The 55,605-nt window shown below is 69.4% G+C and carries 57 protein-coding genes and 1 riboswitch; of the genes, 22 read left to right on the top strand and 35 right to left on the bottom strand.

The window, feature by feature from the left end; all coding sequences use genetic code 11:
- Positions 1-194: 194 nt before the first annotated feature.
- On the bottom strand, positions 195-815 hold the full coding sequence (locus ABT130_RS26140; RefSeq protein ID WP_350959521.1) for a TetR/AcrR family transcriptional regulator: 621 nt from the start codon (positions 813-815) through the stop codon (positions 195-197).
- Between the two features lie 105 nt (positions 816-920).
- Between ABT130_RS26140 and ABT130_RS26135 the strand changes: the two genes are divergently transcribed.
- Both ABT130_RS26135 and ABT130_RS26130 read left to right on the top strand, forming a co-directional pair.
- Entirely contained in the window at positions 921-2,120 is a 1,200-nt protein-coding gene (locus ABT130_RS26135; RefSeq protein WP_350959518.1) for a cytochrome P450, read from the top strand.
- Positions 2,114-2,338: a ferredoxin gene (locus ABT130_RS26130; protein WP_451935333.1), complete on the top strand. Its 225-nt coding sequence runs from the start codon at positions 2,114-2,116 to the stop codon at positions 2,336-2,338. Before ABT130_RS26135 ends, ABT130_RS26130 begins: the two co-directional genes overlap by 7 nt.
- A 70-nt stretch (positions 2,339-2,408) precedes the next feature.
- Here the strand turns inward: ABT130_RS26130 and ABT130_RS26125 are convergent, their stop codons facing one another.
- The 3 genes from ABT130_RS26125 to ABT130_RS26115 form a co-directional block, all read right to left on the bottom strand.
- A complete protein-coding gene (locus ABT130_RS26125; RefSeq protein WP_350959515.1) occupies positions 2,409-2,996 on the bottom strand; it encodes a DsbA family protein in 588 nt (195 codons plus the stop codon).
- Between the two features lie 135 nt (positions 2,997-3,131).
- A complete protein-coding gene (locus ABT130_RS26120; RefSeq protein ID WP_350925715.1) occupies positions 3,132-3,980 on the bottom strand; it encodes an SDR family NAD(P)-dependent oxidoreductase in 849 nt (282 codons plus the stop codon).
- Positions 3,977-5,212 (bottom strand): acyl-CoA dehydrogenase family protein, encoded by a 1,236-nt coding sequence (locus ABT130_RS26115; protein WP_350959512.1) that lies wholly within the window; start codon positions 5,210-5,212, stop codon positions 3,977-3,979. The genes ABT130_RS26120 and ABT130_RS26115 overlap by 4 nt, the downstream gene beginning before the upstream one ends.
- Before the next feature lie 154 nt (positions 5,213-5,366).
- On the opposite strand from ABT130_RS26115, the gene ABT130_RS26110 reads away from it, so the two are divergent.
- Positions 5,367-6,077 (top strand): TetR/AcrR family transcriptional regulator, encoded by a 711-nt coding sequence (locus ABT130_RS26110; protein ID WP_350959509.1) that lies wholly within the window; start codon positions 5,367-5,369, stop codon positions 6,075-6,077.
- Positions 6,078-6,080: 3 nt separating this feature from the next.
- Here ABT130_RS26110 and ABT130_RS26105 read toward each other — a convergent pair whose 3' ends face one another.
- From ABT130_RS26105 to ABT130_RS26085, 5 genes are all read right to left on the bottom strand, one after another.
- Positions 6,081-6,689 carry a GTP-binding protein gene (locus ABT130_RS26105; protein ID WP_350959506.1) on the bottom strand — a complete coding sequence of 203 codons (609 nt, stop codon included), beginning with the start codon at positions 6,687-6,689 and terminating at the stop codon, positions 6,081-6,083.
- Entirely contained in the window at positions 6,670-6,996 is a 327-nt protein-coding gene (locus tag ABT130_RS26100) for a DUF742 domain-containing protein (RefSeq protein WP_350925707.1), read from the bottom strand. Before ABT130_RS26100 ends, ABT130_RS26105 begins: the two co-directional genes overlap by 20 nt.
- A gap of 20 nt (positions 6,997-7,016) precedes the next feature.
- Positions 7,017-7,442, bottom strand: a complete 426-nt coding sequence (locus tag ABT130_RS26095) for a roadblock/LC7 domain-containing protein (RefSeq protein ID WP_030905472.1) — start codon at positions 7,440-7,442, stop codon at positions 7,017-7,019.
- Positions 7,423-9,774 (bottom strand): sensor histidine kinase, encoded by a 2,352-nt coding sequence (locus tag ABT130_RS26090; RefSeq protein WP_350959502.1) that lies wholly within the window; start codon positions 9,772-9,774, stop codon positions 7,423-7,425. Before ABT130_RS26090 ends, ABT130_RS26095 begins: the two co-directional genes overlap by 20 nt.
- Positions 9,775-10,203: 429 nt before the next feature.
- Entirely contained in the window at positions 10,204-11,016 is an 813-nt protein-coding gene (locus ABT130_RS26085; RefSeq protein WP_350959499.1) for a class I SAM-dependent methyltransferase, read from the bottom strand.
- A 268-nt stretch (positions 11,017-11,284) separates the two neighbouring features.
- Between ABT130_RS26085 and ABT130_RS26080 the strand changes: the two genes are divergently transcribed.
- Positions 11,285-13,018 (top strand): pyruvate dehydrogenase, encoded by a 1,734-nt coding sequence (locus ABT130_RS26080; RefSeq protein WP_350925699.1) that lies wholly within the window; start codon positions 11,285-11,287, stop codon positions 13,016-13,018.
- Between the two features lie 114 nt (positions 13,019-13,132).
- Here ABT130_RS26080 and ABT130_RS26075 read toward each other — a convergent pair whose 3' ends face one another.
- Positions 13,133-13,636, bottom strand: a complete 504-nt coding sequence (locus tag ABT130_RS26075) for a MarR family winged helix-turn-helix transcriptional regulator (protein ID WP_350925697.1) — start codon at positions 13,634-13,636, stop codon at positions 13,133-13,135.
- A 72-nt stretch (positions 13,637-13,708) separates the two neighbouring features.
- On the opposite strand from ABT130_RS26075, the gene ABT130_RS26070 reads away from it, so the two are divergent.
- The 3 genes from ABT130_RS26070 to ABT130_RS26060 are packed head-to-tail and all read left to right on the top strand — an operon-like array spanning position 13,709 to position 15,591.
- Positions 13,709-14,938: a flavin-dependent oxidoreductase gene (locus tag ABT130_RS26070; protein ID WP_350959496.1), complete on the top strand. Its 1,230-nt coding sequence runs from the start codon at positions 13,709-13,711 to the stop codon at positions 14,936-14,938.
- Positions 14,935-15,384, top strand: a complete 450-nt coding sequence (locus tag ABT130_RS26065; protein WP_350959493.1) for a DUF3237 domain-containing protein — start codon at positions 14,935-14,937, stop codon at positions 15,382-15,384. The genes ABT130_RS26070 and ABT130_RS26065 overlap by 4 nt, the downstream gene beginning before the upstream one ends.
- Positions 15,385-15,393: 9 nt before the next feature.
- Complete coding sequence (locus tag ABT130_RS26060; RefSeq protein WP_350959490.1) at positions 15,394-15,591, top strand: hypothetical protein; 198 nt, start codon at positions 15,394-15,396, stop codon at positions 15,589-15,591.
- A 267-nt stretch (positions 15,592-15,858) separates the two neighbouring features.
- On the opposite strand, the gene ABT130_RS26055 is transcribed toward ABT130_RS26060, so the two are convergent.
- Entirely contained in the window at positions 15,859-16,284 is a 426-nt protein-coding gene (locus tag ABT130_RS26055; RefSeq protein WP_350959487.1) for a hypothetical protein, read from the bottom strand.
- 79 nt (positions 16,285-16,363) lie between these two features.
- Here ABT130_RS26055 and ABT130_RS26050 point away from each other — a divergent pair, with 79 nt between their 5' ends.
- On the top strand, positions 16,364-16,693 hold the full coding sequence (locus ABT130_RS26050; protein ID WP_350925687.1) for a hypothetical protein: 330 nt from the start codon (positions 16,364-16,366) through the stop codon (positions 16,691-16,693).
- Positions 16,694-16,718: 25 nt separating this feature from the next.
- Here the strand turns inward: ABT130_RS26050 and kynU are convergent, their stop codons facing one another.
- From kynU to ABT130_RS26005, 9 genes are all read right to left on the bottom strand, one after another.
- Positions 16,719-17,951 carry a kynureninase gene (gene kynU, locus ABT130_RS26045; protein WP_350959484.1) on the bottom strand — a complete coding sequence of 411 codons (1,233 nt, stop codon included), beginning with the start codon at positions 17,949-17,951 and terminating at the stop codon, positions 16,719-16,721.
- A gap of 127 nt (positions 17,952-18,078) precedes the next feature.
- Positions 18,079-19,050, bottom strand: coding sequence for an amidohydrolase family protein (locus tag ABT130_RS26040; RefSeq protein ID WP_350925683.1), 972 nt, complete (start codon positions 19,048-19,050; stop codon positions 18,079-18,081).
- Between the two features lie 3 nt (positions 19,051-19,053).
- A complete protein-coding gene (locus tag ABT130_RS26035) occupies positions 19,054-19,569 on the bottom strand; it encodes a 3-hydroxyanthranilate 3,4-dioxygenase (RefSeq protein WP_350925681.1) in 516 nt (171 codons plus the stop codon).
- On the bottom strand, positions 19,566-19,988 hold the full coding sequence (locus ABT130_RS26030) for a RidA family protein (protein ID WP_350925679.1): 423 nt from the start codon (positions 19,986-19,988) through the stop codon (positions 19,566-19,568). The genes ABT130_RS26035 and ABT130_RS26030 overlap by 4 nt, the downstream gene beginning before the upstream one ends.
- 46 nt (positions 19,989-20,034) lie before the next feature.
- Positions 20,035-20,808 (bottom strand): 2-keto-4-pentenoate hydratase, encoded by a 774-nt coding sequence (locus ABT130_RS26025; protein ID WP_350959481.1) that lies wholly within the window; start codon positions 20,806-20,808, stop codon positions 20,035-20,037.
- Positions 20,805-21,818 (bottom strand): 4-hydroxy-2-oxovalerate aldolase, encoded by a 1,014-nt coding sequence (gene dmpG, locus ABT130_RS26020; RefSeq protein ID WP_350959478.1) that lies wholly within the window; start codon positions 21,816-21,818, stop codon positions 20,805-20,807. Before dmpG ends, ABT130_RS26025 begins: the two co-directional genes overlap by 4 nt.
- A complete protein-coding gene (locus ABT130_RS26015; RefSeq protein ID WP_350959475.1) occupies positions 21,815-22,753 on the bottom strand; it encodes an acetaldehyde dehydrogenase (acetylating) in 939 nt (312 codons plus the stop codon). Before ABT130_RS26015 ends, dmpG begins: the two co-directional genes overlap by 4 nt.
- A complete protein-coding gene (locus ABT130_RS26010; protein WP_350959472.1) occupies positions 22,750-23,547 on the bottom strand; it encodes a 2-keto-4-pentenoate hydratase in 798 nt (265 codons plus the stop codon). The genes ABT130_RS26015 and ABT130_RS26010 overlap by 4 nt, the downstream gene beginning before the upstream one ends.
- Positions 23,540-24,994, bottom strand: coding sequence for a 2-hydroxymuconic semialdehyde dehydrogenase (locus ABT130_RS26005; protein WP_350925669.1), 1,455 nt, complete (start codon positions 24,992-24,994; stop codon positions 23,540-23,542). The genes ABT130_RS26010 and ABT130_RS26005 overlap by 8 nt, the downstream gene beginning before the upstream one ends.
- A gap of 73 nt (positions 24,995-25,067) precedes the next feature.
- Between ABT130_RS26005 and ABT130_RS26000 the strand changes: the two genes are divergently transcribed.
- The 4 genes from ABT130_RS26000 to ABT130_RS25985 all read left to right on the top strand — a co-directional run bounded on the left by ABT130_RS26000 (position 25,068) and on the right by ABT130_RS25985 (position 27,835).
- The gene (locus ABT130_RS26000) at positions 25,068-25,826 is read left to right on the top strand and encodes an IclR family transcriptional regulator (RefSeq protein ID WP_350959469.1); all 759 of its coding nucleotides are present in this window, start codon (positions 25,068-25,070) and stop codon (positions 25,824-25,826) included.
- A gap of 265 nt (positions 25,827-26,091) precedes the next feature.
- On the top strand, positions 26,092-26,574 hold the full coding sequence (locus ABT130_RS25995; RefSeq protein ID WP_350959466.1) for a VanZ family protein: 483 nt from the start codon (positions 26,092-26,094) through the stop codon (positions 26,572-26,574).
- A gap of 151 nt (positions 26,575-26,725) precedes the next feature.
- On the top strand, positions 26,726-27,478 hold the full coding sequence (locus tag ABT130_RS25990; protein ID WP_350925663.1) for a GntR family transcriptional regulator: 753 nt from the start codon (positions 26,726-26,728) through the stop codon (positions 27,476-27,478).
- A gap of 126 nt (positions 27,479-27,604) precedes the next feature.
- A complete protein-coding gene (locus tag ABT130_RS25985) occupies positions 27,605-27,835 on the top strand; it encodes a hypothetical protein (RefSeq protein WP_350959463.1) in 231 nt (76 codons plus the stop codon).
- Positions 27,836-28,092: 257 nt separating this feature from the next.
- Here the strand turns inward: ABT130_RS25985 and ABT130_RS25980 are convergent, their stop codons facing one another.
- The gene (locus ABT130_RS25980) at positions 28,093-29,406 is read right to left on the bottom strand and encodes a coiled-coil domain-containing protein (RefSeq protein ID WP_350959460.1); all 1,314 of its coding nucleotides are present in this window, start codon (positions 29,404-29,406) and stop codon (positions 28,093-28,095) included.
- Between the two features lie 140 nt (positions 29,407-29,546).
- On the opposite strand from ABT130_RS25980, the gene ABT130_RS25975 reads away from it, so the two are divergent.
- The 3 genes from ABT130_RS25975 (at position 29,547) to ABT130_RS25965 (ending at position 31,997) form a co-directional block, all read left to right on the top strand.
- Positions 29,547-30,089, top strand: a complete 543-nt coding sequence (locus tag ABT130_RS25975) for a gamma carbonic anhydrase family protein (RefSeq protein ID WP_350925658.1) — start codon at positions 29,547-29,549, stop codon at positions 30,087-30,089.
- Between the two features lie 167 nt (positions 30,090-30,256).
- The gene (locus ABT130_RS25970) at positions 30,257-31,600 is read left to right on the top strand and encodes a hypothetical protein (RefSeq protein ID WP_350925656.1); all 1,344 of its coding nucleotides are present in this window, start codon (positions 30,257-30,259) and stop codon (positions 31,598-31,600) included.
- Between the two features lie 115 nt (positions 31,601-31,715).
- On the top strand, positions 31,716-31,997 hold the full coding sequence (locus ABT130_RS25965; protein WP_350925654.1) for a hypothetical protein: 282 nt from the start codon (positions 31,716-31,718) through the stop codon (positions 31,995-31,997).
- An 88-nt stretch (positions 31,998-32,085) separates the two neighbouring features.
- Here ABT130_RS25965 and ABT130_RS25960 read toward each other — a convergent pair whose 3' ends face one another.
- The 6 genes from ABT130_RS25960 to ABT130_RS25935 all read right to left on the bottom strand — a co-directional run bounded on the left by ABT130_RS25960 (position 32,086) and on the right by ABT130_RS25935 (position 38,213).
- Positions 32,086-32,367 (bottom strand): metal-sensitive transcriptional regulator, encoded by a 282-nt coding sequence (locus ABT130_RS25960; protein WP_344966736.1) that lies wholly within the window; start codon positions 32,365-32,367, stop codon positions 32,086-32,088.
- Positions 32,368-32,385: 18 nt separating this feature from the next.
- Positions 32,386-33,426: a glycosyltransferase gene (locus ABT130_RS25955; RefSeq protein WP_350959457.1), complete on the bottom strand. Its 1,041-nt coding sequence runs from the start codon at positions 33,424-33,426 to the stop codon at positions 32,386-32,388.
- 32 nt (positions 33,427-33,458) lie between these two features.
- Positions 33,459-34,253: a hypothetical protein gene (locus ABT130_RS25950; protein WP_350925733.1), complete on the bottom strand. Its 795-nt coding sequence runs from the start codon at positions 34,251-34,253 to the stop codon at positions 33,459-33,461.
- A 169-nt stretch (positions 34,254-34,422) separates the two neighbouring features.
- Positions 34,423-36,543, bottom strand: coding sequence for a heterodisulfide reductase-related iron-sulfur binding cluster (locus tag ABT130_RS25945; protein ID WP_451935078.1), 2,121 nt, complete (start codon positions 36,541-36,543; stop codon positions 34,423-34,425).
- A 219-nt stretch (positions 36,544-36,762) separates the two neighbouring features.
- Positions 36,763-37,407 carry a TetR/AcrR family transcriptional regulator gene (locus tag ABT130_RS25940; protein WP_350959451.1) on the bottom strand — a complete coding sequence of 215 codons (645 nt, stop codon included), beginning with the start codon at positions 37,405-37,407 and terminating at the stop codon, positions 36,763-36,765.
- Positions 37,404-38,213, bottom strand: a complete 810-nt coding sequence (locus ABT130_RS25935) for a sugar phosphate isomerase/epimerase family protein (RefSeq protein ID WP_350959448.1) — start codon at positions 38,211-38,213, stop codon at positions 37,404-37,406. Before ABT130_RS25935 ends, ABT130_RS25940 begins: the two co-directional genes overlap by 4 nt.
- A gap of 261 nt (positions 38,214-38,474) precedes the next feature.
- Between ABT130_RS25935 and ABT130_RS25930 the strand changes: the two genes are divergently transcribed.
- The 5 genes from ABT130_RS25930 to disA all read left to right on the top strand — a co-directional run bounded on the left by ABT130_RS25930 (position 38,475) and on the right by disA (position 42,654).
- Entirely contained in the window at positions 38,475-39,173 is a 699-nt protein-coding gene (locus ABT130_RS25930; protein WP_350925644.1) for a class I SAM-dependent methyltransferase, read from the top strand.
- Positions 39,174-39,286: 113 nt separating this feature from the next.
- Entirely contained in the window at positions 39,287-39,682 is a 396-nt protein-coding gene (locus ABT130_RS25925) for a MerR family transcriptional regulator (RefSeq protein ID WP_350959445.1), read from the top strand.
- Entirely contained in the window at positions 39,663-39,977 is a 315-nt protein-coding gene (gene trxA, locus ABT130_RS25920; protein WP_350925640.1) for a thioredoxin, read from the top strand. Before ABT130_RS25925 ends, trxA begins: the two co-directional genes overlap by 20 nt.
- 79 nt (positions 39,978-40,056) lie before the next feature.
- A complete protein-coding gene (gene radA / locus ABT130_RS25915) occupies positions 40,057-41,460 on the top strand; it encodes a DNA repair protein RadA (RefSeq protein WP_350925638.1) in 1,404 nt (467 codons plus the stop codon).
- Positions 41,461-41,568: 108 nt separating this feature from the next.
- The gene (disA, locus tag ABT130_RS25910) at positions 41,569-42,654 is read left to right on the top strand and encodes a DNA integrity scanning diadenylate cyclase DisA (RefSeq protein WP_350925636.1); all 1,086 of its coding nucleotides are present in this window, start codon (positions 41,569-41,571) and stop codon (positions 42,652-42,654) included.
- Between the two features lie 197 nt (positions 42,655-42,851).
- Here disA and ABT130_RS25905 read toward each other — a convergent pair whose 3' ends face one another.
- Positions 42,852-43,538 (bottom strand): hypothetical protein, encoded by a 687-nt coding sequence (locus tag ABT130_RS25905; RefSeq protein ID WP_350959442.1) that lies wholly within the window; start codon positions 43,536-43,538, stop codon positions 42,852-42,854.
- 144 nt (positions 43,539-43,682) lie between these two features.
- Here ABT130_RS25905 and ABT130_RS25900 point away from each other — a divergent pair, with 144 nt between their 5' ends.
- Positions 43,683-44,558, top strand: a complete 876-nt coding sequence (locus ABT130_RS25900; RefSeq protein ID WP_350959439.1) for an HhH-GPD family protein — start codon at positions 43,683-43,685, stop codon at positions 44,556-44,558.
- A gap of 167 nt (positions 44,559-44,725) precedes the next feature.
- Here the strand turns inward: ABT130_RS25900 and ABT130_RS25895 are convergent, their stop codons facing one another.
- The 6 genes from ABT130_RS25895 to ABT130_RS25870 all read right to left on the bottom strand — a co-directional run bounded on the left by ABT130_RS25895 (position 44,726) and on the right by ABT130_RS25870 (position 52,569).
- Positions 44,726-45,676, bottom strand: coding sequence for a TIM barrel protein (locus ABT130_RS25895; RefSeq protein WP_343962239.1), 951 nt, complete (start codon positions 45,674-45,676; stop codon positions 44,726-44,728).
- Positions 45,677-46,212: 536 nt separating this feature from the next.
- Positions 46,213-48,720, bottom strand: coding sequence for an ATP-dependent Clp protease ATP-binding subunit (locus tag ABT130_RS25890; RefSeq protein WP_030905625.1), 2,508 nt, complete (start codon positions 48,718-48,720; stop codon positions 46,213-46,215).
- A gap of 279 nt (positions 48,721-48,999) precedes the next feature.
- The gene (locus ABT130_RS25885; protein WP_012895497.1) at positions 49,000-49,332 is read right to left on the bottom strand and encodes a histone-like nucleoid-structuring protein Lsr2; all 333 of its coding nucleotides are present in this window, start codon (positions 49,330-49,332) and stop codon (positions 49,000-49,002) included.
- A 446-nt stretch (positions 49,333-49,778) separates the two neighbouring features.
- Positions 49,779-49,964 carry a hypothetical protein gene (locus tag ABT130_RS25880; RefSeq protein ID WP_350959436.1) on the bottom strand — a complete coding sequence of 62 codons (186 nt, stop codon included), beginning with the start codon at positions 49,962-49,964 and terminating at the stop codon, positions 49,779-49,781.
- 655 nt (positions 49,965-50,619) lie between these two features.
- Positions 50,620-51,687, bottom strand: coding sequence for an RDD family protein (locus tag ABT130_RS25875; RefSeq protein ID WP_350959433.1), 1,068 nt, complete (start codon positions 51,685-51,687; stop codon positions 50,620-50,622).
- 228 nt (positions 51,688-51,915) lie between these two features.
- Entirely contained in the window at positions 51,916-52,569 is a 654-nt protein-coding gene (locus ABT130_RS25870; protein WP_350959430.1) for an amino-acid N-acetyltransferase, read from the bottom strand.
- A gap of 335 nt (positions 52,570-52,904) precedes the next feature.
- Positions 52,905-53,052: riboswitch (cyclic di-AMP (ydaO/yuaA leader) on the top strand.
- A gap of 92 nt (positions 53,053-53,144) precedes the next feature.
- Between ABT130_RS25870 and ABT130_RS25865 the strand changes: the two genes are divergently transcribed.
- The gene (locus ABT130_RS25865) at positions 53,145-54,107 is read left to right on the top strand and encodes a C40 family peptidase (protein WP_350959427.1); all 963 of its coding nucleotides are present in this window, start codon (positions 53,145-53,147) and stop codon (positions 54,105-54,107) included.
- Between the two features lie 335 nt (positions 54,108-54,442).
- Here the strand turns inward: ABT130_RS25865 and ABT130_RS25860 are convergent, their stop codons facing one another.
- The gene (locus ABT130_RS25860) at positions 54,443-54,643 is read right to left on the bottom strand and encodes a helix-turn-helix domain-containing protein (protein ID WP_030905642.1); all 201 of its coding nucleotides are present in this window, start codon (positions 54,641-54,643) and stop codon (positions 54,443-54,445) included.
- Positions 54,644-55,605 lie beyond the last annotated feature (962 nt).

Genomic DNA, 55,605 nt, shown 5'->3' with positions numbered 1-55,605 from the left:
AGTCCTGGAAACCCGCTGCTGTACGGCATGGGGACGTTCTCGGCCGGGAGATCGCGACCGGTGCCGGCCTCCTGACCCGACCGATGGGCACGACCCCGAAGGGAGTTCGGTCTCGTCGTCTTCATGTTCCTGCTCGGCTGTGAACTGCGGACCGACAGGATCGAGCGCCCGCGTATTCATCCCGGCGGGCAGGTTCAGGGCGGCGTGAAGGTGGCGCGCAGGCCGGCGAGGGTGAACTCGGTGGCCTGGCGGCCGGCTTCCAGCATCTCCTCGGGGGAGGCGCCGTGCCGCATGCTGACGAAGGCGGCGAGCTTGGCCCCGCCGATCACCGCGCCCACGGCCGCCGACGCCTCGGCCAGGTTCAGCTCGTCGGAACAGGCCCGGTGCAGGGCCTCGGCGAGCTCCTGCTGGCTGTCGAAGAGGAGCAGCAGGCCACGTGCCCTGAGCGAGGGGACGGTCATGATGAGGTGGTTGATGGGCGCTATCTCACGGGTGAGCTGGTCGTCGACGGCGAGCGCGGCGAACCCCGAGGTGATGGCGCGACTCAGCAGGTCGACCGCCCGGTCTCCGGGACCGCGCTCGGCGATCACCCGCAGGGCGCGGTCGATGCCGTCTCGCGAGTTGTGGAAGACCACGTCCTCCTTGCTCGCGAAGTAGCTGAAGAAGGTGCGGGTCGAGACGTCGGCCGCCGTGGCGATCTCCGAGACGGTCGTCTGCTCGTAGCCCTTCTCGACGAAGAGCTCGATCGCCGCGGCGATGAGAGCGTGCCGGGTGCGCAGCTTCTTACGCTCACGCAGTCCCAGAACCTCACTCATACGGACATCTTACTGCACAGCACCATACTCTGCACCTATTGTAACTTTGCATTTGATGTAGTTTTCTGGATGGAGACCAGCTGCATCTCTGCATAGGAGCAACGGATGACAGAGTCCCACGCGGAGGCGATCACCTTTCCCTTCGGACGCCCCGACCCCTTCACCCCACCCGAGCGTCTTGCCTCGCTGCGCGAGGAACGGCCCGTCACACCGATGACCTATCCCGACGGCCGGGTCGGCTGGCTCGTGACCTCCTACCCCGCGGTGCGGTCGATCCTGGCCGATCCCCGGTTCAGCTCCCGGCGCGAGCTGCTGAACGTCCCGGTGCCCTTCCCGCTGATGCAGGAGATGCGCCGCCCGGCCGACCCCGGCATGTTCATCCGGATGGACCCGCCCGACCACACCCGCTACCGGAAGCTGCTCACCGCGCAGTTCACCGTGCGGCGGATGAAGCAGCTGGAGCCCAGGATCCACGAGATCACCGAGGAGCGGCTGGACGCGATGGAGAAGGCCGGGCCTCCCCAGGACCTGGTCAGGGAGTTCGCGCTGCCCATCCCCTCGCTGGTGATCTGCGAGCTGCTCGGTGTCCCGTACTCCGATCGCGCGGAGTTCCAGCAGGCCACCGCGGTGCTGCTGAACCTGGAGTCCGCCGTCGAGGACATCCGCGCGGCGGTCGCCCGCGTCGCCGCGTTCTTCGCCCGGCTCATCGAGCTCAAACGGGCCGAGCCGGCCGACGACCTGCTCAGCGGGCTCGTCACCGGCGGTGAGCTGACCGACGAGGAACTGGGCAACATCGGGTTCCTGCTGCTCGCCGCCGGGCACGAGACCACCGCCAACATGCTCGGGCTCGGCACGTTCGCCCTGCTGCAGCACCCCGACCAGCTCGCCGCGCTGCGCGCCGATCCCTCGCTGATCGACAACACGGTCGAGGAGTTGCTGCGCTATCTCAGCATCATCCACATCGGCCCGATCCGCGCCGCCCTGGAGGACGTCGAGGTGGACGGGGAACTCATCAGGGCGGGTGAGGTGGTGACCCTCTCGATCCAGGCCGCCAACCGCGATCCCGCGCGCTTCACCGACCCCGACCGTCTGGACATCACCCACCCCGCGAGTGGGCATCTGACATTCGGGCACGGGTTGCACCAGTGTCTCGGCCAGCAGCTCGCCCGCGTGGAGATGCGCACCGCGTTTCCCATGCTGTTCGATCGGTTCCCCGATCTACGACTCGCCGTACCGGCGCAGGAGGTCCGCATGCGCGACACCATGTCCATCTACGGCGTACGGGAGCTGCCGGTCAGATGGTAGAGAACGCACTGAAGGTGACCACGGACACGTCGCGGTGCATCGGAGCGGGCATGTGCGTGCTCACCGCGCCGGAGGTGTTCGACCAGAGCGAGGACGACGGCACCGTCGTGCTCCTCGACGAGTCACCGCCGCCCGAGCTGCACGCCGACGTCCGCCGGGCCGAGCGGCTCTGCCCCTCGGGCGCCATCTCGGTGCAGGAGGATCCCGGCACCGCCTGACGTACCGGAGACGCCGGGATTCCGGCACTTCCCGATGTACGGCGGGGGCCGAGGCTCCGGCCCCCGCCGGTCACCGGCGCGAGCGGGCGACGGCCAGCACGGCGGTGAGGATGGCCTGCGCGTTGGCGGGTACCGGGGCGTTCTGGACGAGGACCGTCGGCGTGGCGCTCACTCCGCGCTCGATGGCCGTCTCCGTCACGTGGGCGGCCCAGTCGAGATAGACGCCCTCGCGCACGCATCCGCCGAACCCCGGATCGGTGATCCCCGCGAGACGGCCGACCTCGACCAGCTCGTCGTCGGTGAGCCCCGGGCCTCCCTCCGGGGGCTGGTCGGTGAAGAGCGCATGGACGTACTCGACGAACCTCCCCCGGTCCGAGGCGCAACCAGAGGAGGCGGACGCGCGGGAGGAGTAGTGGTCGGTGGAGAGCTCGTCCAGGAAGCCCATGGGATGGTAGACGAGGCTGACCGCCCCGTCCGCCACCAGCCTTACCAGCGCCGGTCCCGCCGCCTCCTCGAACGCCCTGCAGAACGGGCAGAGGAAGTCGATGTAGACGTCCACGATGACCGGACCCGAGCCCACGGCGATACCGTCTCCCGCCGTGGAGGCGTCGGCGGGCACCCTGGCCGGCCGTGTGGGCCGATGCGGTCGAGCTGTCATGTGTTCCTCCCCGCGACGCGGAAGAGGGTCGCGGCCCCCGCGGGTCCAACCCCTTTCGTGCTCTACCCCGTGGCGGACCACCGGAGCCTATGAACCACCAAAATTCGGACAAACCACACCCCGTACCGCACCCGCTCAGACTCGCGGCCCCGGAGCGCGGCGGAAGGAGAAGGGCTGGCTCTCACGGCCGGGGATCACGAACCAGCACTCGCCGGTGCCCTCGCTGTCGAGCAGCTGGACGAACGTCTCGACGACCGCCGAGACCTCCAGGATCGGGAAGCCGAGTTGCTGGAGCATCTCCCTGCCCTCGCCGAGGATCGCGGTGTCGGCGAAGGAGGGGCAGAGCCCCTGCACCCTGATCCCCCGCGGCTGGAGATCCTGGCCGAGCGAGCGGACCAGCCCGACGACGGCGTGCTTGTTGGCGGCGTAGATGGGATCCGAGGGGATGCCGACGATGCCCGCCATGCTGGCGGTCGCCACGATCGTGCCGCCGCCCGCCGCCAGCAGCGCCGGGATCGCGGCGTGCGCCCCGAAGACGACACCGTCGAGGTTGACCCCCATCGCCAGGCGGTAGCGCCGGACGTCGAAGTCCTCGCCCAGCCCGCAGCCCGAGGTGATGCCCGCGTTGAGGAAGGCGAGGTCGAGCCTGCCGTACCGCTCGACCGCGGTCGCCACCGCCGCCTCGTTGTCCTCCAGCCGGGACACGTCGCAGTGGACATAGGTCGCGTCCAGCTCGTCGGCGAGCTTCTCGCCCGCGGCGTCGTCGACGTCGGCGAGGACGAGGCGGGCCCCGCCCTCGGCCAGCCGCCGGGCCACGCCCGCGCCGATGCCGTTGCCGCCGCCGGTGACCAGGGCGACCCTGCCCTCCAGCCGGTCACTGCGGACCACGTTGAACGCCTCGGCCGGGCTCTCGGTCCCCAGCCCGCTGAGCAGCCCGCCGCCGGCGGCGAACCAGCCGCCGGTACCCGTCTTCTCCGTGGTCAAAGTGGCAGCCCTCCGGTCGCGGCGTTGGTCGAACCCGTGCTCTGGTACGCCGCGATCGTACGCTCGGCGATGCGCATCTGGTGGATCTCGTCGGCACCGTCCGCGAAGCGGGCCCAGCGGGCGTGCTGGAGCATGTTGGCCAGCGGGGTGTCGGTCGAGTAGCCGAGCGCGCCGTGCACCTGGATCGCCCGGTCGACGATCCGGTTGAGGCTGTTGGCCACGAAGTGCTTCGCCATCGAGACCTCGGTGCGGAAGTCCTCACCCTTGTCGATCTTCGAGGCGGCGTGCAGGACCATCAGCTTGCACTGGTAGAGCTCCATCGCCGAGTCGGCGATCAGCCACTGGATGCCCTGCTTCTCGGCCAGCAGCGATCCGTGGCTGTAGCGGTTGAGCGCGCGGTCGACCATCATGTCCAGCGCCGTCTCGGCCTGGGAGATCCAGCGCATGCAGTGCGCCAGCCGCGCCGGGCCCAGGCGGTACTGGCCGAGCCGGTGGCCGTTGCCGCGCCCGCCGAGGATCTGGCCGTCGTGCACCCGCAGGTCGGTGATGACGATCTCGCTGTGGCCGGTGGAGCCGTGCATCGTCTCGACCTCGCGGACGTCGTTCCACCCCTGCTGCGGGAGGTCGATGAGGAAGGCCGTGTTGCCGCCGCGCGAGCCCTCGGGCACGTCGAGCTCGGTCTTGGCGATGAGGATAGCGAAGCTCGAACGGCGGGCGTTGGAGATGAACCACTTGTGGCCGTTGATGACCCACTCGTCGCCGTCCCTGACGGCGTGGGTGCGGATGAGCGTGGGATCGGAACCGGCCACCTCCGGCTCGGTCATCGCGAAGCATGACATCTTGTGGCCCTTGAGCAGTGGTTTGAGGTACTTCTCCTTCTGCTCGTCGGTCGCCCAGTGCAGCAGCGTGTGCATGTTGCCCTCGTCGGGCGCCGCGCAGTTGAGGACCCAGGGTCCGAGCCGGGTCTTGGCGGCCTCGGACTGCACCATGGCGAGTTCGACGTGGCCGAGGCCCATACCGCCCCACTCCTTGGGCATGTGCGGCAGCCACAGCCCCTCGGCCCGCGCCTTCTCGCGCAGCTCGAAGATGACCCGGATGTACTCGTCGCGGGTGGTCGCCTTCTCCTCGTCGTCGAAGCCGCTGACGGCCGGGATGATGGTCTCCTGGACGAAGGCCCGTACCCGGCGACGGATCTCCTCGTGCTCGGGGGCGAGGGTGAAATCAATGGCCATGGGGTCCTCCCCTTACCTTCAGACCGGCAGGTCGGAAGGGAACGCCTTCTATCCTTGCCGTGTGTCGCTGCTTTGAGGCGACTGCTTGATGATTTCAGACAGATGCATTATTACCTTAACGATCGACAGATCCACCGGCAAGGCAGGAGCGCGCATGCCCCCTAACCCGGAAGCGACCGGCAGGCGCCTGGTGGCGGCGGCCGAGCGGCTGTTCGCCGAGCGGGGAATCGACGGCGTGTCACTCCGCGAGATCAACAGTGCCGCCGGGCAACGCAACTCGACGGCGCTCCAGTACCACTTCGGGGATCGGGCGGGACTGCTGAACGCGGTGCTCGCCAAGCACCATCCCGAGATCGAGGCCCGCCGCCACCAGCTGCTCGACGAGTACGAGTCCAGGGGGAGCCTTCCGGAGGCCGAGGCCCGCCGCGCCCTCGCCGCCGCGCTGGTGCGGCCGATGGCCGCCAAGCTGGCCGACCCCGACGGCGGCCGGTCATATCTACGGATCATGGAGCAGCTCGTCCAGCGCGGCGACCTCCCCGCCCTGCGGAGCATGCAGGCCGATCCTCAGCAGAGCATCAACCGGTGGCGCGAACTGGTGGCCCCGCTGCTCTCCGAGGTCGCGCTGCGCCGGCTGCACCAGCGTTTCATGGCCATCCGGGTGACCTACGTGGAGCTCGCCCGCCGCGCCGCGGGCCCCGAGGGCAAGGACGACCGGCTCTTCACCAGCCACCTGATCGACGTCGTGTCGGCCGTGCTGGCCACCGAGGTCTCCGCAGAGACCGCTCGCCTGCTGGGAGAACGCGACAGGCTGCGGGGCACGGAGCACCGTGCACCGGACTCCGGCGGCCTCGAAGGCGAACGGTGACCGTCAGGCGCCCGCGTGAGCCGCCTGGAAGGCGCCTCCCGCCGAGTAGGTGACCAGCGTGGTCAGTACCTCCTTGACCGACTCGCGCCTGCGCACGTCACAGAGGATGATCGGGGCCACCCCGTCCAGCCCCAGCGCCCTCCGTATCTTGATCGGGTCGTGCCGCCGCGCGCCGTCGAAGCAGTTGACCGCCACCACGAACGGGAGCCCGCGCTGCTCGAAGTAGTCCACGGCGGGGAAGCAGTCCTGCAGACGACGGGTGTCGGCGAGCACGACCGCGCCGAGCGCGCCGACGGAGAGCTCGTCCCACATGAACCAGAACCTGTCCTGGCCCGGAGTGCCGAACAGGTAGAGCCAGAGCCCGTCACGGATGGTGATCCGGCCGAAGTCCAGCGCCACGGTCGTGGTGATCTTCGACTCGACGCCCGCGACGTCGTCCACGCCGACACCGCGCTCGCTCAGCAGTTCCTCGGTGTGCAGGGGCCTGATCTCGCTGATCGTACCGACCATGGTCGTCTTGCCGACCCCGAAACCGCCGGCGACAAGGATCTTGATGGCCATCGCCGGGCTGTCGACCGGGCTCATGCCCGGCTCAGAGGCCGCGTATTCCATGCAGCACTTCCCTGTAGATGCGTTCGTCGATCGTCTTCCCCATCGGCCGGGGCTTGTCGATGGTGACCAGGCCCTCGCGGCGCAGTTCGCTGAGGAGTACGCGGGTGATGTTGAGCGGCAGCTTGAGGTGCGCCGCCACGTCCGCCACGGGGGTGGGCCGGCGGCACGCCGACAGCACGTCGAGATGCTCGGGCATCAACCCGACCGGCTCGAGGGGTATGTCGACGGTCGTGACGATGGCCACCAGGTCGAAGCTCTCCCCGATCGGGCGCGCCCGACCGCCGGTCACCCCGAAGAGCCTGACCAAGGGCCCGGGATCCTCTCCCGTCACGATCTCGCACCGTTCCAGGCGGGCGCCGGGGCAGCTCCCCTCGGCTGTGAGGACAGGTGCTCGCCGACGCGCTTGACCAACAGCGCCATCTCGTAGGTCACCATGCCGAGTTCGGCATCGCCCGCGGCCAGCACGGCCAACCGGGCTCCCTGCCCCGCCGCGGTGACGAACAGGAAGCCCCCCTCCATCTCGATGATGGTCTGCCGCACACCGCCGAGGCCGAAGTGCCGCCCGGTGCCCAGCGCGAGGCTGTGACTCCCGGCGGAGATGGCGGACAGGTGCTCGGCGTCCTCCCGGGTCAGCTCCCGGGAGCCGCCCATCGCCAGGCCGTCGGCGGACAGCACGATCGCGTGCCGGATACCGGGGACCCGCTGGGTCAGGTCGTCGAGCAGCCAGCTCAGTTCAGATCTGGGGTCGGGCATCGGAGTGGCCATCCTTTCGCTTCCACACGTCCTGGTCCTGCTCGGTCTGGCTGCGACCCTGCTGCCAGCCTCGTTGCATGGACGACATGAGGTTTGAGAGCTCCTCGGGAGTACGCGCGGGAACGTCGCGCCGCTCAGGTGAGCGCGTCTGGCGGAGCTGGGGGGCCAGGCTGGCCTGCCGCACCCGCACCGGCAACCCGTCCAGGTCCTCGTCGACGTCCGGTACGGACACCGCCCGCCGCACGGGCATCGAGGGGGCCGGGGTCTCCTGCCGCTGCTGTGGCGCGGGGAACCATCCCGGCGAGGGCTCGGGAGTGCGCGCCACCGGCAGGTCCTGCGAACTGTAGAACGCCCCGGGCAGCACCTCAGGGGCCGCGGCCAGCGCCCGCACCGGCCCGCCCGGATGGGCGCCCACCCGGCGTACCCGGGGGACGTCCTCGGCGGTCAGTGCCTCGCAGGTGGCGAGGAGACTCTGCGGCAGCAGCACGATCGCGGTGGTGCCGTCGTACGGCGAGGGCCGCAGCACGACCTTGATCCCGTGCCGGGCCGCGAGCCTGGCGACGACGAACAGGCCGAGCCTGTCGCTGTCGGCCAGGTCGAACTCCGGCGGGTCGGCTAGCTTGGCGTTGAGCTCGTCGAGGGTGGCCTGGTTCAGCCCCAGACCCCGGTCCTCGACCTCCAGCGCGAAGCCGTTGGCAGCCACCATGCTCCGTACGTGGACCACCGTGTTCGGCGGCGAGAAGACCGTGGCGTTCTCCACCAGCTCGGCGATCAGGTGGATCACGTCGGTGACCGCGGCGCCCACCAGCAGCGGCGCCTGCGGCATGGGCAGGACCGTGACGCGGGTGTAGTCCTCGACCTCGAGCACGGCGCTGCGCACCACGTCGAAGATCGGCACCGGGTCGCGCCATCTGCGGGCGGGGGCCGCCTCGGACAGGATGATCAGGTTCTCCGCGTGCCGCCGCATGCGGGTGGTCAGGTGGTCGAGCTTGAAGAGATCCTCCAGGGTCTCCGGCTCCTCGACGCGGCGCTCCATCGTGTCCAGGAGCGTGAGCTGGCGGTGGAGCAGCGCCTGGTTGCGCCAGGCGAGGTTCAGGAAGACCTGGCTGACGCCCTTGCGGAGGGTGGCCTGGCCGACCGCGGCCTCCACCGCGGTGCGCTGCACCGCGGAGAACGCGTGCACGACCCGGTCGACCTCGGCGGTGTTGGCGCGATCCAATTCGGGAGCCTCGGCCGCCGGGTCCACGTCCTCGCCCCTGCGCAGCCGCTCGACCAGTCGCGGCAGCCGCTCTTCCGCCAGTTCCACGGCCGAGGCCTGGAGTCGCTTCAGCTCATCGACCAGGGAGCGGCCGAACCGGTAGGAGAACACGATCGAGACGATGATCGCGAGCAGGCCCAGGCCCAGGACCAGCCCGATGCGCAGGAACGCCGAACTCCTGAGTTCGTCGCCCTTGATCGTGGCGCGGGCCAGTTCCTCCTGGGTGTGCTGGTTGACCGTGCTCAGCACCGTCCCGGAGTCCCGCTTCCACTCGGCGGCGTCCAGCGGCGGCTTCCCCTTGAGGTCCCATGCGAAGATCTTGTTCTCGGCGGCCAGCAGCCGCTGGTGGACGGCGTCCCCGGCGACCTGCCGGTGGCGCGCCTGCAGTTCGGGACTCATGTCCAGCTCCGCGTTGGCCAGGAAGTGCCTCCGGCTGGTCACCGCCGCGACGAAGGCCGCCTGCTCGGCGTGCGTCATCGTGCCGCGCTTCAGCACCGGGGCGAGTACGGCCTGCTCCCTGCCCAGGTACTCGGCGGTGGCACTGTAGGCGGTCATGCCGCGGATGATGCGGAAGGACGACACGTCGGCGAGCACCGTCGAGTCGCCGAACTGCTTGTTGGCGGCGCTGATGAAGGCGTTGTAGGCGTCGGTCACCTGGATCGCGCTCATCGAGCCGTTGTCGGCGGAGGCGCGCACCAGAACGAGCCCGTCCATGGCCGACTTCAGGATCCGCATGTCGGTCGGAGCGTTCTCCGGCTCGTAGCCCTCGGCGGACGAGATCGCCTGACGTACCCGATCCACCATGCGGTTGGTGGCTCGCCGCTGTTCGGAGAGCGACTTGTTCTGTGCGGTGGCCCCGGCCGCGTCGGCGGAGAGCTGGCGCTCGCGCTGGATCTCGACGATCATCTCCTGGATCGGCGCCCCGGTCACCTGCCAGCGGGTCTGCGTCTGGGAGATGCCGGCGATCTGTGAGACCGCCGTGTAGGCGATGACCATCCAGAGGGCGATCAGCGAGAGCACAGGAATGACGAGGATCTTAAGAATCTTCGAGCGGATCGGAGGGGCGGAACTCATTCGTCTTGTCCAATCCGCGGTTCCTGCGCGTGGCCGACAGCCGCCGGGCTCGGAGAGCCCCACGGTCGCACGCCGCGACTGGTGCGTGTGTGATTCGAAACACTATGCCCATGGGACATATGTAGCTTCAAGCCGCAGAGCGAAGATTGAATCTCAATGTTCGCGACAGGTCACGAGACTGCTCACCGGCGAGGGCCGGGGCTCCAGACGATCATGCAGTTCAGCATGGGTGCGGGCGCGCGAAACCGCCGTCTCCGCCGCCACGGATCGAGAGCATTCCGTTACCGCCTGCCGACGCCCGAGCACCCGGTGGCAGGGCATCGCCCCTGACGCCCGGTCACCGAGCGTGACGTCGGTGAACACCCGAAAATCAGACGGCCGCGTCCCGCGAACCGTCTCGGGGCGCGCCTTTCGGGCCGGCTCTCGCCCTCAGCCGTCGCAGGCCCTGCGGGCGAGGATGGAGTGGATCTCGAAGGAGGGCGCGCTGAACCCCGGGGCCGACATGACCTCGCGGACCTCCCGGAGTTGCCGTGCGGTCATCCCCGCCTCCGCCAGGCGCTCCTCCAGGTGGTGACTGTTGCTGATCAGGAGACCGAGCCCGGCGGAGCCGCGCTCCCATACCTCGGTCCAGCGCACCGGGTCGACATCGACCAGGCCCGCCCCGGCCATCTCCCGCGCGGCGGAACCACCCCAGGTCGGATCGCTGCCCGCGGCGCCCAGCACCCGGGTCATCGCGGCGATGTAGGCCCCGTACAGCTCTCCCCCCCGCCCGCCGAGGGTGGGCGGCGCCACCCAGCGGGTGATGTCGATCTCGTCGATCTGCAGCCAGCCGCCGGGCCGCAGCGCGGCGCGCAGGCGCCGCAGCACCTGGCGGCGCTGGGGCAGGTGGCTAAGCACGAGCCGGGCGTGGATCAGGTCGAACGCGTCCACCGGCAGCGGGTCGGCGACGACGTCGTGGCGGACGACGGTCAGCCCCGGCCTGGACGGGATCAGACCGGGTTTGATGTCGGTCGCCAGCACACGCCCGTCGGGCGCCACCCGCTCGGCCAGCCAGAGCGCCACGCTGCCCCCGCCGGCCCCGACCTCCAGGCAGTTCCAGCCGGCTCCGACGCCGGTCAGGGCGAGGCGCTCGAAGGTCAGCGGGTCAAGGAGCTGGGCGAGGTAGCGGTGCTGGTCGGACGAGTGATCCCCGTCGTTGTCGAACACGTAGTCAGACGCGGTCGCGGAGTTCTGCCCGGTCATATGGAGCCTTCCGAGAGTGGGTGACCTCCGTCGCATGGTAAGCGGCGCGCCACGGAAAGTGACAGGCTTTCGGCAGGACGTACCCCCTCTCCCTAAAGAACGTATCCCCCACGCCACATCATGTCCGAACATGAGCCTTTTGCTCGGTAAGCAAACAGCGGTCCCGCCGCCGAGCGACACACCGTGCGGCCGGTCGAACGCCTCCCCGGGGAATGACGCGGCGAAATGCGGTGAGGTACACCGATGACGCCATACACGAGGGGGCACCATGGCGACCGTCGCCGAGCAGTTCATCGAGGTTCTCCGCCAGGCCGGGGTGGAAAGGATCTACGGGGTGGTGGGCGACAGCCTGAACCCGGTGGTCGACGCGGTCAGGAAGTCCGGCCACATCGAGTGGGTCCACGTACGCAACGAGGAGGCGGGGGCGTTCGCCGCCGCGGCCGAGGCACAGGTCACCGGGCGCCTGGCGGCCTGCGCGGGCAGCTGCGGCCCCGGCAACACCCACCTGATCCAGGGGCTCTACGACGCCCACCGCAGCGGCGCCCCCGTGCTCGCGCTGGCCTCGCACATCCCCTCCACTCAGATCGGCACCGGCTTCTTCCAGGAGACCCATCCGGGGCGTCTCTTCGTGGAGTGCAGCCACTTCTGCGACATGGTCGGCACGCCCGAGCAGATGCCCCGGGTGCTGCGCATCGCGGTACAGCAGGCGATCGGCCTCGGCGGCGTCTCGGTGGTGGTGCTCCCCGGTGACGTGGCGAGCATGTCCACCGCCCGCGCCACCGGTGAGCACGACTTCCTGACCCGGACCGGCACGGTCGTGCCGCCCGCCGACCAGGTGGCCGAGCTGGCCGAGGCGCTGAACCGCGCCGAGAAGGTGATGCTGTTCTGCGGCGCCGGGACGCGCCACGCCCGCGAGGAGGTCATGGGGCTGGCCGGGCGCACCCTGGCACCGGTCGGGCACGCGCTGCGCGGCAAGGAATGGATCCAGTACGACAACCCCTACGACGTGGGGATGAGCGGGCTGCTCGGCTACGGCGCCTGCTACGACGCGATGCGCGAGGCGGACCTGGTGGTACTGGCGGGGACCGACTTCCCCTACGACGACTTCCTGCCGGGGGCGCGCACGGTCCAGATCGACCACGACCCGGCACGGCTGGGCCGCAGGACCCCGCTGGAGCTGGCCGTACACGGCGATGTCGGCGCGACGATCCGCGCGGTGCTGCCGCACGTCACGCAGAAGACGGACCGCCGCCAGCTCGACAGGATGCTGGCCAGGCACCTGAAGGCGCTGGAGAACGTGGTGGAGGCGTACACGCACGACATCGAGCATCACCGCCCGATCCACCCCGAGTACGTCGCGAACCTGATGGACGAGCTCGCCGACGACGACGCGGTGTTCACGGTGGACACCGGGATGTGCAACGTCTGGGCCGCCCGCTATCTCAGTCCCAACGGCCGCCGTCGCATCATCGGCTCGTTCGTGCACGGGAGCATGGCCAACGCGCTCCCGCACGCCATCGGCGCCCAGTTCACCGACCGCCGGCGGCAGGTCGTCTCGCTGTCGGGGGACGGCGGGCTCGGCATGCTCCTCGGGGAGCTGCTCACGGTCCGGCTGCACGACCTGCCGGTGAAGACGGTGGTGTTCAACAACTCCTCGCTCGGCATGGTGAAGCTGGAGATGATGGTGGACGGGTTGCCCGACTTCGGCACCGACCACGCTCCCGTCGACTACGCGGCGATCGCCGCCGCGGCCGGCATCGAATCGTTGCGGGTGGAGGACCCCGCGGACGTACGGGAGGCCCTGGCCCGCGCCTTCGCGACCCCCGGGCCCTTCCTGCTGGACGTGGTCACCGACCCCGACGTGCTGGCCATGCCACCGCGCATCACCCCCGAGCAGGTGAAGGGGTTCGCCCTGGCCGCGGGCAAGATCGTGCTCACCGGCGGGGTCGGGCGCATGGTCGACATGGCGAAGGCGAATCTGCGGAGCATCCCGCGCCCCTGAGCCGGGCGGCGCCCGCCCTGTGGACCGAGCGGCCGCCGGCACCCGGGCCGGCCCGTGTCGACCCCGTGTCGACCCCGTGTCGACCCCGTGTCGACTCTGCTCAGCCGGCTCTGATCAGGGAGCGTCCCCTGGCCGGGCGGCGAGGACCCGGCCGAGAAGGTCCGTGAGGTTCTCGCGCTCATCGGCCCGCAGACAGGAGAACCACTCCTGTTCCCTGCTCGTCTGCTCGGCGAAGATCTCACGGACCGCCGCCTCGCCCGCCGGGGTGAGGCCGACCACCACGGCCCGCCTGTCCTCGGGGAGCGGGCGGCGCTCGACCAGGCCGTCCCGCTCAAGGGTGTTGACCGCGTTGGTCACCGCGGAGCGGGACGTGGCGGAGATCTCCGCGAGCCTGGCGGGCTGGGTGGGGCCGAGCAGCCAGAGTTTGAACATCAGGCGGAAACCGGGAAGGGTCCCGCCTCGCGGGCGGTGGATGCGCGTCTCCAGGTCCGTGACGAGCAGGTAGGCCAGCTGGAGCAGGTTGTAGGCCAGCGCGAAGGCCTCGGCGTCGGCCGGGGGCGGCATGGCCGCCAGGCGCTCACGCGCGTAGGCGGCGTACCGAAGGTCTGCTCTGTCCATCGGCCAAGTCTTGCGCAACGAGAGGTCCGCCGTGAATATTGTTACGGCCATAACAATCTACGGGAGGCATCTGTGCGAGTGGTCATCGCCGGAGGCGGCATCGGCGGGCTGGCGACAGCGCTCAGCCTGCACGCCGCCGGCTTCGAGGACGTGGTCGTGTGCGAGGCCGCCGGGGAGATCCGCCCGCTGGGCGTGGGCATCAACCTGCTGCCGCACGCCGTGCGCGAGCTCACCGAGCTCGGCCTCGCGGAGCGGCTGGCCGAGATCGGGGTGGCCACCGGGGAGCTGGCCTACTTCAACCGGTACGGCACGCCGATCTGGTCGGAGCCCAGGGGCCTGGGCGCGGGATACGGCTGGCCGCAGTACTCGATCCACCGCGGACGCCTGCAGATGCTCCTGCTGGAGGCCGTGATCGAGCGCCTCGGCGCGCAGGCCGTGCGGACCGGCAGCCGCGTCGTCTCCACCGGCCCGCGCCCCGGGTCCGGCGCGGACGGCCTGCGGATCGGGACGGGCGACCTGCGGATCGAGGCGGACGACCTGCTGGTCGGCGCGGACGGCATCCACTCGGCGGTCCGGGCGCACCTGTTCCCCGGCGAGGGACCACCGCCCTGGAACGGGCTGGTCCTGTGGCGCGGCACGACCTACGGCGAGCCGTTCCTGACCGGGCGATCCATGATCATGGCCGGGGACGGCACGCGGAAGTTCGTGGCCTATCCGATCGAGACGGGCGAGCGGACACTGATCAACTGGATCGCCGAACGCCCGCTGGACGGCGAGGCCCCGGCCCGGGGCGACTGGAACCGCCCGGCGGATCCTCAGCGGATCGTCGAGCACTTCGCGGACTGGCGGTTCGACTGGCTGGACGTGCCCGGGATCATCTCCGGTGCCGAGGCGGCGTACGAGTACCCGATGGTCGACCGCGACCCGCTGCCGTACTGGACGTCGGGCAACGTGACCCTGCTGGGCGACGCCGCCCACGCCATGTACCCGATCGGCTCCAACGGCGCCTCCCAGGCGATCATCGATGCCCGGGTGCTCGCCCACTCCCTCGCGCACGGCGACCTCGCCGCCTACGAGGCGACCCGCCGCCCGGTGACCACCGCGCTGCAGCTGTCCAACCGGCAGATGGGCCCCGAGGTGGTGATGAGGCTCGCCCACGAGCGTGCCCCGGACGGCTTCGACGACATCGAGCGGGTCGTCCCCCTCGCCGAGCGGACCGAGATCGCCGCGTCGTACAAGCGCACGGCGGGCTTCGACCCGGTGTCGCTGAACGAGCGCCCGTCCTGGAGCGTGACGCGGTGAACCTCGAACCGCTCGCCGTGTTTCACGTGGAACTCGACCCGATCCTCGACCTCGGCGCCTCCCAGTGGGGCAGGCGCCGGGTGATCAACATCGTGGGCGGGTCGTTCGAGGGGCCGCGCCTCTCCGGGACCGTGCTGCCCGGCGGCGCCGACTGGCAGGTCCTGCACGCCGACGGCATGGCCAGCATCGACACCCGCTACACGCTGCGCACCCACGACGGCGCGCACCTGTTCATCTCCACCAGCGGGGTGCGGCACGGCCCTCCCCCCGTCCTGGAACGCCTGTCTCGGGGCGAGCCCGTCGCCCCTGGCGAGTACTACTTCCGGCTGTTCTGCCGCTTCGAGACCGGCGACGAACGGTACCTGTGGCTCAACCGCACCCTGGCCGTGGCCTCGGCGTCCCGCACCGCCGATGCCGTCCGCTACGACGCCTACACCCTGACCTGAGAAGCCCCCATGGCGAAACTCGACCGCGCGGCGCTCCCCCTCGTCGCCGAGCACGCCCCCCGTTCCCATGCGCGACGGCACGATCCTGCGCGGCGACGTCTACCGCAGTTCCAACTTCCCGCGGAATCGGTGCTGGACGAGTTCGTCGTCCAGCACCAGACCGTCTTCCCCGACTCCTTCATCACCTTGCCGATCGTTCCCCGCTGAGGCCCGTCACGACGGCGCCGGGAAACGGGGGCGCGGAAAAACGGGGCGGCACTCGGGCGGGCGGCATGAACGCCTTTTCACTCGTTCTTGCCCTGTTCGGTGGGGTGGGGGTCGGCGTGGCACCGCGTGGCGGCGAATCCCGGCTGTAAGCATCGTCAATGTCGCGCTGAGTGGTTCCATATAGCGGCAGAGGCCACATTCCGACCAGCGGATCGATCGTGGATCGCGCGTGGAAGGGAGTGAGGTCTCCGTGTCCACCCCCGAACCTCAAACAAACCCGATGGTTCCGCGCAACCGGCACAGGGGACGTCGGTCAATGAAGGGGACGGCCGTACTGTCCTTGGCCGGCTCCCTCTCCATGGCCCTCGCCGTCACCGTTTCCACACCCGCGGCCGCGTCCGCGCCCAACGTCCCACCACCCGCCCCGACCTCGCCCACCACCCCGCCCACCGCCTCGACCGCCACCTCGACCGGCGCTGAGCCCTCTTCGATCACCACCTCGTCCACCACCTCGTCCGCGCTCGTCGAGCCGCCGCCCGACCCGACCTCACCCATCGCCTCGGTCAGCACCGAACCCCCCTCCGCCACCGATTCCGGCGGCTCCCACCCCTCGCTCGCGGAACAGGCACGCAGGAAGTGCAGGCCGAGGTCCTTCTTCAGGTTCCGTTCCTTCCGGCCAAAGAATTTCTTCATTCCCCGTACCCGGTTCATCGACGGTCCCGGCGGCACAATGGCGGCGTCGGTCACCCGGCAACACCGTGTGTACGCCGAGATGGAACTAGAAAGAGAAAAGATCAGCGAGATCGAAACGGGTAAACTGATCCGCCAGCTGCGAAACTTTGTGAGCCCGCTGCTCGCGGACGAGTACATCGTCGAGACCGGACACGAGTACACCCGGGAAATCAGCGACGGCATGTACGGAAACCTGTGGTACCGCGTCTTCGGATACCGGGTGAGTTTCACGGCGTGGCGCCGGGTCTACAACTGCCGCGTACGCAAGGTCACCGCCGGCATAGCCAACATCCCCGCGCGGGTGGAGGGCTGGAGATACTGGGAGACCAGGCGCCCGATGTTCGGGGGACGCAAGCCGGGCGACCGCTGAGCATCCCCCGCCGAGGGGCGGATGTTCAGGTGACGGCGAGGCGCCGGCTGTAGCGGTCGTCGCGCCAGCTCTCCTTCTCCAGCACCTCGGCCAGGGTCACGGCCGCGTCGTAGACGTCCACGAAACGGATGTAGAGCGGCGCGAAGCCGAACCTGAGGACGTCGGGAGCGCGGAAGTCACCGTGGACGCCGCGGTCGATCAGGGCACGCATGACCGGATAGCCGTCCGGGTGACTGAAGCTGACCTGGCTGCCCCGCCGCTCCGGGTCCCTGGGCGAGAGGAGCCCCAGCCCGTACGGCGCGCAGAACTCCTCGACGAGCTCGATGAAGAGCGAGGTCAGTGCCACGCTCTTGGCCCGCACGGCGGCCAGGTCGACGCGCTCCCAGATGTCGAGCGAGGCGTTGAGCGGGGCGTAGGACACCACGTGCGGGGTGCTCACGGTGAAGCGCCGGATGCCGTCGGCGGGACGGAAGTCCGGCTCGAACGCGAACGGCTCCGCGTGACCGTGCCAGCCGGTCAGCATGTGCCGCCCCGCTGCCTGGTGGTCCGGGTGGACGTAGACGAAGGCCGGGGACCCCGGACCGCCGTTCAGGTACTTGTAGGTGCAGCCGACCGCGAAGTCGGCCGCCGAGACGTCCACCTGGTACGCGCCGGCGCTGTGGCACAGGTCCCAGATCATCAGCGCGCCCGCCGCCTGGACCAGCGCGGTGACCGCCGCCGTGTCGTGACGGGCACCGGTCCGGTAGTCCACCTCCGACAGCAGCACGCACGCGACGTCCTCGGAGAGAGCGCCGGAGAGGTCGTCAAGGCCGGTGACGTCGCGGATCTCGTAGCCGCCCAGCGCCTCCGCCAGCCCCTGGACCACGTAGCGGTCGGTGGGGAAGTTGGCCAGGTCCGAGACGACGACCCGGCGCTCCGGCCGCAGGCCCAGAGCGGCGGACACGGCCTTGACGATGGCGATCGAGGTGCTCTCGCCCACCGCCACCTGGCCGGGGCCCGCGCCGATCAGCGGGGCGATCCTGTCACCGGTGGTCAGCGGCAGGTCGTACCAGCCGGAGACGTTCCAGGCACCGACCAACCGGCCGCCCCACTCCTGCTCCACGGTCCGCGTGACCGCGGCCGCGGCGGCCTTCGGCGGGGCGCCGAGTGAGTTGCCGACCAGGTAGATCGTCCCGTCGGGCAGGACGAACTCGTCCCTGATCCGCTTGAGGGGATCGGCGGCGTCGAGCGCGACGCACTCCGCACGGCTGATGGCCACGAGTCATCTCCGGGGTAGGTGCTGGCAACCCTTCCATCATGCCGTCACAGCGGATCAGGTGGCACCCCGGGCACGGCGGGACCGAGACCGGTCCCGCCGCACCCGGGCTCCCCGGCTCACCGCCGGGTCAGCGGCCCAGGAACCGGGTGGCGTTGCCGCCGAGCAGCTTGGCGCGGGCGTCCTCGGAGAGGAACCCCGCCCCTCGGATCAGCGAGCCCACCGGCGACTCGCCCAGCGGGTAGGGGAAGTCGGAGCCGAGCATGACCCGGTCCTCTCCCATCGTGTCGACCAGCAGCCGCAGCGCCCGCTCGTCGAAGACCACCGAGTCCACGCTGAACCGGTCGAGGTAGTGCGACGGCGGGAACTCGGAGACCCCGACGAGGTCACCCCGGCGGTGCCAGGCGTTCTCGAACCGGCCGAGCCAGAAGGCGAACGAGCCACCGCCGTGCGCGAAGCAGAGGCGCAGCGTGTCCGGCACCCGATCGAGGACACCGCCCAGGATCAGGGCGAGCACCGACAGGTGCGTCTCCGCGGGCATGCCGACCAGCCACTGCGCCATCCAGCGCTCCAGCCGGGGCCCACCCGCCATGTCCCAGGGGTGCACGAAGACGGGCGCGCCCACGGCGGCGCAGTGCTGAAGGAACTGGACGACTCCCTCGTCGTCGAGGTCACGGTCGCCGACGTGGTTGCCGATCTCGACGCCCGCGTGCCCGGCGGCCATGCACCGGTCCAACTCGGCACAGGCCAGGTCGGGGTCCTGGAGCGGCACCTGGCAGAACGGCACCAGCCGTTCGGAGGCGCAGATCTCCAGCGCCAGGTCGTTGAAGATCTTCGCGACCCGTACCGCCTCCGCCGCCGGGCGCTCGTAGCCGAAGAAGACCGGCGTCGGCGAGACGACCTGGACGTCCACCCCGTCGGCGTCCATCCGCTCCAGGCGGACCGAGGGGTTCCAGCAGTCGTCGGCGATCCGGCGGAACTCCCGGTCCCCGAGCAGGATCACGGCCTCCCGCTCGGAGTCGACCCGGAGCCGTGGCGCCCCCGGCCAGCCGAGATCCGGCCAGCCCCTGGGGACGTGGTGGGTGTGCACATCAATGATCAACGGCTATCCCTTGCCGGGGTGGACGGCGCCACAGTTCCCGCAGGTGCGCGCCTTCTCGTCGGCGTAGAACGCCTGGAAGATCGGCGGCAGGTCGGTCACGATGTCGCGGACCTGAAGCTCCACCTCGTGGACCACGGCGCTGCACTCCGGGCAGTACCAGAGGAACCTCTCCAGCACGCCCTCCGGCCTGATCCGCTCCACCACCAGGCCGACGGAACCCTCCTCGGGGCGCTGCGGCGAGTGCGGCGTGTTCGGCGGGAGCAGCCACATCTGCCCCTCGCGCACGTGCACGGTCTGCGGTCCTTCGGGGGTCATGAGGTTGACGTGCATGTTGCCGCGGATCTGGTAGAAGAGCTCCTCGTACGGGTCGATGTGGAAATCGGTCCGCGCGTTCGGCCCGCCGACGACCATGACGATGAAGTCACTGGAGCCCTCGAAGACCATCTTGTTGCCCACCGGCGGCTTGAGCAGGTGGGCGTGCTCGTCGATCCACTTGGTGAAGTCGATGGGTGGGATCACGGGCGCCCCTCCGGTCGGTAGGCCACGGCCTGAATTTCGATGAGCAGATGCGGGTGCGGCAGCTGGTGAACGGCCACTGTGGTGCGGGTCGGGCCGGCCTCGTCGAAGTACTCCGCGTAGACCGCGTTGTACCCGCCGAAGTCATTGATGTTCACCAGGTAGGTGGTGACCTGCACGAGATCGCGCAGATCGGCTCCGGCCGCCCGGAGGATGTCTTTGATGTTCTCTATCACCGCCCGGGTCTGCTCGGCGATGTCGAGCGTGACCGTGCCGAACTCGTCGGCCTCGGCGCCGACGATCGTGTTGTCCGGCCTGCGCGAACTGGTCCCGGACACGTACAGGAAGTCACCCGCCCGCTTGACGTGCGGAAACCTTCCCCTGGGGGTGGCCTTCCCGGTGACGACGAGCCCGTCACTCATGCTCTCTCTCCTCTCCCGCGGGCGCCGACGGCATCCCGGCGCCCCTTCAGGACTTCTCTTCGGGCACGGACGCGGTGAACGACACCGATCCCAGGTGCTGGATCTCGGCCCGCACCCGCGCGCCCGGCGCGAGCGGCTCGGCGGGGGTGGCGGCACCGGCGAGCAGGATCCACCCCGGCTCCAGGACCATCCCGATCTGTCCGGCCAGGCGTGCGGCCTCCGCGAGGGCCCGGCGCGGGTCACCCAGGATGGCGCCGGTCGACCCGACCTGGACCACGCGCCCGTCGATCTCCAGCACGACGCCCAGGTTCCACCGGGACGGGTCGTAGGGCCGCCACTGGCCGACGGCGTATCCGGCGGCCGAGGTGTTGTCGGCGATCACGTCGGGCAGCGAGAACCTGAAGTCCTCGTAGCGCGAGTCGATGACCTCGATACCGGGGGCGACGGCCGCGACGGCGTCCGGCGCGTACGCGTCGGCCGGCGACGCGATGCGCCGCCCGATGAGGTAGACGACCTCCGGCTCCGCCCTCGGGTGGATGTAGCCGGACACGTCCGCGTACGAGCCGTCACCGATGACCGACGACTCCGGCACCCGTCCGAAGATGATGTCGTGCACGCCCATCTGGCGGCGCTTGCCCTCGCTGGTGAAACCCAGCTTCACCCCGGCCAGCCGGTCCCCCCGCGAAAGACGGAGCCGGATCAGCTCCTCCTGCACCCGGTAGGCGTCGGCCACGCCGTAGTCCTGCTCGGGCCTGGGCACCGCGCGACCGGTACGGATGGCCTCGTCCAGGACCGCGGCGAGCTTGTGGATGTCGGTCATGACTGCTCTCCCGAACGTGCGAGGTCCAGCGCGATGTCCACGATCATGTCCTCCTGACCGCCCACCATCCGGCGGCGACCCACCTCGGTCAGGATGGTCCGGGTGTCGACCCCGTACCGCGCCGAGGCCGCCTCGGCGTGCCGCAGGAAGCTGGAGTAGACACCGGCGTAGCCAAGCGTCAACGTCTCCCTGTCCACCCGGACCGGCCGGTCCTGCAGCGGCCTGACCAGGTTGTCCGCCGCGTCCATCAGGGCGTTCAGGTCACAGCCGTGGTCCCAGCCCATCAGGTCGGCCACCGCGACGAACACCTCGATCGGGCAGTTGCCCGCCCCCGCGCCCATCCCGGCCAGGGAGGCGTCCACCCGGTAGGTGCCGTTCTCCACCGCGACCACCGAGTTGGCCACGCCCAGCCCCAGGTTGTGGTGGGCGTGGATGCCGATCTCGGTGTCCTCGTCGAGCACCGAGCGGTAGGCCCGGATCCGCTCCCTGACCCCGTCCATGGTCAACCGGCCACCGGAGTCGGTCACGTAGACGCACTGCGCGCCGTATGACTCCATGAGCTTGGCCTGCCTGGCCAGTTCCTCGGTCTCCGCCATATGCGACATCATCAAAAATCCGGACACGTCCATGCCGAGCTCGCGCGCGGTGGCGATGTGCTGGGCGGAGATGTCGGCCTCGGTGCAGTGGGTGGCGACCCTGACCGAGGTGACGCCGAGCGCGTGGGCGCGCTTGAGGTCGTCGATGGTGCCGATGCCGGGCAGCAGCAGGGTGGTCAGCCTCGCCCGGCTCACGGCCCCGGCGACCGCCTCGATCCACTCGTCGTCGGTGTGCGCGCCCACGCCGTAGTTGAAGCTGCCCCCGGAGAGGCCGTCGCCGTGCGCGATCTCGATCGCCGCCACCCCGGCGGCGTCGAGGGCCGCGGCGATCTCGGCGGCCTGGGCGACGGTGTAACGGTGCCGGATGGCGTGCATGCCGTCCCGCAGCGTCACGTCCTGAACGTACAGTTTCACGCCTTCACCCCCGCGCGCGCGCCTTCGTCGTCGGTACGGTCCTCGGCCAGGCGCTCGGCCGTGCGCAGCGCGGCGGAGGTCATGATGTCGAGGTTGCCCGCGTAGGCGGGCAGGTAGTGGGCGGCGCCCTCCACCTCCAGGAAGACGGTCACCTTGACGCCGCCGTCGCGGGTGCCGTCGGGGAGCGGCTCCCCGGCCGGGATCTTCTCGAACTGCACGTCCTGCTTGAGCCGGTAGCCGGGCACGTAGTCGCGGACCCGCTCCACCATGGCCCGCACGGCCTCCACCACCGCCGGCTCGTCACACTCGTCCACCAGGCAGTAGACCGTGTCACGCATGATCAGCGGCGGCTCCGCCGGGTTGAGGACGATGATCGCCTTGCCCTTGGCCGCCCCGCCGACCTGCTCGATCGCCCGGGAGGTCGTCTCGGTGAACTCGTCGATGTTGGCCCGGGTGCCGGGTCCCGCCGACCGGGAGGCGATCGAGGCGACGATCTCCGCGTACCGGACGGGCGCCTGCGAGGCGACCGCCGCGACGATCGGGATCGTGGCCTGCCCGCCGCAGGTGACCATGTTGAGGTTCGGCTCGGTGAGGTGCGCCTCCAGGTTGACCGGGGGCACCACGTAGGGGCCGAGGGCGGCGGGGGTCAGGTCGATGACCCGCTTGCCGTGCGCCCGCAGCACCTTGTCGTTGTGCCGGTGCGCGCCGGCCGAGGTCGCGTCGAGGACGACGTCCACGTCGGCGAACCCGGGCAGCGCGACCAGGCCCTCGACGCCCTCGTGGGTGGTGGCGACCCCGCGACGGCGGGCGCGGGCCAGGCCGTCGGAGTCGGGGTCGATGCCCGCCATCGCGAAGACCTCGACCTTCTTCGACAGCAGCGCCTTGAACATCAGGTCGGTGCCGATGTTCCCCGAACCGATGATCGCTATCTTCATGAGAACACCGCCCTGACCGAGCCGAGGCCCTCGATGTGTGCTTCGAAGACATCGCCGGACTCGACGCCGACCATCGGGCCGAGCGCGCCGGTGAGCACGACGTCCCCGGCGCGCAGCGGGAAGTCCGTGCGGCCCAGCGCGTCGGCCAGCCAGACCGCGGCGTTGAGCGGGTGTCCGAGGCAGGCCGCGCCCGCGCCGGTGGAGACCTCCAGGCCGTTCTTGTTCATGGTCATCCCGGCCAGGCGCAGGTCCAGGCCGCGCAGCTCGACCGGGGTGTTGCCGAGGACGAACGCGCCGCTGGAGGCGTTGTCGGCGACCGTGTCGACGAGCGTGATGTCCCACTCCGCGACGCGGCTGTCCACGATCTCGATCGCGGGCAGCACGAAGTCGACCGCCCGGATCACGTCGGCGACCGTGAAGGGGCCGCCCTCCAGGTCGGCGCCGAGGACCAGTGCCACCTCCGCCTCGGCCCTGGGCTGCAGGAAGCGGTCGGTCGGGACGGGCAGGCCGTCGAGGTAGGCCATGTCGGCGAAGAGCATCCCGAAGTCCGGCCGGTCCACGCCGAGCTGGCGCTGGACCGCGGGGGAGGTCAGTCCGATCTTCCTGCCGACCAGCCGCCGCCCCTCCGCCAGCGCCCGCCTGGTGTTGATCTCCTGTACGGCGTAGCCGGTCTCGGCGCTCCGGTCGGGCAACGTCTCACGCACCGGGGCGCACGGCTTGCCGCTCCGCGCCGCCTCCAGCAACCGGTCGGCCGCATCCCGGTACGCGTCGACGGCCTCGCTCCACTCAGTCATTTCCCGGCTCCAGCCTGATGGTGATCGTGGTGGGTTCGGAGTAGAAGTCCAGCGAGCGCGTGCCGCCCTCGCGTCCGATGCCGGACAGCTTCACTCCTCCGAAGGGGGTTCGCAGGTCGCGCAGGTACCAGGTGTTGACCCAGACCAGCCCGGCCTCCAACGACTGCGCCACCCGGTGGGCCCTGCTCAGGTTGGCGGTCCAGACCGTCGCCGCCAGGCCGTACTCGCTGTCGTTGGCCAGTCCGACCGCCTCGGCCTCGGTGTCGAACGGGGCGATGTGGCAGACCGGGCCGAAGATCTCCTCCCGGTTCACCCTGGAGTCGTGCGGCAGGCCGGTCAGCACCGTCGGCTCGACGTAGTAGCCACCGTCGCGGTCGTCGCCGAAACGCGGCACGCCGCCGCCGGCGCGGATCTCGGCGCCCTCGCTCTTGGCCAGCTCGTAGTAGGAGAGCACCTTGTCCCGGTGCTCGGCGGAGATCATCGGCATCATCGTGGTATCCCGGTCGGCAGGGCGGCCGAACCGCAGCTCCCCCGCGCGCCTGGCCAGCCGCGCGGTGAACTCCTCGAAGACGGGCCGTTCCACGTACAGCCGCTCGGTGCACAGGCAGACCTGGCCGCCGTTGGTGAAGACCGACCGCACGCTCCCCTCGACCGCCGCGTCGAGGTCCGCGTCGGCGAAGACCAGCCCCGCGTTCTTGCCGCCCAGCTCGAACGAGACGGGCTTGACCCGGTCCGCCACCGCTTTCATGATCGTCGAACCGGTGCGGCTCTCACCGGTGAAGGTGACCGCGTCCACGCCCGGGTGCTCCACCAGGAACTGGCCGGTGGAGCCGCCGCCGAAGCCGTGCACGACGTTGAGGACGCCGGGGGGAAGGCCGATCGAGGCGGCGATCTCCGCGAGCACCGCGACCGAGCCGGGCGTGTGCTCCGAGGGCTTGACCACCACCGTGTTGCCCGCGACGAGCGCGGGACCGAGCTTCCAGGTCGCCAGCAGGAAGGGCAGGTTCCACGGCACGATCACCGCGACCACCCCGAGGGGCTTGCGCACCGTGTAGCTCAGCACGTCCGTCAGGTGGAACGCGTTCTCCGGGTGCTGGGCCGCGATCTCGGCGAACGACCTGAAGTTGGCGGCGCCGCGCGGGATGTCCAGGGTCCGGGTCTGGGCGACCGACTTGCCGGTGTCGGCGATCTCCGCGGCCACCAGATCCTCGAACCGCTCCTCGATCGCGTCGGCGAGGCGGCGCATCCAGGCGGCCCGCTCGGCCACCGGCAGCGCCGCCCACGCGGGCAGGGCCGAGCGGGCGGCGGCCACCGCTCTGTCGACGATGGACCGGTCCGCCTCGCGGACCTCACGCACCACAAGCCCGGTCACCGGGTCGTACGTGGCGAACGTCGCGCCCTCGGCGACCGGCACCCCACCGATGAAGTGGTTCACCTGGTCAGACAAGACTTCTCCTCGGGGATGTACTTCGCTGGGTCACTCCATACGGGTATAGGGCCCAGGTGGTTCATAAGCAAGAATGAGTTCCGTGAAACGGAACCCCGACCGGTTGTCCGTGCTGGAGAAATCCTGGCTCGTGCTTGACGCGTTCCGCCCCACGGGCGGACCGTTGCGCCTGATCGACGTCGCCGAGCGCTGCCATCTGCCCAAGACCACGGCCTTCCGGCTGCTCACCGAGCTGACCTCGATCGGCGCGGTCACCCGCCGCCCCGACGGCTACTATCTCGGCCGCCGCCTCTTCGAGCTCGGCAGCATCGTGCCCGGAGAGCGCGACCTGAGACACGCGGCACTGCCCTTCATGCACGACCTCTACGAGGCCACCCACGAGACCGTCCACCTGGGCGTGCGCGACGGCCTCGACGTCGTCTACGTCGAGAAGATCCGTGGCCAGACGGCCTTCGCGCTGCCCTCGCGCGTCGGCGGTCGCCTCCCGCTGACCTGCACCGGGATCGGCAAGGCCTTGCTGGCCTACTCAGGACCCGACCTGATCGACGAGGTTCTCGGCCGACCGCTCCGCCGGCTGACCCCGCACTCGATAGTCGACCCCCGGCGCCTGGAGGAGGTGCTCGGCCAGATCCAGGCCGCGGGGCTGGCCTACGAGCGGGAGGAGGCCCAGCTGGGCGGCGCCTGCATCGCGGCCCCGGTGTTCGGTGACGGGGTGGCCGTGGCCGCGCTGTCCATCTCGGTCCCGCTGGCCCGCTTCCAGCCCACCCGGCTGGCCCCTGCCGTCAAGGCCGCCGCCCTGGGCATCTCCCGCGCCCTGACCAGAACCATCTGATCCCGGGCCGTCCGCGACCGTCTCGACTCCGGCCACCGCTCAGCCCGAGGTTCCGGTTCCCGGAATTCCCCGGCGTGGGCCGGGCCTGACGCGCCGTACCGACCCACTCGGGTCCGACGCCCCCGAACGCCCCTTGCCTGAAGGTCACCTTCTCGTAACCTCACAGGACCGCCGGCCGGGCTGCGCGCACCGGCATCATTGCCTCATGCACCAGGCATGGCAGCTATGGGGAAATATCGTTATAGCGACTTTCCTCGCGGTCCCGGTGGCCGTTGTCGCCATCCACGTGCTGGCCCGCCACCGCGCCCGTAAGGGTCACCCCTGCCCCGTCCGCACCGCCCTGGCCGACGTGGTCGCGGTGACCGGGACCGCCCCCTGGATCTGGATGATCCTCACTCCTCGGGCGGGCGACTCCGGCGTCAGTCTGCTCCCCCTGGTGGACCTGTGGGCGACCCTCCACGGGCCGGCGCAGGCGGCGTTCGTACAGGTCGGCGGGAACCTTCTGGTCTTCGCCGCGCTCGGCGCCATGCTCCCGGTGCGCTCGGCGCGCCTCGCCTCGCTCGCCCGGATCGCGGCCGTGGCGGCGGGCTCCTCACTCACCGTGGAGATCCTCCAGTACGTCCTGCGCCTGGGGCGGGTGAGCTCCGTCGACGACGTGATCGTCAACACGGCGGGTGCCGTGCTGGCCGCGACCGTGACGCGCCGGTGGTGGGCCGACCGAATAGCGGCTGGGATCGTTCCACGGTAACGGACCGGAGAAACTCCTTAAGCTCGCCACACGAGCACGATACCTCCCAAAAGAAACAGGTTACCAACCCCTGTATCTGTGCGATCGTGGACAAGACGGGGCAAGTTCTCTGGAGACGCCAAACCCGGTTGGTGACAGAGGGTGATCGAACGTGCAGCAGTCCCCGGTACCTCCCGAGCCCCCGATCTATCGGCGCATCGCCGACGGGCTTCGCGAAGCGATCCTGTCCGGCGATCTCCGAGACGGGGATCGGCTTCCGGGCGAGAACGCCCTGATGGCACGGCACGGCATAGCCCGCGCCACCGCCAGACAGGCCCTTTCCGTGTTAATCAACGAAGGACTGGCCGTCCCCAAACGCGGCTCGGGGGTGTATGTCAGGCAGTTCCGCCCGATCAGGCGACACGGCTCCCGGCGGCTCTCTCGTGACAGATGGGGGCGCGGCGCGGCCATCTGGGACTCCGACACCGAGGGCCGCCCCTACACCGTGGACGAGGTGGACATCGACCGGGAGCGGGCCGAGGACCCCGTGGCACGGGTGCTGGACAGCCCCGAGGTGTGGGTCCGCAGGCGGCGCTACTCGGTGAACGGGCGGCCGGTGCAACTGTCGGTCTCCCACTTTCCCGCCGAACTGGTGGAGGGGACCGCGATCACAAGGGAGGACACCGGACCGGGGGGCGTCTACGCGCGCCTCGGCGAGCTCGGCCACGCCCCGGCGCACTTCACCGAGGAGATCCGCGCCCGCATGCCCCATCCCCACGAGACCGTCCAGCTCGACCTGCCCGCCGGTACCCCGGTCATCGTGATCGCCCGGGTCGCCCGCACCACCGACGGCATCGCCGTCGAGGTCAACGAGATGGTCCTGGACGCCGCCTCTTACGTACTTCAGTACGACTTCGACTCATAGTTCAAGACCGTCCGTCAACCGATAGGTTGACCTGTCCTTCACGATCATTGATTTCTCTAGAGAAGTGCCGCACCGTCAGAGGTGGAACGTCGCAAAGACGGGCCTGGGCGCGGGGAAGGTGCACGGATGTCTTTCGACCGACATCTAGCGGAAATCGCCCGGGAGTTCCCCGACTGGACGATCTGGCGGAGTGACGCGGGCAGGTGGTGGGCAACCCGCCACCACCCGCTGACCTCCGCCCAGCGTGATGTCGGCTGCGCGATGACCATCGACGCGGACGGCCCTGAGGAACTGCGTGAGCAACTACACACCCAGCGGGAACGTTCCGGCGAGGCGGAGCCGGAAACGGACACTTGAAGACCGCCCGGTGCCGGGGTGAGCGGATCCGATGCGGTCCCGGCGCCGGGCCCCCAATCGCGGAAGCCCCCGACCCTATCGGGGGCGGGGGCTTCCGCTTGACCTCCGGACGGCTCCGGGCTCCGACCACGCCGCGGACCCACGATCACGCGCCGGTCTCCAGGACCATGCGGGCCTGCTCATGATCTCCGCGGCACCGCTGAGATCCACGGTCACGCGCGCCGATACCCGTTCACGCGCTTCGGGGCGAGGGGACCTCATTTGTGGGGAGCGGCGTACCTCCCCCCGTTCTTTCCCGCGGCCCGGGCGAGGTCGACGTCGGTGTCGTCGTACACCTCAAGCTCCTCGGCAGAACGGTCACCGGCGTCCTCGCGGGGGGCGTCGTCTTCCACGATCACCCGTACGGACTCCAGGTCGGGTGCGGCGTCATCGGGCTCGGCGCCTCGCGCACCCTCGGATCCGGTGTGCTCCGCGTACCCCGCCGGTGCCTCGGTGCCGTCCGACAAGGCGTCCGACGTCTCGTCGGAGATCCCGGAGACCCCGGAGATCCCCGAGACCCCGGAAATCCCCGAGACCCCGGAAATCCCCGAGACCCCGGAAATCCCCGAGACCCCGGAAATCCCCGAGACCCCGGAGACCTCGGAGACGTCGTTGGTGGCCTCGGCCGGGGCGGGAGCCGTCAGCGCGGGCTGGACACGGGCCGGGGGCAGCACCGCGTCCTCGTCGACCAGGGGACCCGCACTGCTCTCCCGGTGCAGCAGGTCGCCCAGGACGGCACCCATCTCGTGCAGGCGGCGCATGACCTCGTGGTGGGTGTCGGTGAGGTAGACGACCCGGCGGCCGGTGGTCTCGTCCAGGGCGTTGGCCCGCTGCTGGGCCGCCGACAGCGTGGAGTGCGCCTCGGTGTTGGCGGCGATGACCGTCGCCCGTGCCTCCGAGTGGGCCGCGTTCAGCGTGGACTCGGCCTCGGCTCGGGCGTGCTCGACGGTCTGCTCCGCCTCCCTCCTCGCCGAGGTGACCATCCGGTCGGCCTCGGCACGGGCGCTGCGCAGGGTCTCCTCGGACTCGGCACGGGCCGCGTTGACCGTCTCCTCCGCCTCGTTTCCGGCGTGGGCGAGCCGCTGCTCGGCGGTGGCGGTGGCCTCGGCCACCCGGCGCTCGGCCTCCTGCTGCGCGGCGTTCAGAATGCTCTCCGCCCGGTCCTGCGCGGAGGTGATCAGCCGCTCGGACTCGGTGGCCGCGTCGTCGCGGAGCTTGCCTGCCTCCGCCTCCGCGACCTGCCTCTTGGAGGCGGCCTCCTCCTCTCCCAGCTTCAGTATCTGGCTGAGCCGCTCGCCGAGCTCGTCGTAGTCCTGCGGGGCGTCCGAGAGCCTCTTGCGTGCCTCGGACAGCTCGATCCGGCCCTGCTCGGCCTGGTCGATCGCGCGCGCGAGCCGCTCCTCCAGGTCGCGAATCTGGTGGCGGTGGCGGTCCATGTAGTCGTGAACCTGTCGGCGGCTGTAACCGCGCATGACGACCTCGAACGAGTCCTCATGCATCAGGTCGGGAAAGCTCTCGTGCTGGTTTGTCATGGCACTGCCCGTGGAGGTTGTGTGGCGGGAAAGGTGACGTCAGGAGACGACTTTCCTGCTTACTGCCCAAGTCCGCAACCTGAACACGCCACCTGCTTGCCGAAATACCGGACAGAACGCCCCCCTCTAACATCGTCTCCATGAACGCCATGCCATACATCGCCGCCCTCGACGGCGACGCGATTCCGCGGATTCATCCGGACGCCTACATCGCCCCGGGAGCCGTGGTCGTCGGAAGGGTCCGGCTGGGCCGCGCCGCGAACGTCTGGTACGGCTCGGTCCTCCGCGGGGACGACGAGGACATCGAGGTCGCCGAGGAGTGCAACATCCAGGACCTGTGCTGCCTGCACTCCGACCCGGGCGAGCCGGCCGTGCTGGAGCCCCGGGTGAGCCTCGGGCACAAGGCCATGGTGCACGGGGCCCATGTGGAGACCGGCGCGCTCATCGGCATCGGCGCGATCGTGCTGGGCGGCGCCAGGATCGGCGCGGGGTCGCTGATCGCAGCCGGCGCCCTGGTGGCACCGGGGAAGCGGATCCCGGCGGGGGTACTCGTCGCGGGTGTCCCCGGGAAGATCGTTCGAGAGCTCACGGACGACGACCGCGACTCCTTCGCCCGTACCTCGGCCGGCTACGTCGCCAGGGCCGCCCGCCATCGGGCCGCGACCGTGTCGTCGCCGGTCTGAACGGCACGCCCGCCGGCCTGAACGCCCGCCTGCCGGAGCAGCCGGGAGAGCCTTACGATCGTGCGAGGCCCGCTTGGCGATCGCGGTGCCGGACACCACCTTGACCGAAGGGAGGCAGGGGCATCCCGCCCGTGGCGAAGGCCAGGGGCCCTCGCCCCGGAATGCCGATGACCGGCATGTGGCAGTGGGATGGGTTCGACGCCATCGAGCGCGACGTGCGGATCATGGTCGCCGACCACCGGTGGACGGGGCTCCCGCCGCTCGCGCGGGCCCAGGCCATCGCCCAGCGCACGCTGGCCACCCCGGACGGCGGGCGCTGGCTGTTCGGCGCCCACGCCCGGTGGTACCGCCAGGATCCCGCCGACGGCCGCTGGTACCTGACCGCACCTCCCGCCGACCGGGGTTTCCGCGCCGCGGCGCAGGTCATCCAGGTCACCTCGATGGTCCTGCCGCATCTGATCCCGACCGGCCCCGACTTCGCCGTCGACCGTGGGTCGATCCAGGGGTTCGTCGGCCCCGACGTGCCCTACGAGATCACCGAGCGGGTCCGCGAGCTGGTCATCGCCCAGCGGGGCAGGCGCAGGGAGGACTTCCCGCTCACCGGGCCGTTCACCCGGCTCTTCGCCGGGGAGGTGGCCAGCCCGGTCGCCGCGATCTGGGGCACGCTCATGTGGTGCGCCTACGCCCCCGCCTTCGACGGCAACGAGGTACTGCTGTCGATGTTCGGGGAGTTCCTCGCCCGCCCGCTGCCCGGCGACGAGTGGGTCCGCTGGCTGCCGCCCACCTCACTGGGCGAGCTGGTCGCGCTGTACGGCGAGCGGGTCAGGGCGGGGCACCCTGAGGCGGGCCTGCGGTTGGTCGCGCTGATGGCCGACACCGCCGCCGTGGTACGCGGCGACCCGAGATTCGGGCCGCGTGCCGACGCCCTGCTGGCCATGATCGAACCGCTGCTCCGCCGGGCCTGCCAGGATCCCGTCATCGCCCACCAGGGCGACGAGATGGTGCGCCACGCGTGGCTCTCGCGCTGCCCGGCCCACATGACGCTGCCCGACGCCTCACCCGGCGACCACTTCCAGCACATGGTCTACGACCTGGTCCAGGCACTGGGCTTCCTCGCCCCGATGGGTGCCGATCCACGGGCGGTGGCCGCCTCGCTGCTCGCCGCCGACCTGGTGGCCTTCGCGCCGAGGGTGGCCGACGGGCTCTACCCGTGGCTGGATCCCGAGCTGCGGCACATCCTCCACGTGGTGCTCACCGACGCCGCGCACCCGCTGCGGGGCTGCTGGCCGCGCTCGGGCGAGCTGCCCTCCGCGCTCCACCCGCCGGACCGGGCCTCGGCCGCGGCCCTGCTCGGCGCCGCCTACGCCACCGGGCTCGCGTGGTGCCGTCTCACCGGGACCGAGGTACCCGAGCGCGGTTTCACGACGGCCTCGGCTGTCGTGCACCGGCTGACACACGAGCGGGACGACCCCGTCCCAGGAGTATCGGGGACCTATCCACGTCACTTCTGACACACGCCAGTATGCTTAAACCACAAATAGAGTTATTTCATCCTTACTCTCCCTATATCCTTCTAGGCCCCTACGCATCAGACAATTAGCTGAATTGTGATCTCGTAATCGGGAAATGATCCTCCTTGAGGACGTGCCGGGCGGGGCGAGGAATGGTCCCGATGGGCCATGGGCACCGATGACCGCCCGCCGTAACCTCGAAGTGGGTGTGGGCTGCGGAAGGAAGGACGACGCGGTGGGGCACGACGACCTGGACTCTAGAGTCCACGACCGTGTCGCGTTGGACGAGATCGCGCTCTATGCCGAGGTGCTGTCCGCCGTCGCCATCAGCGAACGGCCCCTCACCTTGGTGGAGCTCGACAACGCGCTCGGGTTGAGTGCTTCGGCTGTCTGCTGAAGCCACCGGAAGAACCGTTTTCAAGACCCGGTCCCGGACCCTGTAACGGGGTCCGGGACGTGGTCGGAAAAAATAGTCATGTGACTAGTCACGAACGGACGAGACGGGCGATCGCGGCCGACGCCTCCTTGACCTTCTCCTGCGCCTCCGGTCCCCCGGTGTTGATGGCGTCGGCGACGCAGTGACCGATGTGATCCTCAAGCAGGCCGAGCGCCACCGCCTGGAGCGCCCGCGTGGCGGCGGACACCTGAGTCAGCACGTCGATGCAGTAGGCATCCTCTTCGACCATCCGCTGCAGACCTCTGATCTGCCCCTCGATCCGCCGTAACCGGGTCAGATAAGCCTGCTTGTCACCGCTGTACCCATGCATGTCCCAACGGTACCCGCGTCAGGCACAGCGGGATGTAGCCGCGATCAGTTTCTCCCAGCGGTCCGCCACCGCGCCCGCGCCGTAAACCGCCGCGGCCTCCAGTGCCCCCGCCGCGAGCTCCCGCCGGCGCCGCTCGTCGTCGATGAGCGCGAGCAGCGCGGACGCGTACGCCTCGATCTCACCCTCCCCCTCGGCGACCAGGACCCCGCTCCGCCCGTCGGCCACGAACTCGCCCGCTCCCCGCGGGCTGTCGAACGCGATCACCGGCACCCCGCTGGCCATCGCCTCGATCACGGTCATCCCGAGCACCTCCGTCCTGGAGGTGGTCGCCACGATCGAGGCCTTGGCGAACTCGCCGGTCAGGTCGGAGGTGGCGCCCATGAAGTAGACGTGGTTGTGCAGGTCGAGGGCGCCGACGAGGGCCCGCAGGCGCTTCTCCTCGGGACCCCCGCCGTACAGGCGCAGCCGCCAGTCGGGGCGCTTGCCCGCGACGGCGGCGAACGCGCGGATCAACCGGTCGTGGGCCTTCGTCGGCACCAGGCGCCCGCCCGCGGCGACGATGCGGTTGTCCATCCGCGAGCGTGGCCACGGCCCGGCGGGCAGCGCGTCCGGGATCGTGCCGACCGTGACGTTCCCGTCCAGCAGACGGTCCCACTCCTGCCTGCTCGACTCGGTGGCGACGGCGACCGCGTCCAGGCGCGGGTAGAACTTCCTGATCGGCCCCGGCACCGGCGGGCGGCCCCACTCACGGGCGACCCGCACGACGTCACGCGGCGCGTGCCTGGCCACCTGGACGCTCAGGCCGGGGCGGGTGCTGATGAGCACGTCGGCCTTCAGGCTGCGCAACCGCCGCCAGAGAGCGACCTCGGTGCGCATCTGGCCGCGCGGGAGCAGGTGCCGCACCCCCGGCTGGGCGTCGACCACCCAGGACAGCTTCACACCGGACGCCACGGGGAAGAACGGCCTCTCCCGCTGGCGGCGGACGCTGATGATCTCGACGTCGTGACGTTCTGCCAGCTCTCCCGCGAGGTTGACCACCGAGCGGGTATCACCACGCATGCCGTAGACGGATGGGACGAGCAGGCAGATCCTCACCCGCCGACCTCGATCCTGAGCTCGTCGTCCGCCGTGTAGCAGGGACGGATCGGCACCCCGTCGATCTGGGCGGCGGGGTAGTGCAGGCGGCGGCGCTTGCCGTCGACGTCGTCCAGCCGGGAGCCCAGCCGGAGCGGTGTGTCCACGCCGCGCACCCGCAGCGAGGGTTCCCAGGTGCCGGTCTGGTCGGGAGCCGCGGCGAGCACGTCGCAGAGTGAGAGCGCGGCGTGGAAGCGCACGCCCTGGACCGTTGCAACAGAGGTCAGCTCGGCGTCGGGCCGGCTGCGGCGCAGAGCGAGCCGCGCCTCGTGCCGGGCCTCGTCGTCGTCGAGGCCGGTGAAGGCCAGCAGCCCGGTGACCTCGAAGCGCCCCTCCCTGAACCAGACGGAGCGGACCTCGGCCGCCGGCCGGGCGTCGTCGATCTTCAGGGCCAGAAAGCCGTTACGGGTCCGGTAGGCGCGGTAGGCCAGCGTGCGGCGGCTCAGCGCGTACGCGTCCAGGTGGTCGAGGGAGAACCCGGGGTCGACGCTGCGCAGCCGGGTGCGCGACGCGCCCTGCTGTAGATAGGTGTCCCAGCGGCCGGGCCCCAGTTCCAGCGGCGCGAGTGAGACCGCCAGCGCCGCCTCGCGCGTCTGGACGCCCGGCGCCCCCAGCGGGACCCGGCTCTCGACCGCGGTGGCCCGGTTGCGCAGGACCAGTTCGGTGCCGTCGGCCAGCGGTTCGTCGACGGCCAGCCGAAGTGAGAGAACATCGGCCAGGGTAACCTCGGCATCGCTGACGACGACAGGCATCGTCAAGCCCCCTCCCCGTTGAATGAGCTACGCGACGTTGAGGTTACCGTGATTTGACCGTTATGTGAAAGGAAGGTTTTCGGACCTTACGTCCTTTTCATGGGAACTTGACCGCAGGTCAGGTGCGGCATGCGAAAAAATGCCGCACCTGACGTTCGGTCATCGGGCGTCAGGACGCCTCGACGGGCTGGCCCTTGATCGACTTGATCAGCAGCTGGGAGACGTCGACGACTTCCAGCGTCTCCCTGGCCTCACCCGCGTTCTTCTTCTCGTTGATCGAGTCACCGAGCATGACCAGGCAGAACGGGCAGGCCGTGGAGATGGTGTCCGGGTCCGTGGTCAGCGCCTCGTCCACCCGCTCGGTGTTGATGCGCTTTCCGAGCCGCTCCTCCATCCACATCCGCGCGCCGCCCGCGCCGCAGCAGAAGCCGCGGTCCTTGTGACGGTGCATCTCCTGGGTCTGCACACCGGGGACCTTGGCCATGATGTCGCGGGGCTGGGAGTAGACCTTGTTGTGGCGCCCGAGGAAGCACGGGTCGTGGTAGGTGATCTTCTCCTCGATCGGCGTGACCGGGATCAGCTTGCCCTCGTCCACCAGCTTGGCCAGCAGCTGGGTGTGGTGCACCACCTCGTAGGTACCGCCCAGCTGCGGGTATTCGTTGGCGAGGGTGTTGAAGCAGTGCGGGCAGGTCGCGACGATCTTCTTGACCCCGGCCTCGTTCAGCGTCTCGATGTTCTGCTTGGCCAGCATGTCGAAGAGGAACTCCATGCCCAGGCGGCGGGCCGGGTCACCGGTGCACGCCTCCATCGGGCCGAGCACCGCGAACTTCACACCCGCGACGTGCAGCAGCTCCGCGACCGCCTTGGTGGTCTTCTTGGCCCGGTCCTCCAGCGCCCCCGCGCAGCCGACCCAGAACAGGTACTCGGTGTCCTCCGGCATTTTGTCATCGATGAGCTGGACCTCGATGGGGTCGACCTCGCGGCCGGCGAGCTCCTCGATCCAGTCGGCCCGCTTCATCTCGGACATCCCCCACGGGTTGCCCTTGTTCTCCAGGTTCTTGACCATGACGCCGGCCTCGGAGGGGAAGTTGGACTCCACCATCACCTGGTAGCGGCGCATGTCGAGGATGTGGTCGATGTGCTCGATGTCCACCGGGCACTGCTCGACGCAGGCACCACAGTTGGTGCAGGACCACAGCACGTCGGGGTGGATGACGCCGTCCTCGCCGACCAGCGGCTTCTCCAGCAGGGCCAGCACGTCCTCGTGCAGGTCGGCGCGCTGCTCCTGGGTGGCCATCAGATACGGCGCCACCTTGAAGGCGTGGTCGCGCTGGTCCAGGATCAGCATCTTCGGCGACAGCGGCTTGTCGGTGTTCCAGGCCGGGCACTGCGACTGGCAACGGCCGCACTCGGTACAGGTGTAGAAGTCGAGGAAGCCCTTCCAGGTGGTGTCCTCGATCTTGCCCCGGCCGAGCCGGTCACCGTCGAGGTCCTCGTCCTCGAAGTCGACGATCTTGCCGTCGATCCGCATCGGCTGGGCCGCGCCGTTGCCGTCCGGGCGGCGGGAGAAGGCCACGTTCATCGGCGCGGTGAAGATGTGCAGGTGCTTGGAGTTCACCACGATCACCAGGAACACCAGCATGACGCCGATGTGCAGGAGCAGGCCGACGTGCTCGAGCGCCTCGTTGGCCGCCTCGCCCAGCGGCCGCAGCAGCGCGGCCGTCGCGTCGGAGGCGAACGCCCCCGAGGCGTAGGGCAGGTTGCCGGTGTTGGCCGCGGCGCCGCGGAAGAGGAACATCGTCCAGATCACATTGAAGATCATGAAGAGGACCAGCCAGGCACCGCCGAGATGCGACCCGGAGAAGCGGGACTTGCGGCCCAGCTTCTTCGGAGCGTTCTTGATCCTGATGGTCGCGAAGGCGATGAGTCCCAGCAGGGCCGCGACCGCGATGAAGTCCTGCAGGAAACCCAGGATCGGCCACGTCCCGACAAGGGGAATGTGGAAGTCGGGGGTTCCGGTGACGGCCCCCTGGATCAGCGCGCCGTACGCCTCAAGGTAGACGGTCGCCAGGATGAAGAACGCCCACATGACAAAGAAGTGCGCGACACCGGACGCCGTCCACTTCAGCAGCTTCCGCTGCCCGAAAACCTCGACCAGCTGGGCCTTGAGCTCCTCACCGAGGTTGTTCTTCGCGTACTCGACGCGCTCGGGCGCGCCCGGCCCGATGGTGGCGAGCTTGTACAGGAACAACACGCGGCGCGCGGCAAGCGCGAGCGCCACGATTGTCATGACCAGCCCGATAATCGCTACCCAGAGCACGGGTCCTCCCACAGACGACGTTGGCTGACAGCGTACGACTGCCTGTCATCCACGCTGACGACGGGTCTCCATAAATACTACTGATCGGTAACTTAACTTCAAAGCGAGACCGCCGGCGGCCGTGGCCACCTTACGGTCAACACCGTTCCCAGAACAATGCTCTATATGCCGCCGAGATGGCCGCCGAGGCTAGGAAGGCGCGTCGAGATAGCGCTGGACCGTGGGGGCGAGCAGCTCGACCAGCTCCTCGATGTCCACCGAGGCCAGTGGCTCCAGCTTGAGCACGTAGCGCACCAGGACCACGCCGAACAGCTGTGCGAAGGCCGCCTCCATCCGGATCGGCGGGACTCCCAGTATCTCCGCGACCCGGACCAGGAGCGCCTGCGTCATGAACTCGCGGATCATGACGACCATCTGGTCGTTGGTCATCGCGGTGCGGACCAGCGCCAGCAGCGGCTGGCGGGCTCCGGCATCCGAGGTGACGGTCAGGATGAACCGGGCCAGCCGCTCGCCGACCTCCTCGCGCGGCCCCGCCAGGACCGCCGAGACGACGCTCTCGGGGGTGATCGGCAGCTCCATGGCCTCGACGAACATCCCCTCCTTGCCGGCGAAGTAGTGGTGGACCAGCGCCGGATCCACTCCCGCCTGCCGGGCGATGCCCCGGATGGTCGCCCGGTCGAACCCCTTCTCCGCGAAGGTCTCACGCGCCGCCGCGAGAATCTGCCCGCGGGTGTCAGCCGACCCCGGCCTGCGCCCCGGGCGCCTTCTGACCGCTCCGGCCCCGTCCTGGGCGGAGCCGTTCGCGGACGGCGTGCTCACGACGGGCTCGCTCATACGTTGGTGGACGCGGCGAGATGCAGCCGGGCGAAGGCCAGCGCCTCGGCGAGATCGTCGATCCGCTCGGTACGGCTGGCGGCCTTGCGCGTGTTGATCTCCAGCACGACCAGCCCCGAGTAGCCGTTGCCCGCCATCCGCTCCAGGATCGGCGCGCACGGCTGGTTGCCCCGCCCGGGAACCAGGTGCTCGTCCTTGTTCGACACCCCCACGCCATCGGCCAGGTGCAGGTGGGCCAGTCTGTCGCCGAGCTTGGTGAACATCTCCATGGCGTCGGACCCGGACACCGCCGTGTGCGACAGATCCAGCGTGACCTGCGGGAAGTCGTAGTCGACCGGATTCCAGTCGGGTGAGTAGGGGACCACCTCGTTGCCCCTGGCCCTCAGCGGGAACATGTTCTCCACCGCGAAGACCACGTCGGTCTCGTCACGCATCCTGGCAAGGCCGAGCTCGAAATCGCGCGCGTAGTCGCGCTGCCAGCGGAACGGCGGGTGCACCACGACGGTCTTGGCGCCGACCCGCTCGGCGGCGCGCTGCGCGCGCTGGAGCTTGGCCCACGGGTCCTTGCCCCACACCCGCTGCGTCACCAGCAGACACGGCGCGTGAATGGCCAGGATCGGCAGCTGGTAGTGGTCCGACAGGCGCTCCAGGACGTCGATGTCCTGGCTCACGGGGTCGGCGCCCACCATGATCTCCACACCGTCGTATCCCAGACGTGCGGCCAACTCGAAGGCGTCGGGGGTGCGTTCGGGATACACCGACGCGCTGGACAGCGCGATCTTCGCGCTGGATACACGGACGCTCATACCGCTTCCTCGTCTCCGACTCGGAGCACACCCTGGCGAACACCGCTGGGCATACCGGCCCGCTCGCTCATGTCGCTCACCTTTGCCAGCCTAAGCGGGTCCGGCGAGCAGTGCTGTCCGCCACCACCGACGCGACCGAGATCACATCGTCGGGTTCGGCGAGGAGACCGCCGGGCGTTCGAAACGATCAAGGCCCGCCTCCGCCGGTGGGGTGAGAAGCCGCTCTCCTCACCGAGACGGAGGAGTCATTACGGTAAGGGCATGCCGAGGTTCGCCAGGGGTGCCATCCCCAGCCCCAACATCTGGAACACCCCCCAGACCTACGAGTTGGAGAACCGGGCGGTCGATCCCGAGGGGCGTGCCGAGGCCGCGATGGCGGCCGTCAGGTCGTGGACGGGGGCGACGGTCCTCGACATCGGCTGCGGCACCGGCTATCACCTGCCGGCCATGGCCGCCACCGCCGCCCGCGTGATCGGCGTCGAACCCCACGAGGACCTCGTACGGCTGGCCAGGCGCCGCTGCCATGCCCTGCGGAACGTCGAGATCCACGCCGCCACCGCCCAGGCCCTCCCGATGCCCGACGCCTCCGTGGACGTGGCCGTCGCCCGCTGGGCCTACTTCTTCGGCCCCGGCTGCGAGCCCGGCCTGGCCGAACTCTCCCGGGTGATGCGGCGCGGCGGCGCGGCCTTCGTGATCGACATCGACACCACCCGCGGCGCCTTCGGCCGCTGGTTCAGCCAGTCCATCCCCGCGTACTCGGCCAGGGCCGTCGAGAGCTTCTGGAACCGCCAGGGCTGGCAGGTGGAGAAACTCGACCTGCGCATGTGCTTCGAACGCCGCGCCGATCTGGAGGCGGTGCTCCGCATCGAGTTCACCCCCGCGGTCGCCGACCTCGCCATCGCCGAGACCCCCGGCCTGGAGATCGCCTACCCCAACCTGCTGCGCTGGAGGCGGTTCTGAACCTGTCCCGCGGCTGCCCGCCGGCCTGTCGGGCGCGGAGGGGGAACAACGGGACACCGGCTTGACCTTGACGTTGATGTCAAGGTTTATCGTCGGGTCACGAGGAGGGCCGGATGCGGATCGGCGAGCTGGCACGGCGGGCGGGTGTCAGTACCCGGGCACTGCGCTACTACGAGCAGCAGGGACTGATCACGGCCCGGCGCTCGGCCAACGGCTACCGGGAGTACGGGGAGACCGATCTGCGGCTCGTCTCCGAGATCCGGTCGCTGCTCGCCGTCGGCTTCACTCTGGAGGACGCCCGCCCGTTCGTGGCCTGCCTGCGGGCCGGGCATGCCCTGGGGGGATCGTGCCCGGAGTCCGTGGCCGTCTACCAGCGCAAGCTGGCGGAGATCGACGATGAGATCCGCACGCTTCTCACCCGGAGGGCGGAGGTGGCGGCGCAGCTGACCACCGCCTGCCCAGGATGCGTACCGAGGAAACGGGAAAACCATGATCACACTGACCAGTGACAACTTCGACGAGCAGGTGCTACGGAGCGACAAGCCGGTCCTGGTCGACTTCTGGGCCGAGTGGTGCGGGCCGTGCAAGATGATCGCACCGGTCCTGGCGGAGATCGAGGCCGAGTACGGCGACCGCCTCACGATCGCCAAGCTCAACGCCGACGACTACCCCGAGATCTCCGCCAGGTACGGCGTCCTCGGCCTGCCGACGCTCAACCTCTACAAGGACGGCGAGGTGGTCCGGCAGATCAAGGGCGCCAAGCCCAAGCGCCTGCTCCTGGCCGACCTCGAAGGCCACATCTGACGCCTCTCCCGATGGCTTTCATCCGGTACGGCGCCCCCGCCGGGTGAAAGTTGTCGGGTCCTACGGGTAACGTGCGGCCATGGCGAAGAAGGCTGGTGGCTACCGCTGTGCCGAGTGCGGGTGGCAGACGGCCAAGTGGGTGGGGCGCTGCGGCGAGTGCCAGGCCTGGGGCACGGTCGAGGAGGAGACGGCGCCCGCGGGTGCGCGGGTGGCCTCCGCCGGAGCGGTGTCGGCACCGGCGGTTCCGATCGGCCAGGTCAAGGCCGAGGTGGCGCACGCGCGCGGCACCGGGGTGCCCGAGCTCGACCGGGTCCTCGGCGGCGGTCTGGTGCCCGGAGCCGTCGTGCTGCTGGCCGGTGAGCCCGGCATCGGCAAGTCCACTCTCCTGCTGGAGGCGGCGGCCAAGATCGCCCGGCAGCAGACCGTCCTCTACATCACGGGTGAGGAGTCGGCCGCCCAGGTGCGGATCAGGGCCGACCGGATCGGCGCGATCCAGGACCGTCTCTACCTGGCCGCGGAAACCGAGCTGGGCGCGCTGGTCTCGCACGTCGAGAAGGTCCAGCCCGACCTGCTCATCGTCGACTCGGTGCAGACGATCGGCTCGGCCCAGGCGACCGGCGTGCCCGGTGGGGTGACCCAGGTCAGGGAGGTCGCGGGAAACCTGGTGCGGCTGGCCAAGGAGCGTGGCATGGCCACCGTGCTGGTCGGCCACGTCACCAAGGAGGGCTCGATCGCCGGCCCCCGCACGCTGGAGCACCTCGTCGACGTGGTGCTCCACTTCGAGGGCGATCGGCACTCCCGGCTCCGCCTGGTCCGCGCGATCAAAAACCGGTACGGCCCGGTCGACGAGGTCGGCTGCTTCGACCTGCACGAGAGCGGCATCGAGGGCATCACCGACGCCAGCGGCCTGTTCGTCTCGCACCGCACCGACCCGGTGCCCGGCACGTGCGTCACGGTCACCCTGGAGGGCACCCGGCCGCTGCCGGCCGAGGTCCAGGCGCTGGTCGCCAGGACCGAGGCCCAGCAGCCGCGCCGCTCCTCCTCGGGGCTCGACACCTACCGGGTGACGATGGTGCTGGCCGTGCTGGAACGGCGGCTCAACGCCAAGCTGGGCGGGTGCGACGTCTTCACCGCGACCGTCGGCGGGATCAAGCTCAGCGACCCCGCGGTCGACCTGTCCGTGATGCTGGCGGTCGCCAGCGCGGCCGGCGACAAGGCGCTCCCCGCCGGCCTGGTGGTGCTCGGCGAGGTGGGCCTGGCAGGGGAGCTGCGCCCGGTGCGCGACGTGCGGCGCCGCCTGTCGGAGGCCGCGCGGCTGGGCTTCACCCGGGCACTGGTCCCGGCGGGTTCCCTGGAGGTGGGCAAGAGACGCAACGGCGACAACTCCCTGGTCCGGGTGGCCGGGCGTGGCGCGTCCTTCGCGCCCGGTTTCGACGTCGTCGAGGCGGAGAACGTCTGGGACGCCCTCACCCACGTCACCTGAGGCGCCACGCCCCACGGACCTCGCGCGGCCCATGGTCATCAGATGATTCCGGGCCGTGCGTGGCCTTCGCCGGTAAGCTGAGCGTTATACGCAGACCACGGGGGTCATGTGGCAGCAACGTACAAAGGGCTCGACGACCGCCGCAGGGACGTCCTCGCCGCCGTCGCACCGGGCACCGCCCTGCGCGACGGCCTGGAGCGCATCCTGCGAGGACACACCGGCGGCCTGATCGTGCTGGGATACGACAGCACCGTCGAGGAGATCTGCAGCGGCGGGTTCGAGCTGGACGTCGAGTTCTCCGCGACACGGCTGCGCGAGCTGGCCAAGATGGACGGCGCCATCGTCCTCAACTCCGGCGACCTGCGGATCGTGCGCGCGGCCGTGCACCTGATGCCTGATCCGTCCCTGCCCACCGACGAGTCGGGCACCCGGCACCGCACCGCCCAGCGGGTGGCCCTTCAGACATCCTTTCCGGTCATCTCCCTCAGCAAGTCCATGCGGATCATCGCTCTCTACCTCGACGGCATCCGCTACGTGGTGGAGGAGTCGTCGGTCATCCTGTCCAAGTCCAACCAGGCCCTGGCCACGCTGGAGCGCTACAAACTCCGCCTGGACGAGGTCTCCGGCACGCTCTCGGCGCTGGAGATCGAGGATCTGGTGACGGTCCGCGACATCGCGGTGGTCGCCCAGCGGCTGGAGATGGTCAGGCGCATCTCCGAGGAGATCGCGGGCTACGTGGTGGAGCTCGGCACTGACGGCCGCCTGCTCTCCCTGCAGCTGGATGAGCTCGTGGCCGGCACGGAGAGCGACCTCGAACTGATCGTGCGCGACTACCTGCCCGTGACGGGCCGCCGCCCGCGCAAGTTCGCCGAGGCGTTGCACGAGCTCGACCAGCTCTCCTCCGCCGACCTGCTCGACCTCTCGGTCGTCGCCCAGATCCTCGGCCATTCGGGCAACGACGCCCTGGAGACACCGGTGAGCCCCAGGGGCTACCGCCTGCTGGCCAAGGTTCCGCGCCTGCCGGGCACGGTGGTCGAGCGCCTCGTCGACCAGTTCGCCAGCCTGCAGAAGCTCCTGGCCGCCAGCATCGGCGACCTCCAGGAGGTGGGCGGGGTGGGCGAGGCCAGGGCCCGCCACATCCGCGAGGGTCTGTCCCGGCTGGCCGAGTCGTCCATCCTGGAACGCTACGTGTAAGAGATCCCCCGGCCGAGCGCGGAGGCTCACCGGGTCCTTCCGGCATGCCTCGCCCGGCGGCCTGGACGGCCGACGGCCGCCGACCCGGCGCAGGTCTGCACGGCGCCGACGCGCTGACCGCGAACTTCGGCCGGTTTTCCGGCCGTCGTCTCGCGGAAGCGGCCCTTCGGTGCCCCGAGGCACGCGGACGGACATCGCTAGCGAAGGTGGAAGACGGCCTTGCGGCTCCTCAGGCCGGGGGCGCGGACCACCGCGACGTAGGTACCGGGACGCGCGGCGACGCGGTCGGCGGTGCAGTCGTTCCCGGACCTGCGGCGGTCCCACACCAGCTCCCGGACATAGGGGATGCCCCGGTCGAGCTTGCGGATGTTCTCGGTCTCACCGCTGACGCAGTCGGAGGAGGACCACACCCGGTCGTCACCGGAGGTGATGCGCACCTCCATGTTGCGCGGCCCCACATCCGTGGTGCACATCACCTTGCCGACATTGACGAGGGTGAGGATGAAGCGGGGCCGGATGCCCGGCGGGTAGACCGTCCCCTGGCCCTCCATGCTCAGTACGAGCTGCGGAGAGGCGCAGGCCTCACCAGGTCGCCGGGGCCTGGGGGCCGCCTTGCTCTCCCTCGGCTCCGGTGTCGGGCTCGCGGACGGGCTCGCAGGCGGTGAGGGGATGACCGTCACGGTCGGCAGGATGGCCAGCAGCGGGTCCGGCACGTCCTTCTTGGCGGCCGAGGTGCCTTTCTCCCGGGCGTCCTGCGGCCCGCTCGTCGACGAGCAGGCCCACGCCACGACGGCGACCACCACGAGCACACCGACGAGCGCGGCCATCCGGCGCCGCCAGTAGATGTCAGCTCCGATATCGCTACGGAACGTGTCGGGGTCCATACCAACAGTATGGTTAGTGCTCACGGGCCACAGGGGGAGACCCGCCGCTACCGTCCCCGTTTCGGCCACCGATCATCGGCAGAAGGCGGATGAAGGCAGGTGAAGGAGGGGCAAGGGGGCCCGATCCCGCACTATCGTCAAAAGGTGCCCGAGTCGAACCGCTTACTCGAACCCGTCCTCGACTGGTACGCCGGCAATGCCCGCGACCTTCCCTGGCGGGCGCCCGGCGCCTCGCCCTGGTCGATCCTGGTCAGCGAGATCATGCTGCAGCAGACACCGGTGGTCAGGGTGCTGCCCGTCTGGACCGAGTGGATGGAGCGCTGGCCCACGCCCGCCTCCCTCGCCGCCGAGCCCCCCGGTGAGGCCGTACGCCACTGGGGCCGCCTCGGCTACCCCCGCCGGGCGCTGAACCTGCACGCGTGCGCCCGCGCGATCACCGACCGGCACGGCGGTGAGGTCCCCTCGGAGCACGACACCCTGCTGGCGCTGCCCGGCGTCGGCGAGTACACCGCGGCCGCGGTCGCCAGCTTCGCCTTCGGGGGCCGGCACGCGGTTCTCGACACCAACGTGCGGCGGGTCCTGGCGCGGGCCGTCAGCGGCGAGGAATATCCGCCGAAGGCCACCACGCCCCCCGAGCGCAGGCTCGCCACCTCGCTGCTCCCCGACGCCGACCGCGCCCCCGTCTGGGCGGTCGCCGTCATGGAGCTCGGCGCACTGGTCTGCACCGCTCGTGCCGCCCGCTGCGCCGACTGCCCGGTCAGCGACCTGTGCGCCTGGCGCCTGGCGGGCAAGCCCGCCTACGAGGGTCCCGTGCGCAGGGGGCAGACGTACGCGGGCACGGACCGTCAGTGCCGCGGCCGCCTTCTCGCGGTTCTGCGCCAGGCCCACGGTCCGGTGCCCAAGGACGCTCTCGACGTGGTCTGGGACGACGCCCCGCAGCGAGAGCGCGCCCTCGACGGCCTGATCTCCGACGGCCTGGCCGAGGTCCTCGACGACGGCACCTACCGCCTACCCGGCTGAACGCGCCACGATCGACACCTCACCGCGGGAACGCGCCCTCGACGAGGGCACCTGCCGCCCGGCTCGCGGTCACCGGGTGGAGCAGGCCGGCGCCTTTCCCGCCGGGGCCTCCGTGCACGGCGGGAAAGGCTCCACTGCCGCGCCGCGAGTCCGGCGGGCGAAGGCGATCAGGCGGCGAGGCGCAGGCCGAGCGCCGTGAGGCTGGTGCGGGCCCAGTCGAGTTCCTCGGCGATCACGTTGACCAGTGCGCCGGGCCCCTTGGCCCGAAGCGGCACGGCCAGGTCGTGCGTCTCCACCTCGATGTGAGCGGTGCCGTTCACCGCGCCGGAGAGCATCGCGGTGAGGGTGTCCTCCAGGACCGAACGGGTGCTGGGCAGTTCCTGGCAGGCGGCGGCCATGTGGTTGTGCACGTGGCCGAGCTTGACGACAGGAGCTCCGGCGTCCGCCAGGCCGCGCAGGGCGACTCCGGGCTCCTCAGCGCCGCCGGAGAGGTAACAGGCGTCCAGGCAGACCCCCAGGTGCTCGGAGTCGATGCCGGAGACCCTGTCGAGCGCCTGCTTGGTGGTCTCCAGGACGCAGCCGGGCCACGGCTCGAAGCCGACCCTGATCGTCTTTCCGGTGACGCTGTACAGCCCGCGCAGCTCGCGGGCGAGGCGCTCCAGCCGGCGCGAGGCTATCGCGTGCAGGTCGGCCGGCCAGTCGCGGCGCCAGCCGATGGGGATGGTGGAGATGCTTCCGAAGCGGACGTCCTGCGGGAGCAGGAAGGCCAGGATCTTGGCGAGTGCCATCGTGTAGCGGTAACGCTCGGGCTTGGCCCAGTCGGGACCGGGGGACTCCTGGTTCCTGCCGCCGGTTCCGTTGAGGCTGACGACCTCCAGGCCGCGCTCCTCAAGGGAGCGGCGCAGGCGCACCAGCTCTATCCGGTCCGCGGTGAGATGGTCGGCGACGCTCGGGGAGAGCCAGAGGCCGACGCCCATCCGCTCCACTCCGAGGCGCTTGCGCACCGGCACCGCGTATCTCGTCAGGTGCGCGATGAGGTTCTCGAGGTCCTCGGCGGGGTGCACGCCCGCGTTGTAGGCCAGGTGAACGAGCGTCCCGTCCTCGTGCCGTAAACGCATGCGTGCCTCCAAAACATACTTCCGTGTAAGCGTCTCCGATCGCCCCGCGCCGGTGTTCCAGCGCCGTGAGCCGGAGGCTCTCCCTGCCCGGAGTTCGACCCGGCCGTCCAAAGCATCCCGTGCGACCACCGGGCTCCGCGTCACTCACGAAGCTGATTTCCCGGTACGCCGCCAGGCTGACCTCGACGCCGATCTCACCATGATCACTGCAACCCACGGATCACTCGGGCAAGACTTATCGAACTCGCTCTACGCAGTGTAGTACTACCTATCGTGGCGAGACACCTTCTTAGGTAACAAATAGACAGACCCCGCCGTGAGTATCCTCACGGCGGGGTCTGTCCTTCCTGCCTGATCGGGCCATGCCCGGTGTCCTGCGCCTTGGCTCTTCCGCCTACCGCGGCGAGACGGACGACGCCTCGCCGGGTTGTCGTCGGTCACCGCAGCGTGCTGCGATGACCTCCGCCAACCTTGCGAGGCACCACCTGACCGATCCTCAACGGCCAGGGCCCGCGGGACGATGCCCGGTTCTGGGCCTAGTTCTGGATCGGCTCCGCGATGGCGGCGGCCGAGTCGGGAACCCGGTCGACCGGCGCGTCCTCACCGACGAAGGTGAACTTCGCGTTCTCGCCCTCGCCCTCGATCCCGATCTTCACGATCTGGCCGGGACGGAGCTCGCCGTACAGGATCTTCTCCGACAGGGTGTCCTCCAGCTCGCGCTGGATCGTACGACGGAGCGGGCGGGCGCCCATCACCGGGTCGTAGCCACGGTCGGCCAGCAGCTGCTTGGCCTCCTGCGTGAGCTCCATCCCCATGTCGCGGTCCTTCAGACGCAGACCCACCTGGGCCAGCATCAGGTCGACGATGCGGATGATCTCCTTCGGCGTGAGCTGGTGGAAGACCACGATGTCATCGACACGGTTCAGGAACTCCGGCCGGAAGTGCTGCTTGAGCTCCTCCTGCACCTTGGACTTCATCCGGTCGTAGTTGGACTCGGCGTCGTTGCTCTTCGCGAAGCCGACCCCCTGACCCTTGGAGATGTCCCGGGTGCCCAGGTTCGTCGTCATGATGATGACGGTGTTCTTGAAGTCCACCACCCGGCCCTGGGCGTCGGTCAGACGACCGTCCTCCAGGATCTGCAGCAGCGAGTTGAAGATGTCGGGGTGGGCCTTCTCGATCTCGTCGAACAGGACGACCGAGAACGGCTTGCGCCGCACCTTCTCGGTGAGCTGGCCGCCCTCCTCGTATCCGACGTAGCCGGGAGGCGAGCCGAACAGCCTGGAGACGGTGTGCTTCTCCATGAACTCCGACATGTCCAGCATGATCAGCGCGTCCTCGTCCCCGAACAGGAACTCGGCCAGCGCCTTGGACAGCTCGGTCTTACCGACACCGGAAGGACCGGCGAAGATGAACGAGCCACCGGGGCGGCGCGGGTCCTTCAGACCGGCGCGCGTGCGGCGGATCGAGCGGGACAGACCCTTGATGGCGTCGTCCTGGCCGATGATCCGCTTGTGCAGCTCGTCCTCCATGCGGAGCAGTCGCTGGGACTCCTCCTCGGTGAGCTTGAAGACCGGGATGCCGGTGGCGGTCGCCAGGACCTCGGCGATGAGCTCCTCGGTGACCTCGGCGACGACGTCCATGTCGCCGGCCTTCCACTCCTTCTCGCGGCGCTCGCGCTTGAGCTGGAGCTGCTTCTCCTGGTCCCGGAGGGCGGCGGCCTTCTCGAAGTCCTGCGCGTCGATCGCGGACTCCTTGTCGCGCCGCACATTGGCGATCTTCTCGTCGTACTCGCGGAGGTCCGGCGGCGCGGTCATGCGGCGGATGCGCATGCGCGAGCCGGCCTCGTCGATGAGGTCGATCGCCTTGTCCGGCAGGAACCGGTCGCTGATGTAGCGGTCGGCCAGCTGCGCGGCGGCCACCAGGGCACCGTCGGTGATGGAGACGCGGTGGTGGGCCTCGTAGCGGTCCCGCAGACCCTTGAGGATCTCGATCGTGTGGCTGAGGCTGGGCTCGGCCACCTGGATCGGCTGGAAACGCCGCTCAAGCGCCGCGTCCTTCTCCAGGTGCTTGCGGTACTCGTCCAGGGTGGTGGCACCGATGGTCTGCAGCTCGCCTCGGGCCAGCATCGGCTTCAGGATGCTGGCGGCGTCGATCGCTCCCTCGGCGGCGCCCGCACCGACGAGCGTGTGCAGCTCGTCGATGAACAGGATGATGTCGCCGCGGGTGCGGATCTCCTTGAGGACCTTCTTCAGGCGCTCCTCGAAGTCACCGCGGTAGCGCGAACCCGCCACCAGGGCGCCCAGGTCCAGGGTGTAGAGCTGCTTGTCCTTGAGCGTCTCGGGCACCTCGCCCTTGACGATCTTCTGGGACAGGCCCTCCACGACGGCGGTCTTGCCGACGCCGGGCTCACCCACCAGGACCGGGTTGTTCTTGGTCCTGCGGGACAGGACCTGCATGACCCGCTCGATCTCCTTCTCCCGGCCGATGACCGGATCGAGCTTGCCCTCGCGAGCGGCCTGGGTCAGGTTGCGGCCGAACTGGTCAAGCACCAGAGAGGTCGAAGGAGCGGCCTCGGCCGGACCGCCGGCGGCGGTCGGTTCCTTGCCCTGGTAGCCGTGGAGCAACTGGATGACCTGCTGGCGGACCCGATTGAGATCGGCGCCCAGCTTCACCAGCACCTGGGCGGCCACGCCCTCGCCCTCACGGATGAGGCCGAGCAGGATGTGCTCGGTGCCGATGTAGTTGTGCCCCAGTTGCAGCGCCTCGCGCAGGGACAGCTCAAGGACCTTCTTGGCACGCGGGGTGAACGGAATGTGCCCCGACGGCGCGGACTGGCCCTGGCCGATGATCTCCTCGACCTGCTGACGCACACCTTCAAGACTGATGCCGAGGCTCTCCAGAGCCTTGGCGGCAACGCCTTCACCTTCATGGATCAAGCCAAGAAGAATGTGCTCCGTACCGATGTAGTTGTGGTTGAGCATCCGGGCCTCTTCTTGGGCCAGGACGACAACCCGCCGTGCGCGGTCGGTGAACCTCTCGAACATCTCGTCGCTCCTCACAGAGCGGTCAGGCAGGTCCGGGATATCCGGGCCCTGTCATCCCGCATGGTAGCCCCGACCCGGCGACCGCTCTATGCAGAAGACGTTCCCCGAGAGCAGGGCGTTCACCCTCCATCCAACTACTTACGGGGGGTGGGATGTTCCCGCTACGCCGCAAGCGAACGACGTTTGTCCACCAGACAAACACATCATGCGGTCATGGCCGCCACCGGACCCCACCGTGACCGCCATAACCGCATGATTCACTCGATCCACTGAGCCGATCTAGTGAGCCGCTTCGTACTGCTCGACGATCTTGGAGGCGATTCGACCGCGCTCGCTGACATTAAGGCCGTGGGACTTCGCCCATGCCCGGATGTCGGCGCTCTTCTCTCGCGTGAGTGCCCGCGCGCCACCCGCGCGGCGGCGGCGGGGTGCCAGCGCGCCGGAACGACGGGCGCTCTGCACGAAAGGCGACAGGGAGTCGCGGAGCTTCTTCGCGTTAACGTCACTCAGGTCAATCTCATAGCTGGTGCCGTCAATCGCGAAGGCGACAGTCTCATTGGCCTCGCCCCCATCGAGGTCGTCGATGAGAATCTCCTGGATCTGCTTGGCCATCTACACAATCCTTTCGCGGAGTATTGTTTCATTCGCAAGCTAAACATATACCCGCGATCGAAGAGCGGCAATTCCAGGAGCCCGGCGATTCTCACAGCCGACCGAGACACTCTCAGTCGGTGCTCCGGTGGATCAGCTGTTCTGCGACTCGGCCGGGTCGGACTGTTTTGGCCGGCGACCGGCGGCTTCACTCCGAAGTAGCTTGACGACTCCGAAGATGAAGGCTCCGCCGACGACCGCCGGAGGTATCAACGCGGACAATACGTCGTACATTCGTCCTCGCTCCGTACCGCTAGGTGGCTTTCTGGAGACCATGAAAATTTGGCGACGACTCCCGAGCCACGCGGGTGTCCGCCCGATCAGTCTGGAACCGCCCACAGATGACCATAGCGCCACCGGACGGCGACGTGCGTCAGCAGGGGCGACCAGGCCCGTCGCTCTCCAGCCTAATGCTTCTCTCCAGCCGCCTTACCGGTTGCAGTCGTAAAGCCGCAGGGAAAAACCGACAGGATGATCAGGTGATCATCGTCGCCTTCGGAAATACCAATGCCCGCCCGCTCTCCGGCCGCTGCGCCACCGGCCTCGGAGGGGCGAAGCCCCTGGTGGGAGAGCCTTCCCACCAGGATGAACAACGCCTTGTCACGGAACCGGAGATCACCGCGGGCGGTTCATCGCGAGAATGTCCACCGTCGGCAGAACACCTGGATGGAGAGCGGCTCGCTTCATCACCCGGGCGGCAGCCGATGCGACGCAAGCCTGCGGAACAAGACGGATCTTCAACGCTTTCTTACCAAGAGTACGACCCACTCTGGCGTGGAGTACATAGTCGTAGACCGTATAACCACCAAAGACGATGGGCTCACGGGACAACCCGGGCAACACCACACACCCATGATCCAGCTCCGCGAGAAGACCCCTGAACGCGCGACGGAAGGTGAAGGAGAGAAACCCGCGGGCCGTCACCGGGGATGCGGGAGGCGGGCCGCTCCCACCATTCGATGACTGGTGTGCGAACCCTCGACGGGGGCAGATCCGGCATTGGCGTCTCATAGCGGCTTGCGGGCTCTCCTGAGCCCCTTGTCCGGCCTCAAACACGAATATTCCGCCGGAGCACGCCGGGGTTCGATCATAAGTCCCCCCGCGTCGCCCATGGCGCGGCAAATGATTTTTACGCTTCCGTGGCTTCCGCGGCCGAGACGGTTACCCACCCCTAACGGTCTCCGTTTTTCTGGTCCGGGCGCGAAATCGGGGCCGGCGGTTCAACCGCCGGCCCCGATTTACCCGGAACTACTTGATCTTGACGACGACCGTCCCGGCCACCTTGTCGTGCAGCGCCTGCTGCAGGGGCTTGTCCCACAGCAGCCACAGCACGTTCACGAGGCTGAAGATGTTGACGATCCAGCCGAGGAGGGGGATCCAGCTCAGGAACTGCGGGCCGAAGAACACACCGCCGCGCTTGAGCGCGACGTCGGAACTGAGCCCGCCCGGCGGCAGGGTGCTGCCGACGGGCACGATCTTGATGCCCATGACCATCTTGCCGACGGTCTGCCCACCCCTACTGATCATGAAGAACTCGTAGGCGAAGTAGATCGCCGCGCTGACCAGGGAGATGAGAAGGCTCGCGAGGAAGACGCCGCTCCCGTCGGTGCTGGCGCCCGTCGCGAGGTTGAAACTGGGAGCCGTAACCAGGAGGCCGGTCAGCACCGCACTGATGATCACCCCCGGGATCGCCAGAATGATCGCGTCGATGATCCGCGCCACCAGGCGCTGCCACCACTCGGCGAGCGGGCCGGGAGCGCCGGGGGGACCACCGTAAGGCTGGCCGTACCCCTGCTGCCCGTACTGCTGCTGCCCGTAGCCGGGCTGCTGGCCGTAACCCGGCTGCTGGCCGTAGTCGGGCTGCTGCCCGTACTGCTGCTGGCCATAGTCGGGCTGCTGCTGACCGTACTGCTGCCCGTAACCCGGCTGGGACGGCTGCTGCTGGCCGTAACCGGGCTGCTGGCCGTAGCCGGGCTGCTGCTGACCGTACTGCTGCTGCCCGTAACCCGGCTGGGACGGCTGCTGCTGCCCGTAACCGGGCTGCTGGCCGTAGCCGGGCTGCTCGTGGGACGCCTGCTGCCCGTAGCCGGGCTGCTGACCGTACGCGCCGGTCCCGCCCTGCTGGCCATAGCCCTGCTGCTGGCCGTACGCGTCCGTCCCGCCCTGCTGACCGTACGACTGCTGCTGCCCATACCCCTGCTGGCCGTACGACTGCTGCCCATACCCCTGCTGCTGGCCGTAGCCCTGCTGACCATAGCCGGGCTGGGTCTGCCCGGGGCCGGTGTTCGGCTGCGATCCCTCCGACCGATATCCCATGATCGTCACATCGGGGTCGGGTTCGCCAGGGGAACGCCCCGGGTTGTACTGCCCGTAATCCGGCTGTCCCGAAGGTGTACGACTGCGCTCGGGATCATCCTGTGGATACGGCGGCTGTCCGTTGCTCACCGCGTCACCTCACTTAGACTGCGCATGTGGCAAATGTCAGACGCACATGCTTGCTGCTGCACAAGGTATCGACATAGGAATCAACAGTCACCTTTCCCGTCAGTCATCTCTAAAGTCATCAGAGTCTGGCTCGTGTGTCAGGTGCAGCAGCATCCGGGTGTTTCCCAAGGTATTGGGCTTGACGTGCTCCAGATCGAGGAACTCCGCGACGCCCTCGTCGTAGGAGGCGAGAAGTTCGGCGTAGACCTCCGGGGCGACCGGTGTGCCCTGGATCTCCTGAAATCCGTGCCGGGCGAAGAAGCCGACCTCGAAGGTCAGGCAGAAGACCCTGCGCAGGCCCAGCTCGGCGGCCGTGCGGATGAGCACCGAGACGATCCGATGGCCGATTCCCATTCCCCTGCGGGTCGGATCGACGGCAACGGTCCGAATTTCGGCAAGATCCTCCCAGAGAACATGAAGCGCCCCGCAGCCGAGGATTATCCCCTCCGCGTCAGTCGCGACCCAGAACTCCTGGATGTCCTCGTACAGGGTGACGGTGGCCTTCTCCAGCAGGCGCGGGCCGACTCCACCGTAGGTGTCGACGAGCCGCCTGATGGCACGGACGTCCGGGGTGCGGGCACGGCGGACCGTGACCGCCGGGGTGGCGCCGGGAACGGGTGACCCCCGCTCCTCTCCCTCGGATCCGGTTCGCCGCTCCCCCTCTTTCCCGGGATTCGCGAACGGCACGGGAGAATGCTCCGCAAGCTGCTCCATGACCGATCAGCGTACGTCCTCTCCGGCCTTCAATTACGGCTCATCCTTAACTCTCGCCCCGGGGGCATCACATGACCCTTGGTAGTTGGATTACCACGCTGGGCGCACGACGTCTCCAATGTGTCGCAGCTCATCTTTGGCACGGTCCCGGACCTGGGAAGACCCGCGCCGCGCCCGCCGCGAGGAAGGCAAAGGCAGCGTAATGGCCATGTTGATCATATTGGCATGTGATCTTTCCGTGACATTTCAGTTGCGAAACCTCTACTGAGTTCGCAGTTCTGGTTGAGCAGGAACCACGAGTGCACTAATCTCCGTGCTCGATGTCAGAGACGTAAAAGCCTGACCCGCCGAATCTCCCGACCAGGGGAACCGGGGACCCACCACGTCCTTCGGGGTGAATCCGAGTGCCACCGGTGCACCCGGTAGGGCTGCCTCCGGCCCGAACCCGTCAGCTAACCCGGTAGGCGGCCGAGGAGAGGAGCCCGTTGGTGAAGCGCATGCGCGACCGCGCAGGAGAGCACGCGGGCGGCGACGCCCGCTGTCGAGAACGCGCGCCGCGGAGGCGGAGTCGCCGCATGGCGGTCATCGGCCTGGCGTTCGCCATCATGACCCTCGGCACCCCCCTGGTCTCGGCCACGGCGGATCCCGAGCCCAGCCTCCAGCAACTGGCCAAGCAGGCCGAGAAGCTGCACGAGGAGATCGGCACGCTCGCCGAGCAGTACAACGGCGAGCGGGTCAGGCTCAAGCAGGCCCAGCGAGCCGCGGAAAGCGCCAAGAAGACCCTCGCGACGAGCGAGTCGGAGCTCGCGACCCGGCGTGCCAAGGCCACCCTCCTCGCGCAGAGCAACTACATGTCCGGCGGCCTGAACTCCGGGCTCGCCTTCACCCAGGCGACCGACCCCGACACCTTCCTCGACCAGGCCACCACCAACTACGCCCTCCAGCAGCAGCAGAGCGAGGAGGTCGCCCAGGTCGGCCGGGCGATCGAGGCCGCCGAGCGGGCTCAGGCCGGCGCCAAGGCGAGGACCTCAGAGGTCAAGGTGCTCCTGGAGGAGATCGAGGGCAAGCGCAGCAAGATCGAGCGACTGGTCGCGCGGGTCGAGAGCGACCTGTTCAGCGAGGTACGCACCAGGGCCGTCAGCAACAGGGGTGCCCGGGTGAAGGTCGACGTGCCCATCGTGGGCAGCGGCAAGGCGGCGGAGGCGGCCCGCTGGGCGCTCACCCAGCAACTCAAGCCGTACGTCTGGGGCGCCGAGGGCCCCAACTCCTTCGACTGCTCCGGGCTGGTCATGTGGGCCTACCAGAAGGTCGGCATCAGCCTGCCGCACTACACCGGCAACCAGTGGACCGCGGGCACCCACATCTCCAAAAACGACCTGCGCCCGGGCGACCTGGTCTTCTTCTACAGCGACCTGCACCACGTCGGGATCTACATCGGCGCGGGCCTGATGGTCCACGCGCCCCGGACGGGTGACGTCATCCACATCGCCACGATCGACAACCGGCCCTTCGCCGGCGGGGTGCGGATCGCCGACTGAGCGGCTGAGCCGGGCCGGTCACGGATCGCGAGCCGCCCGGCCCTTGGCCGGGCGGCGAATCCTGCCGTGCCGAGGGCCGGTCAGACGGGTACCCCGCAGACTTGCGCCCCTCGGACGGTGCCCGCAGGTGCGGTGAGGCGCCGGCTTGACCGCGGTGGGCAGAGTATCCGCGAGACAGGGCCTGTGAGCCCTGCCAGGTGGGTCCTGCCGTGGCGAGGATCGGTCAGGTGGCGCCTTGCAGGGCGGAGGAGGAAGCCTCAGCGTGCCGCGGTGACCGACGGCAACGCGGCGGGGCGCCCCCTGACCGCGGTGGGCAGAACAGCCAAGGGCAGGGCCTAGATCAGGCGGCGGCGGGCCGCCCAGGCCACGGCCTCGATCGCCGTGGCGACACCGATGCGGTCACAGATGCCTCTGAGCCTGCGCCTGACGGTCCGGCCGCTGATATCGAGGCGGCGGCCCACCCTGTCGACGGTGACGCCCTTGGCGAGTTCAGCCAGCAGCACGAGGTCGTCGTCACTGAGACCGATATCACTCATGCCCAGGGGGCTGTCGCCATGGCGAGAATCCACTTCTGGATATGCCATCAAGAGTCACTCCCCCCACTCTGGAAACCGGGCGCGAGACGCCGGAAATGAATACCGTCCGCCAGGAACGGTAAACGCCTTGTTCAAAGGTCGTCAAGTTCTACTCTTCATAGCGCGCGCCCACTATTGACATACTAGGTGCTACGTGAAGTACTCATGATATGTCAGTGCCTTTGGGGTTAAGTCACGGCCGTGCCCCCGCACGAGCCCGCAGGTGCCCCCCTGGCTGCGACAACAGAAGTCCTGGCAGAACAAGGTTTCGCCGGAACCGCCGCGGCGGCGCGCACCCGCGGGGCCGCATCCTCGGCGGAAGCGAGCTTCCCGCTTTTCCCCGGGAAAATCGATCTCTTCCTGGCACTCTTCGACGGCCACGCCGTCTGGCGCCTTGACGGCACCTCGCGGAAAACTCTGAAATGGGAAGCCCCCAAGAGCACCTTTGCGGCATTAGCGAAGTATCGGATGCCGACGGCGGGCGTCAGGCGATATTGGACATGCTTAAAAGGGAGTTTCTGCGCTATGCAGAAAGCCGTCCGAAATTGCACGGGGAGCGTGAGCACGGACCCCGTGGTTTGCGGCCCATGGGGATTCGCCCCGTCCGCCCAGGCATCGTCCGCGTGCCGTGCTCGCGCCCACGCGCGCCGGCACGGAGCCGTGCGGGACGGTGAGGAGGTGCTCGCGAGGTGATGAGGGCGATACCCGGTACCGCCCGACCGGGATTCGAAGGTGCGCGCCGAGCCCGACCGGCCGCCCCGGGATGCCGCCTCGGGGCCGTCATCCGGGCTTCGATCCCGGCGGACACCGCCCGGCGGAGACGATCGCGCCGCCGGACCGCGTGAGACGAGGTCCCACGCCCGGGGGGGGGCCGGGCCCCCCGCAGACCCCGGGGGCGGGTCGACCGGGGCCAGGGGGAAGGC

The sequence above is a fragment of the Streptosporangium sp. NPDC001681 genome, assembly GCF_040298085.1.
Lineage (GTDB): Bacteria > Actinomycetota > Actinomycetes > Streptosporangiales > Streptosporangiaceae > Streptosporangium.
The sequence above is the reverse complement of the archived record's forward strand: the minus strand, read 5'-3'. Positions and strand labels throughout refer to the sequence as shown.

Coding starts and splice junctions, on each gene's coding strand:
- ABT130_RS26080 (WP_350925699.1), top strand. CDS start 11,285: ATGGCGACCGTCGCCGAGCAGTTCATCGAGGTTCTCCGCCAGGCCGGG.
- ABT130_RS25980 (WP_350959460.1), bottom strand. CDS start 29,406: ATGACAAACCAGCACGAGAGCTTTCCCGACCTGATGCATGAGGACTCG.
- ABT130_RS25960 (WP_344966736.1), bottom strand. CDS start 32,367: ATGCATGGGTACAGCGGTGACAAGCAGGCTTATCTGACCCGGTTACGG.
- trxA (WP_350925640.1), top strand. CDS start 39,663: ATGATCACACTGACCAGTGACAACTTCGACGAGCAGGTGCTACGGAGC.
- ABT130_RS25975 (WP_350925658.1), top strand. CDS start 29,547: ATGAACGCCATGCCATACATCGCCGCCCTCGACGGCGACGCGATTCCG.
- ABT130_RS25870 (WP_350959430.1), bottom strand. CDS start 52,569: ATGGAGCAGCTTGCGGAGCATTCTCCCGTGCCGTTCGCGAATCCCGGG.
- ABT130_RS26085 (WP_350959499.1), bottom strand. CDS start 11,016: ATGACCGGGCAGAACTCCGCGACCGCGTCTGACTACGTGTTCGACAAC.
- ABT130_RS26030 (WP_350925679.1), bottom strand. CDS start 19,988: ATGAGTGACGGGCTCGTCGTCACCGGGAAGGCCACCCCCAGGGGAAGG.
- ABT130_RS26055 (WP_350959487.1), bottom strand. CDS start 16,284: ATGAAGAAATTCTTTGGCCGGAAGGAACGGAACCTGAAGAAGGACCTC.
- ABT130_RS26015 (WP_350959475.1), bottom strand. CDS start 22,753: ATGAAGATAGCGATCATCGGTTCGGGGAACATCGGCACCGACCTGATG.
- ABT130_RS25865 (WP_350959427.1), top strand. CDS start 53,145: ATGGCGGTCATCGGCCTGGCGTTCGCCATCATGACCCTCGGCACCCCC.
- ABT130_RS26025 (WP_350959481.1), bottom strand. CDS start 20,808: ATGACCGACATCCACAAGCTCGCCGCGGTCCTGGACGAGGCCATCCGT.
- ABT130_RS26010 (WP_350959472.1), bottom strand. CDS start 23,547: ATGACTGAGTGGAGCGAGGCCGTCGACGCGTACCGGGATGCGGCCGAC.
- ABT130_RS26140 (WP_350959521.1), bottom strand. CDS start 815: ATGAGTGAGGTTCTGGGACTGCGTGAGCGTAAGAAGCTGCGCACCCGG.
- ABT130_RS25935 (WP_350959448.1), bottom strand. CDS start 38,213: ATGAGCGTCCGTGTATCCAGCGCGAAGATCGCGCTGTCCAGCGCGTCG.
- ABT130_RS25955 (WP_350959457.1), bottom strand. CDS start 33,426: ATGCGTGGTGATACCCGCTCGGTGGTCAACCTCGCGGGAGAGCTGGCA.
- ABT130_RS26125 (WP_350959515.1), bottom strand. CDS start 2,996: ATGACAGCTCGACCGCATCGGCCCACACGGCCGGCCAGGGTGCCCGCC.
- ABT130_RS25895 (WP_343962239.1), bottom strand. CDS start 45,676: ATGCGTTTACGGCACGAGGACGGGACGCTCGTTCACCTGGCCTACAAC.
- radA (WP_350925638.1), top strand. CDS start 40,057: ATGGCGAAGAAGGCTGGTGGCTACCGCTGTGCCGAGTGCGGGTGGCAG.
- ABT130_RS26060 (WP_350959490.1), top strand. CDS start 15,394: ATGGCGAAACTCGACCGCGCGGCGCTCCCCCTCGTCGCCGAGCACGCC.
- ABT130_RS26050 (WP_350925687.1), top strand. CDS start 16,364: ATGGAACTAGAAAGAGAAAAGATCAGCGAGATCGAAACGGGTAAACTG.
- ABT130_RS25930 (WP_350925644.1), top strand. CDS start 38,475: ATGCCGAGGTTCGCCAGGGGTGCCATCCCCAGCCCCAACATCTGGAAC.
- ABT130_RS25965 (WP_350925654.1), top strand. CDS start 31,716: ATGATCCTCCTTGAGGACGTGCCGGGCGGGGCGAGGAATGGTCCCGAT.
- ABT130_RS25940 (WP_350959451.1), bottom strand. CDS start 37,407: ATGAGCGAGCCCGTCGTGAGCACGCCGTCCGCGAACGGCTCCGCCCAG.
- ABT130_RS25970 (WP_350925656.1), top strand. CDS start 30,257: ATGACCGGCATGTGGCAGTGGGATGGGTTCGACGCCATCGAGCGCGAC.
- ABT130_RS26130 (WP_451935333.1), top strand. CDS start 2,114: ATGGTAGAGAACGCACTGAAGGTGACCACGGACACGTCGCGGTGCATC.
- ABT130_RS25875 (WP_350959433.1), bottom strand. CDS start 51,687: ATGGGATATCGGTCGGAGGGATCGCAGCCGAACACCGGCCCCGGGCAG.
- ABT130_RS25905 (WP_350959442.1), bottom strand. CDS start 43,538: ATGGACCCCGACACGTTCCGTAGCGATATCGGAGCTGACATCTACTGG.
- ABT130_RS25985 (WP_350959463.1), top strand. CDS start 27,605: ATGTCTTTCGACCGACATCTAGCGGAAATCGCCCGGGAGTTCCCCGAC.
- ABT130_RS25890 (WP_030905625.1), bottom strand. CDS start 48,720: ATGTTCGAGAGGTTCACCGACCGCGCACGGCGGGTTGTCGTCCTGGCC.
- ABT130_RS25860 (WP_030905642.1), bottom strand. CDS start 54,643: ATGAGTGATATCGGTCTCAGTGACGACGACCTCGTGCTGCTGGCTGAA.
- ABT130_RS26110 (WP_350959509.1), top strand. CDS start 5,367: ATGCCCCCTAACCCGGAAGCGACCGGCAGGCGCCTGGTGGCGGCGGCC.
- ABT130_RS25885 (WP_012895497.1), bottom strand. CDS start 49,332: ATGGCCAAGCAGATCCAGGAGATTCTCATCGACGACCTCGATGGGGGC.
- ABT130_RS26095 (WP_030905472.1), bottom strand. CDS start 7,442: ATGCCCGACCCCAGATCTGAACTGAGCTGGCTGCTCGACGACCTGACC.
- ABT130_RS25950 (WP_350925733.1), bottom strand. CDS start 34,253: ATGCCTGTCGTCGTCAGCGATGCCGAGGTTACCCTGGCCGATGTTCTC.
- ABT130_RS26135 (WP_350959518.1), top strand. CDS start 921: ATGACAGAGTCCCACGCGGAGGCGATCACCTTTCCCTTCGGACGCCCC.
- ABT130_RS26000 (WP_350959469.1), top strand. CDS start 25,068: ATGAGTTCCGTGAAACGGAACCCCGACCGGTTGTCCGTGCTGGAGAAA.
- ABT130_RS25945 (WP_451935078.1), bottom strand. CDS start 36,543: ATGACAATCGTGGCGCTCGCGCTTGCCGCGCGCCGCGTGTTGTTCCTG.
- ABT130_RS26090 (WP_350959502.1), bottom strand. CDS start 9,774: ATGAGTTCCGCCCCTCCGATCCGCTCGAAGATTCTTAAGATCCTCGTC.
- ABT130_RS26105 (WP_350959506.1), bottom strand. CDS start 6,689: ATGGAATACGCGGCCTCTGAGCCGGGCATGAGCCCGGTCGACAGCCCG.
- ABT130_RS26115 (WP_350959512.1), bottom strand. CDS start 5,212: ATGGCCATTGATTTCACCCTCGCCCCCGAGCACGAGGAGATCCGTCGC.
- ABT130_RS25925 (WP_350959445.1), top strand. CDS start 39,287: ATGCGGATCGGCGAGCTGGCACGGCGGGCGGGTGTCAGTACCCGGGCA.
- ABT130_RS26075 (WP_350925697.1), bottom strand. CDS start 13,636: ATGGACAGAGCAGACCTTCGGTACGCCGCCTACGCGCGTGAGCGCCTG.